The 57,671-nt window shown below is 54.4% G+C and carries 48 protein-coding genes and 1 tRNA gene (2 of these 49 running past the window's edge); 28 read left to right on the top strand and 21 right to left on the bottom strand.

Annotation, left to right across the window (positions count from 1 at the left end; genetic code table 11):
- The 4 genes from MTX78_RS16845 to MTX78_RS16860 all read left to right on the top strand — a co-directional run.
- A protein-coding gene (locus MTX78_RS16845) for a Gfo/Idh/MocA family protein (RefSeq protein ID WP_243796693.1) crosses the window boundary here: on the top strand, positions 1-1,242 show its 3' portion. Its footprint begins 195 nt before the window's first position; only the last 1,242 of its 1,437 coding nucleotides appear in the window; its start codon lies off the left edge, out of view; its stop codon occupies positions 1,240-1,242.
- 282 nt (positions 1,243-1,524) lie between these two features.
- Positions 1,525-3,168 carry a CTP synthase gene (locus MTX78_RS16850; RefSeq protein WP_243796695.1) on the top strand — a complete coding sequence of 548 codons (1,644 nt, stop codon included), beginning with the start codon at positions 1,525-1,527 and terminating at the stop codon, positions 3,166-3,168.
- A 249-nt stretch (positions 3,169-3,417) separates the two neighbouring features.
- Positions 3,418-5,295 carry a membrane protein insertase YidC gene (yidC, locus tag MTX78_RS16855; protein ID WP_243796701.1) on the top strand — a complete coding sequence of 626 codons (1,878 nt, stop codon included), beginning with the start codon at positions 3,418-3,420 and terminating at the stop codon, positions 5,293-5,295.
- 123 nt (positions 5,296-5,418) lie between these two features.
- A complete protein-coding gene (locus tag MTX78_RS16860) occupies positions 5,419-5,910 on the top strand; it encodes a DUF6438 domain-containing protein (RefSeq protein ID WP_243796703.1) in 492 nt (163 codons plus the stop codon).
- 9 nt (positions 5,911-5,919) lie between these two features.
- Here the strand turns inward: MTX78_RS16860 and MTX78_RS16865 are convergent, their stop codons facing one another.
- A complete protein-coding gene (locus tag MTX78_RS16865; RefSeq protein ID WP_243796704.1) occupies positions 5,920-7,593 on the bottom strand; it encodes an ABC transporter substrate-binding protein in 1,674 nt (557 codons plus the stop codon).
- A gap of 87 nt (positions 7,594-7,680) precedes the next feature.
- On the opposite strand from MTX78_RS16865, the gene MTX78_RS16870 reads away from it, so the two are divergent.
- The 6 genes from MTX78_RS16870 to lepB all read left to right on the top strand — a co-directional run bounded on the left by MTX78_RS16870 (position 7,681) and on the right by lepB (position 13,272).
- The gene (locus MTX78_RS16870; RefSeq protein WP_243796705.1) at positions 7,681-8,361 is read left to right on the top strand and encodes a metal-dependent hydrolase; all 681 of its coding nucleotides are present in this window, start codon (positions 7,681-7,683) and stop codon (positions 8,359-8,361) included.
- A gap of 101 nt (positions 8,362-8,462) precedes the next feature.
- On the top strand, positions 8,463-9,272 hold the full coding sequence (locus tag MTX78_RS16875; RefSeq protein ID WP_243796706.1) for a ParA family protein: 810 nt from the start codon (positions 8,463-8,465) through the stop codon (positions 9,270-9,272).
- Between the two features lie 234 nt (positions 9,273-9,506).
- On the top strand, positions 9,507-10,469 hold the full coding sequence (locus MTX78_RS16880) for a ParB/RepB/Spo0J family partition protein (protein ID WP_243796710.1): 963 nt from the start codon (positions 9,507-9,509) through the stop codon (positions 10,467-10,469).
- Positions 10,470-10,483: 14 nt separating this feature from the next.
- Positions 10,484-11,137 (top strand): DUF5683 domain-containing protein, encoded by a 654-nt coding sequence (locus tag MTX78_RS16885; RefSeq protein ID WP_243796712.1) that lies wholly within the window; start codon positions 10,484-10,486, stop codon positions 11,135-11,137.
- Positions 11,138-11,239: 102 nt separating this feature from the next.
- Positions 11,240-11,959, top strand: coding sequence for a 4-hydroxy-tetrahydrodipicolinate reductase (gene dapB, locus MTX78_RS16890; RefSeq protein ID WP_243796713.1), 720 nt, complete (start codon positions 11,240-11,242; stop codon positions 11,957-11,959).
- 134 nt (positions 11,960-12,093) lie between these two features.
- Complete coding sequence (gene lepB / locus MTX78_RS16895; protein WP_243796715.1) at positions 12,094-13,272, top strand: signal peptidase I; 1,179 nt, start codon at positions 12,094-12,096, stop codon at positions 13,270-13,272.
- A gap of 220 nt (positions 13,273-13,492) precedes the next feature.
- Here lepB and MTX78_RS16900 read toward each other — a convergent pair whose 3' ends face one another.
- The gene (locus tag MTX78_RS16900) at positions 13,493-14,158 is read right to left on the bottom strand and encodes a uracil-DNA glycosylase (protein WP_243796716.1); all 666 of its coding nucleotides are present in this window, start codon (positions 14,156-14,158) and stop codon (positions 13,493-13,495) included.
- Positions 14,159-14,269: 111 nt separating this feature from the next.
- Here MTX78_RS16900 and apaG point away from each other — a divergent pair, with 111 nt between their 5' ends.
- Together apaG and MTX78_RS16910 are read left to right on the top strand one after the other, a co-directional pair.
- Entirely contained in the window at positions 14,270-14,656 is a 387-nt protein-coding gene (gene apaG, locus MTX78_RS16905; RefSeq protein ID WP_243796718.1) for a Co2+/Mg2+ efflux protein ApaG, read from the top strand.
- A 104-nt stretch (positions 14,657-14,760) separates the two neighbouring features.
- A complete protein-coding gene (locus tag MTX78_RS16910) occupies positions 14,761-15,591 on the top strand; it encodes an O-methyltransferase (protein ID WP_243796720.1) in 831 nt (276 codons plus the stop codon).
- A 91-nt stretch (positions 15,592-15,682) separates the two neighbouring features.
- Here MTX78_RS16910 and kdsA read toward each other — a convergent pair whose 3' ends face one another.
- Both kdsA and MTX78_RS16920 read right to left on the bottom strand, forming a co-directional pair.
- Positions 15,683-16,507: a 3-deoxy-8-phosphooctulonate synthase gene (kdsA, locus tag MTX78_RS16915; RefSeq protein WP_243796721.1), complete on the bottom strand. Its 825-nt coding sequence runs from the start codon at positions 16,505-16,507 to the stop codon at positions 15,683-15,685.
- Between the two features lie 128 nt (positions 16,508-16,635).
- Positions 16,636-17,241, bottom strand: a complete 606-nt coding sequence (locus MTX78_RS16920; protein WP_243796723.1) for a methyltransferase domain-containing protein — start codon at positions 17,239-17,241, stop codon at positions 16,636-16,638.
- A 128-nt stretch (positions 17,242-17,369) separates the two neighbouring features.
- On the opposite strand from MTX78_RS16920, the gene MTX78_RS16925 reads away from it, so the two are divergent.
- Positions 17,370-18,317 (top strand): hypothetical protein, encoded by a 948-nt coding sequence (locus MTX78_RS16925; protein ID WP_243796729.1) that lies wholly within the window; start codon positions 17,370-17,372, stop codon positions 18,315-18,317.
- A 137-nt stretch (positions 18,318-18,454) separates the two neighbouring features.
- On the opposite strand, the gene cphA is transcribed toward MTX78_RS16925, so the two are convergent.
- The 8 genes from cphA to MTX78_RS16960 form a co-directional block, all read right to left on the bottom strand.
- Complete coding sequence (gene cphA / locus MTX78_RS16930) at positions 18,455-21,082, bottom strand: cyanophycin synthetase (RefSeq protein WP_243796737.1); 2,628 nt, start codon at positions 21,080-21,082, stop codon at positions 18,455-18,457.
- 400 nt (positions 21,083-21,482) lie between these two features.
- The gene (locus MTX78_RS16935; RefSeq protein WP_243796743.1) at positions 21,483-21,623 is read right to left on the bottom strand and encodes a hypothetical protein; all 141 of its coding nucleotides are present in this window, start codon (positions 21,621-21,623) and stop codon (positions 21,483-21,485) included.
- A gap of 184 nt (positions 21,624-21,807) precedes the next feature.
- Positions 21,808-23,841 carry a family 16 glycosylhydrolase gene (locus MTX78_RS16940; protein WP_243796745.1) on the bottom strand — a complete coding sequence of 678 codons (2,034 nt, stop codon included), beginning with the start codon at positions 23,839-23,841 and terminating at the stop codon, positions 21,808-21,810.
- 949 nt (positions 23,842-24,790) lie between these two features.
- A tRNA-Cys gene (locus tag MTX78_RS16945) sits at positions 24,791-24,861 on the bottom strand.
- Positions 24,862-25,051: 190 nt separating this feature from the next.
- Positions 25,052-27,088 (bottom strand): 30S ribosomal protein S1, encoded by a 2,037-nt coding sequence (gene rpsA / locus MTX78_RS16950; RefSeq protein WP_243796747.1) that lies wholly within the window; start codon positions 27,086-27,088, stop codon positions 25,052-25,054.
- 159 nt (positions 27,089-27,247) lie between these two features.
- A complete protein-coding gene (locus MTX78_RS25475; RefSeq protein ID WP_394805591.1) occupies positions 27,248-27,757 on the bottom strand; it encodes a carboxypeptidase-like regulatory domain-containing protein in 510 nt (169 codons plus the stop codon).
- Between the two features lie 138 nt (positions 27,758-27,895).
- Positions 27,896-28,960 carry a fatty acid desaturase family protein gene (locus tag MTX78_RS16955; protein WP_243796749.1) on the bottom strand — a complete coding sequence of 355 codons (1,065 nt, stop codon included), beginning with the start codon at positions 28,958-28,960 and terminating at the stop codon, positions 27,896-27,898.
- A gap of 239 nt (positions 28,961-29,199) precedes the next feature.
- Positions 29,200-30,459, bottom strand: coding sequence for a DUF3298 and DUF4163 domain-containing protein (locus tag MTX78_RS16960; protein WP_243796751.1), 1,260 nt, complete (start codon positions 30,457-30,459; stop codon positions 29,200-29,202).
- Between the two features lie 117 nt (positions 30,460-30,576).
- Here MTX78_RS16960 and MTX78_RS16965 point away from each other — a divergent pair, with 117 nt between their 5' ends.
- Positions 30,577-31,434 carry an alpha/beta fold hydrolase gene (locus tag MTX78_RS16965; protein ID WP_243796753.1) on the top strand — a complete coding sequence of 286 codons (858 nt, stop codon included), beginning with the start codon at positions 30,577-30,579 and terminating at the stop codon, positions 31,432-31,434.
- A gap of 147 nt (positions 31,435-31,581) precedes the next feature.
- On the opposite strand, the gene MTX78_RS16970 is transcribed toward MTX78_RS16965, so the two are convergent.
- The 5 genes from MTX78_RS16970 to MTX78_RS16990 all read right to left on the bottom strand — a co-directional run bounded on the left by MTX78_RS16970 (position 31,582) and on the right by MTX78_RS16990 (position 37,372).
- Positions 31,582-34,281: a glycoside hydrolase family 3 C-terminal domain-containing protein gene (locus MTX78_RS16970; RefSeq protein ID WP_243796755.1), complete on the bottom strand. Its 2,700-nt coding sequence runs from the start codon at positions 34,279-34,281 to the stop codon at positions 31,582-31,584.
- Positions 34,282-34,795: 514 nt separating this feature from the next.
- Positions 34,796-35,293 (bottom strand): HNH endonuclease, encoded by a 498-nt coding sequence (locus tag MTX78_RS16975; RefSeq protein ID WP_243796756.1) that lies wholly within the window; start codon positions 35,291-35,293, stop codon positions 34,796-34,798.
- A 188-nt stretch (positions 35,294-35,481) separates the two neighbouring features.
- Positions 35,482-36,285 carry a C40 family peptidase gene (locus MTX78_RS16980; protein ID WP_243796758.1) on the bottom strand — a complete coding sequence of 268 codons (804 nt, stop codon included), beginning with the start codon at positions 36,283-36,285 and terminating at the stop codon, positions 35,482-35,484.
- Positions 36,286-36,457: 172 nt separating this feature from the next.
- On the bottom strand, positions 36,458-36,931 hold the full coding sequence (smpB, locus tag MTX78_RS16985) for an SsrA-binding protein SmpB (RefSeq protein ID WP_243802911.1): 474 nt from the start codon (positions 36,929-36,931) through the stop codon (positions 36,458-36,460).
- 39 nt (positions 36,932-36,970) lie between these two features.
- Complete coding sequence (locus tag MTX78_RS16990) at positions 36,971-37,372, bottom strand: thioesterase family protein (RefSeq protein ID WP_243796760.1); 402 nt, start codon at positions 37,370-37,372, stop codon at positions 36,971-36,973.
- A 142-nt stretch (positions 37,373-37,514) separates the two neighbouring features.
- On the opposite strand from MTX78_RS16990, the gene MTX78_RS16995 reads away from it, so the two are divergent.
- The 3 genes from MTX78_RS16995 (at position 37,515) to MTX78_RS17005 (ending at position 39,013) form a co-directional block, all read left to right on the top strand.
- Positions 37,515-37,862 (top strand): ArsR/SmtB family transcription factor, encoded by a 348-nt coding sequence (locus MTX78_RS16995; protein ID WP_243796774.1) that lies wholly within the window; start codon positions 37,515-37,517, stop codon positions 37,860-37,862.
- 30 nt (positions 37,863-37,892) lie between these two features.
- Positions 37,893-38,474: an ArsI/CadI family heavy metal resistance metalloenzyme gene (locus MTX78_RS17000; RefSeq protein WP_243796776.1), complete on the top strand. Its 582-nt coding sequence runs from the start codon at positions 37,893-37,895 to the stop codon at positions 38,472-38,474.
- Positions 38,475-38,581: 107 nt separating this feature from the next.
- Positions 38,582-39,013 (top strand): arsenate reductase ArsC, encoded by a 432-nt coding sequence (locus MTX78_RS17005; protein WP_243796778.1) that lies wholly within the window; start codon positions 38,582-38,584, stop codon positions 39,011-39,013.
- An 87-nt stretch (positions 39,014-39,100) separates the two neighbouring features.
- Here MTX78_RS17005 and tsaD read toward each other — a convergent pair whose 3' ends face one another.
- Together tsaD and MTX78_RS17015 are read right to left on the bottom strand one after the other, a co-directional pair.
- Positions 39,101-40,114, bottom strand: a complete 1,014-nt coding sequence (gene tsaD / locus MTX78_RS17010) for a tRNA (adenosine(37)-N6)-threonylcarbamoyltransferase complex transferase subunit TsaD (protein WP_243796786.1) — start codon at positions 40,112-40,114, stop codon at positions 39,101-39,103.
- A 109-nt stretch (positions 40,115-40,223) separates the two neighbouring features.
- The gene (locus MTX78_RS17015; protein ID WP_243796792.1) at positions 40,224-41,579 is read right to left on the bottom strand and encodes a DUF6138 family protein; all 1,356 of its coding nucleotides are present in this window, start codon (positions 41,577-41,579) and stop codon (positions 40,224-40,226) included.
- 447 nt (positions 41,580-42,026) lie between these two features.
- Between MTX78_RS17015 and MTX78_RS17020 the strand changes: the two genes are divergently transcribed.
- The 9 genes from MTX78_RS17020 to MTX78_RS17060 all read left to right on the top strand — a co-directional run bounded on the left by MTX78_RS17020 (position 42,027) and on the right by MTX78_RS17060 (position 54,345).
- Complete coding sequence (locus tag MTX78_RS17020; RefSeq protein ID WP_243796794.1) at positions 42,027-46,577, top strand: translocation/assembly module TamB domain-containing protein; 4,551 nt, start codon at positions 42,027-42,029, stop codon at positions 46,575-46,577.
- Between the two features lie 302 nt (positions 46,578-46,879).
- Positions 46,880-47,773: a cell division protein FtsX gene (locus MTX78_RS17025; protein ID WP_243796801.1), complete on the top strand. Its 894-nt coding sequence runs from the start codon at positions 46,880-46,882 to the stop codon at positions 47,771-47,773.
- 101 nt (positions 47,774-47,874) lie between these two features.
- Entirely contained in the window at positions 47,875-48,189 is a 315-nt protein-coding gene (locus MTX78_RS17030) for a DUF3098 domain-containing protein (RefSeq protein WP_243796802.1), read from the top strand.
- 50 nt (positions 48,190-48,239) lie between these two features.
- Positions 48,240-49,106: an undecaprenyl-diphosphate phosphatase gene (locus MTX78_RS17035; RefSeq protein ID WP_317258909.1), complete on the top strand. Its 867-nt coding sequence runs from the start codon at positions 48,240-48,242 to the stop codon at positions 49,104-49,106.
- Positions 49,107-49,114: 8 nt separating this feature from the next.
- Complete coding sequence (truB, locus tag MTX78_RS17040) at positions 49,115-50,005, top strand: tRNA pseudouridine(55) synthase TruB (RefSeq protein ID WP_394805592.1); 891 nt, start codon at positions 49,115-49,117, stop codon at positions 50,003-50,005.
- Between the two features lie 340 nt (positions 50,006-50,345).
- Positions 50,346-51,302 carry a bifunctional riboflavin kinase/FAD synthetase gene (locus MTX78_RS17045; RefSeq protein ID WP_243796810.1) on the top strand — a complete coding sequence of 319 codons (957 nt, stop codon included), beginning with the start codon at positions 50,346-50,348 and terminating at the stop codon, positions 51,300-51,302.
- A 238-nt stretch (positions 51,303-51,540) separates the two neighbouring features.
- A complete protein-coding gene (locus MTX78_RS17050; protein WP_243796812.1) occupies positions 51,541-52,245 on the top strand; it encodes a CoA transferase subunit A in 705 nt (234 codons plus the stop codon).
- Positions 52,246-52,353: 108 nt separating this feature from the next.
- Positions 52,354-53,664 (top strand): serine hydrolase domain-containing protein, encoded by a 1,311-nt coding sequence (locus tag MTX78_RS17055; protein ID WP_243796814.1) that lies wholly within the window; start codon positions 52,354-52,356, stop codon positions 53,662-53,664.
- A 24-nt stretch (positions 53,665-53,688) separates the two neighbouring features.
- Complete coding sequence (locus tag MTX78_RS17060; protein WP_243796815.1) at positions 53,689-54,345, top strand: 3-oxoacid CoA-transferase subunit B; 657 nt, start codon at positions 53,689-53,691, stop codon at positions 54,343-54,345.
- 120 nt (positions 54,346-54,465) lie between these two features.
- Here the strand turns inward: MTX78_RS17060 and MTX78_RS17065 are convergent, their stop codons facing one another.
- On the bottom strand, positions 54,466-54,945 hold the full coding sequence (locus MTX78_RS17065; protein WP_243796817.1) for a hypothetical protein: 480 nt from the start codon (positions 54,943-54,945) through the stop codon (positions 54,466-54,468).
- Positions 54,946-55,041: 96 nt separating this feature from the next.
- Here MTX78_RS17065 and MTX78_RS17070 point away from each other — a divergent pair, with 96 nt between their 5' ends.
- Entirely contained in the window at positions 55,042-56,172 is a 1,131-nt protein-coding gene (locus tag MTX78_RS17070; protein WP_243796819.1) for a T9SS type A sorting domain-containing protein, read from the top strand.
- A 22-nt stretch (positions 56,173-56,194) separates the two neighbouring features.
- Here MTX78_RS17070 and MTX78_RS17075 read toward each other — a convergent pair whose 3' ends face one another.
- The gene (locus tag MTX78_RS17075; RefSeq protein ID WP_243796821.1) at positions 56,195-56,680 is read right to left on the bottom strand and encodes a hypothetical protein; all 486 of its coding nucleotides are present in this window, start codon (positions 56,678-56,680) and stop codon (positions 56,195-56,197) included.
- A 222-nt stretch (positions 56,681-56,902) separates the two neighbouring features.
- Here MTX78_RS17075 and MTX78_RS17080 point away from each other — a divergent pair, with 222 nt between their 5' ends.
- Positions 56,903-57,671, top strand: partial view of a bifunctional GNAT family N-acetyltransferase/carbon-nitrogen hydrolase family protein gene (locus MTX78_RS17080; protein WP_243796823.1) — the start only. The gene runs 944 nt beyond the window's last position; only the first 769 of its 1,713 coding nucleotides appear in the window; its start codon is at positions 56,903-56,905; the stop codon falls past the right edge of the window.

Raw genomic sequence — 57,671 nt, forward strand, 5'->3', positions numbered from 1 at the left:
GTGGATGCCTCCACCATCTTCACGGCGCCCGACGGAAAAAAAGTGCCATCGTCGGAAGCAGTTTCGCCGCCCGCCAAGGTACCGGCCGGGCTGGATAAGCCCATTGAGTTGGAAGCTTGGAAATCCGACGTAGATCCAAAATCGGGCCCCACGCCCACGCCCCTCCCTCCCGACAAGCGCGTAGGCTACGCCCTGGTTGGCTTGGGGCACCTTACGCTGGAAGAACTGCTGCCCGCTTTCGGGGAGTGCAAAAAATCCAAGCCTGTTGCCTTGGTAAGCGGTTCGCCAGAGAAGCTGAAGAAGGTGGCGCAGCAATACGGCATCAAGCCCGAGAACTGCTACAGCTACGAAAACTACGACAAGCTCAAGGACAATCCGGAAGTGCAGGTTATCTACATCGTGCTGCCCAATTCCATGCACGCCGAGTATGTAGTACGTGGGGCCCAGGCCGGTAAGCACATCCTGTGCGAGAAGCCCATGGCCAATTCGGCCGCCGAATGCCAGGTGATGATTGACGCCTGCAAGAAAGCGGGCAAAAAATTGATGGTGGCGTACCGCATTCAGTACGAGCCCTACAACCGGCAAGTGCGCGACATGATCCGCAGCAACAAGTTCGGCAAGACCAAGTACATCCAAACCCAAAACAGCCAAAGCTCCGCCAACCCGGACCACTGGCGCCATAAGAAGGATTTAGCGGGCGGCGGTGCCCTACCCGATATTGGCCTGTACTGCCTGAACACCACCCGCTTCCTGCTGGGCACCGAGCCAACCGAAGTGTTTGCCTACTCACACAGCACGCCCGGCAACCCGCTGTTTAAGGAGGTAGAAGAGCATATGTCGTGGCAGATGCGCTTCCCCGACGGTATCATCGTGGACAGCATCACGCACTACAACACCCATGACTCGCGCTACTACCGCGTGAACAGCGAACGGGGCTGGATGCACCTCGATAATGCCTACGCCTATACCGGCCAGCGGCTACAAACCTCGCACGCCGAAGGAGAAGCCAAAATGCAGAATCAGATAACCATCCCGTCGAAAAACCAATTTGCCACGGAGATGGATCATTTCTCGACCTGCGTTTTGGAAGACAAAGCTCCGCATACGCCCGGTGAAGAAGGCCTGCAAGACCACCGCATCATGGAGGCCATCTACCAATCGGCCCGCGAGGGTAAGCCAGTAAAACTAACGCCCGTCCAGGGTACGGACGTGTTCCGCGGCCCGGAGCCGAAACTGGCGTAGCAAGGCTGAAGCCGCAAAAGCTAGGTAGGTATAGAACAGTTCATCAACAAGGCCGTCATGCTGGGCCTCCCAAAGCATGACGGCCTTTTTTCATCTGATGCTATTCTTGGCGAACAATGCACTTAGCCAGTTCTCTCCGCCTGAGAACTGGCTTTTCGCTTTAAGCATTCCGGCTAGAAGCGCGCAACTCAGTGGAATAGCAAAGCTGCGCAGTGCATTCTCGCGCGTAGCACAAAGTTTCGTGGGCTGCCCCGGATATATCCGCTAACTTTGTTTCCCGTTATGCCAGACCGAACCCCTACCCCCACGGCTGCAACGGCCAAGTACATTTTCGTCACCGGTGGAGTGACCTCCTCGCTAGGTAAAGGCATCATTTCCGCCTCCCTGGCCAAACTTCTGCAAGCGCGCGGCTTCCGCGTCACCATCCAGAAGTTCGACCCCTACATCAACATCGACCCGGGCACGCTCAACCCCTACGAGCACGGCGAATGTTATGTAACCGATGACGGGGCCGAAACCGACTTGGACCTCGGCCATTACGAGCGGTTCCTGAACGTACCGACCTCCCAGGCCAACAACGTCACGACGGGCCGTATCTACAACCACGTTATCAGCAAGGAGCGCGAAGGTGCCTACCTCGGCAAAACCGTGCAAGTAGTACCCCACATCACCGACGAAATCAAGCGGCGCATGCTGCTACTCGGCGAAGACGACCGGTTCGACGTGGTTATCACCGAAATCGGGGGCTGCATCGGCGACATCGAGAGCTTGCCGTTCGTAGAAGCGGTGCGCCAGTTGCGCTGGGAGTTGCCACCGAATGACTCCCTGGTTATTCACCTCACGCTGCTGCCTTACCTGAAGGCGGCCGGCGAATTGAAAACCAAGCCTACCCAACACTCCGTGCGCGACCTGCGCGAAGCTGGTCTGCAACCCGACATTCTCGTTTGCCGCTCCGAGCACCCAATTCCGGCGGAAATGCGCCGCAAGATTGCGCTGTTCTGCAACGTCAAAATCAACTCAGTTATCGAGAGCTTGGATGCCGACAGCATCTACTCGGTGCCGCTTTTGATGCTGAAAGAGCAACTCGACGAGCGGGTTATCAAGCGCCTCAAGCTGACTGGTGGCACGCAGCAGCCCGACTTGGAGCTATGGAAGGATTTTCTGGGCCGCCTAAAAAATCCCACCGAGGAAGTTACCATCGCGCTGGTAGGCAAGTACGTAGAGCTGCCCGATGCCTATAAATCCATCAACGAAGCCTTCGTGCATGCCGGCGCTCAGAATGAGTGCAAGGTAACGGTGCGCAGCATTCAATCCGACCATATCAACGAAGACAACATCGCGCAACTGTTGCACGGGGTGGATGGCGTGTTAGTAGCACCTGGTTTCGGAGAGCGGGGTTTTGAAGGCAAGATTCTGGCCGTGAAGTACGTGCGCGAAAACAACATTCCCTTCTTCGGTATCTGCTTGGGTATGCAGGTGGCCGTGGTGGAATTTGCGCGCAATGTGCTTGGCATGAAAGAAGCTTCCTCCACCGAAATGCACCCGCAAACTTCGGCGCCCGTCATTGCCATGATGGAGGAGCAGAAAAGCATAACTCAGAAAGGGGGCACCATGCGCCTTGGGGCCTACGACTGCGAGTTGCGCCGTGGCTCGAAAGCAGCTAAAGCCTACGGCCGCAACCACATCAGTGAGCGGCACCGCCACCGTTACGAGTTCAACAACGAGTTCCTCAAGCAATTCGAGGACGCGGGCATGGTGCCGTCGGGCGTCAACCCGGCCACCGGCTTGGTTGAAGTAGTGGAACTTCCAAACCATCCGTGGTTTGTGGCCGGGCAGTTTCACCCCGAGTTGAAGAGCACCGTCCAGAACCCCCACCCGCTCTTTGTACGCTTCGTGAAAGCGGCCATTCAACACCGGAAGGTATAAGTAAGCACCAGTTTCAGCACGTCAGGCGGAGCTTGTCGCGGCCCTTTGGTAGGGTAGTAACATTGGTTGTTACCTTATCAAGATGCAGCGGCAAGCTCCACCTGACGTGCTGTTTTGCTTTAATCTGCCTGACAAAAGCGCCGACTTACAAATATTCGCCTGACAAGTCCGACCTTTGCGGCAGCGTCGCCGGATTTTTGAAGGCAACGCAGACACCTTACACCTTCTAGTGCCCTCATTTTTACCTGAATGGACAAAAATTCAGCAACCGGCCTGTTTCTGATTGCGGCCTTGCTTCTCGTCTATCTGTACTTCTTTAAGCCCGAAGCGCCCAAAGAAACACCAGCCGACAAGCCAACTACTGCCGCTAGCGCAAAGCCGGGTACTACCTCTCCTGCCACTCCCGCTGCCCCTCTGGATTCGGCAGCTGCGGCCCGTACGATGGGCGCTTTTGCTGGCGCGGCTACGGGCACAGCGCAGCAGGTGCAGTTACAGAACGACAACCTCGTTATAACCTTTTCTTCGAAAGGCGGTCGTCCGGAAGCTGTACGTCTCAACAAGTACAAAACGTTTTTCGGCAAGCCGCTGGACCTGTTTGATGCCCAAAGCGCCCAGATAGACACTCGTTTCCGTACCATTGGTGGGCAGACTGTTCGGTTATCAGACCTATTCTTCCAGCCTAGCGCGCCACAACCCGTAACGGAAGGCGACAAGAAGGGCCAGCGCCTGAGCTTTGTTGCTGCCGTGGCTGGCGGCCAAATCGAGCAGGTGTACACCCTGTTCGACAACTCCTATGAAGTTGGGTACGACTTGCGTTTCACCGGCTTGCAGCAAGCCCTGTCGCAGGAGCCGCTTACGTTCACCTTCGTGGACCATGTGCGCCAGACCGAGCAGGACCTGAAGCAAAACCGCAACCACACCACCATCAACCACTACCTCGCCAACGACGACCATGGCTCACTGGCCGAGGCGTCGGAGAAACCTGAGGAAGTGAGTATTACGGAGCCCTTGAAATGGGCTGCCCACAAGCACGACTTCTTCGTGGCCGGTATCATTGCCAACAACCAGTTCCCAAACGGCAAGTTCGTTTCGACGGTTGACGTGGCTGACAGCACGTTCATTAAGACCTTGAGTTCGACGCTGAGCATTCCAGCTGCCGATGTGCAGCAAGGCAAAGCCAGCTTCCGCTATTTCTTTGGCCCGAATTCGTTCAGCATGCTGAAAGAAGTAGCCCCTGGCTTCGACCGGAACGTGTACTTAGGTTGGGGTGTGTTCCGGTGGGTGAATCAGTTCGTGATTCTGCCGGTGTTCCATTTCTTCGAGCAGTTCATTTCCAACTACGGCATCATCATCGCGCTGCTTGTAGTGTTGATTAAGCTCGTAACGTGGCCGCTGACCTACAAAACCTACGTGTCGCAGGCCCGCATGAAAGTGCTAAAGCCGGAAATCGACGCTATCAAGGAGAAGGCCGGCGACGACCAGATGAAGGCGCAGCAGGAAACGATGAAGCTCTACTCCACCTTCGGGGTGAGCCCGCTGAGCGGTTGCGTACCTACACTGCTCACCATCCCGATTCTGTTCGCCATGTTCCAGTTCTTTCCCAATGCCATTGAGCTGCGGCAAGAACCGTTCCTGTGGGCCAAGGACCTGAGTACCTACGATTCGCCGATTCTGCTGCCATTCGCAGTGCCGTTCCTAGGTAGCCACATCAGCTTGTTCACGGTGTTCATGACCCTCTCGACGCTGGTTATGACGTGGCAGAGCAACCAAATGAACCCCGCCGCCATGCAGGGCCCGATGAAGTTCTACAGCTACCTGATGCCGGTGGTGTTTATGTTCGTGCTAAATAGCTTCGCCGCTGGTTTAACGTGGTACTACCTCGTTTCCAACTTGGTAACGCTCGGCCAGCAAGCCCTCACCCGCCGCATGGTAGACGACACCAAGATTCGCGCGCAGCTCGAAGCCAACAAGATCAAAAACAAAGACAAAAAGCCCGGCGGTTTCTCGGCCCGCCTTCAAGATGCCATGCGCACCGCTCAGGAGCGCGACGCGCAGACCCGCAAAGGCGACGAAGGCACTTCGGCTTCGGTGGAGCCTAAGCCCAAAAAGCCAACGCGCCGCTCATAGTAGCCCCGTAGCTTTCCGCCTCCAAGCAAAAGCCCTTCCGTCAACTGACAGAAGGGCTTTTGCTTGGAGGCGGAAAGCGGCCTGCTTTTTGAAAATCACCCTCGGACCTCTTTCCTACATGCCATGCGCTTGCTTCTGCCCTCTCTCCTACTATCTATACTGCTTGCTAGTTGTACTTCGCAAGCTCCGAAAGCGCCCCAAACCACTACGGCAACCACTGAACAGTCTACCACTGCCGCCCCAGTTATCGTTTTTCGTAAGACGCCCTGCTTCGGCACGTGCCCGCACTACGAAGCCAGCATCTACGCCGACGGCCGGGTGGCCTACGAGGGTTTCAAGTATGCGCCTGTGGAAGGCAAGCGTGAGCTGAAAATGCCTATTTCCACCATTAACAGCATTCTGGCGGAGGCCAAGGCGGTAGGCTTTGCCGGACTACCCGATACCTACAGTGCTGGCGTTTCTGACCTGCCTTCTACCGTTCTTACCCTCCGCCCTGCTACTGGCCCCGCCAAAACCGTGACGGTAGAGGGAAACGCCCCCGTCGAGCTGCAGAACCTGCTGCAACACGTTCAGAAGCAAGTAGAGGAAAGCTTGGGAGCCTCGGCAGACCGATAGACTGCTGCACTAGTCTTTACGCACCCGCTCCAGCACCAGTTGGTTCATTGGGTTCGGGGTAAGGCCCTGCACATTGTTTTGCGTGAGGCGCACCACTTCGTCGTAGTAGACCGCAATAACTGGGCACTCTTCCACTACAATGCGGTCCATCTGGCGGTAGAGGTCGTAGCGCTTTTCCAGGTCCTGCTCTAGCTTGGCCTGCTCATATAGCCGGTCATAAGTGGGACTCTTGAAATGGGTTTTGTTGGGGCCGGCGGGCGCAAAGTTGGGGCTGTAGAAAAGAGCCAGGTAGTTTTCTGCGTCGGGATAGTCGCCGAGCCAGCTGCGGGTGAAGAAGGCGGCGCGGCCGTTATCGATCAGCTCCCCGTGGGCAGCCCCTTGGTTGACATCTATTTCCACCTGCACACCTACTTCTGCCCACTTTTTCTGGTAGTACTCGCAGTACTCCTTACTCTCGGCCACCGTACTCAGGCGCAAACGCAAGGGCTTGTTCGGGCCGTAGCCAGCTTCGCGTAGCAATTGCCGGGCTTTGTCGGGCTGATAGGTGTAGCCGGGCACAAGCGCTGCGCTAAATGAAGGCAAGGAAGCTGGCACAAAACCGGAATTCCCAGGCAAGCCAATGTTGTTGATGAAATACGCCAGAAATTCCGGCTTGTTGAGCGCATAATTAAGCGCCTGCCGTACCCGCTTGTCGCGCAGAGCACGGCCTGTTTCAGCGTTGTCGCCGCGCAGATTGGCGGGGTCCTGCTGCATGCCTATATATTCGGTATTCAGGTACGGGACTTTCTGCAACCGAAACTTGCCTTTGAAGTCTTCTCGCACCGAGCCATCCGGATACAGAATCAAGTCGCGCGAACCAGAACGAATACCGCTGATGAAGTCCAGTTTGCCTTGCTGGAAGGTGAGAAATTCGGTTTTACGGTCCTGGATGAAGCTGATCTGCACTGCATCAAGGTAGGGCAGCTGTTTACCTTGGTTGTCGCGCTTCCAATACGCAGGATTGCGGTGGTAAACAATGGCATTGCCCTCGTCCCATTCCTTGAATAAGAAGGGCCCGGTTCCCACTGGATGCTCTCGAAAGTCTTTCCCGTAACGCTGCACTGCCTCGCGCGGCACCACGTAGGCATACGGCATGGTCAGCATACCCAGGAAGGGAATAAACGGCTCTTTCAGATAGATGCGCAGGGTGGAATCATTAACGGCTACGAAGGCAGTATCAGCTGGTTCACCCGTTGCGTCTTCCACTACCTTGCCGCGGAATATCCAACCGCCAGGGCTGGCCGTAGCGCCATTCAGCAGCCGCTTGAAGCTGTACACAAAGTCTTGCGCCGTCACGCGGCGGCCTTTGCCATTCGGAAATACATCGGAGTTGTGAAAGTGCACATCAGGCCGTAGCGTGAAGGTGTAGCGCCGTCCGTCCGGGCTGATTTCGTAGCGCCGAGCTACTGAAGGGCCGGGCTTTAGGCTATCATCCAGTTCCACCAACCCATTATAAAGCTGGGTGGTAGCCCAGATATTGGCTTGATTGCGCGCAAAAGCAGGGTCGAGCGAGGAGAGTGACTCCGGCTGGTTGTAGCGGAATACGCGCCGAGCCTCAGTGGCTGGCGCGGGCCCCTCGCAGCCGGCCAGCACAGTCAGCAACAAGAAAGCAAAACAGGAAACCAGGCGCGAAATCGAAAGCATGAGAAAGGCGGAATCACGTATATTTGCAACAAAGGTACCCCGTCTGGCTATTGCCTTCCACCGCTGGCCGACCACTTTCTTCTCTATATGCAACTGACGTATTACGGCCATTCCTGCTTCCTCCTCGAAACCGGCAGCAGCAAAGTTCTTTTCGACCCTTTTATCAGTCCGAACCCGCTGGCCAAAGACGTAGATATCAATCAGATTGACGCTCAATTCATTTTGCTAAGCCATGGCCACGCCGACCACGTAGCCGATGTGGAAGCCATTGGCAAGCGCACTGAGGCCGAGGTAGTGGGCATGGCGGAAGTAGTAGGCTGGTTCGGTCAGAAAGGGCTGAAGGCCAACTATGCTATGAACATTGGCGGTACGGTTACGCTGCCTTTCGGAAAAGTGAAGATGGTAGCGGCGGCGCACTCCAGCTCTATGCCCGATGGCTCATATGGCGGTATTGCGGCTGGCTTCATCATTGAAGCCGAAGGCAAAACCTTCTACTACGCCGGCGACACAGCCCTCACCTACGACATGAAACTCATTGGCGAGCGGTACAAGTTGGATTTCGCGTTGCTACCTATCGGTGACAACTTCACGATGGGTATCGACGATGCCTTGGTAGCTGCCGACTGGACTGGTGCTAGCAAGATTATCGGTATGCACTACGACACCTTCCCGCCCATCGCCATCGACAAGGCAGAAGCCAAGCAAAAAACCACGCAGGCCGGCAAAGAATTGCTCCTCCTCGAAATTGGTGAAACCATTACTTTGTAAGTTTAGTGGTTAAATTGTTTACTGGTAAGATTGCTGTCGGGTATGCGCCAGTAAGCACCATTCAGCTGTTTAGCCATTTAGCCATTAAATAATACCCCCTCATGGGAAAAATCATTGCGGTAGCCAATCAGAAGGGCGGGGTGGGTAAAACGACCTCGGCTATCAACTTGGCGGCCAGTCTGGCGGCATTGGAGTACCGGACGCTCCTCGTGGACGCCGACCCGCAGGCCAATGCTACCTCTGGCGTAGGCTTCGACCCCAAGGACATCGAAAACAGCATCTACGAGTGCATGGTGGACGGCATCAACGCCCAAGACATTGTGCTGCAAACCAACGTGCTGCCTCACCTCGACCTCATGCCCTCCCACATCGACTTGGTAGGTGCCGAAGTGGAGATGATCAACCTGCCTAACCGGGAGGAGAAGATGAAGGACGCCCTGCGCCCATTAGCCGATCAGTACGACTTCATCATCATCGACTGCTCACCAAGCTTGGGCTTGATTACGGTTAACGCCCTCACGGCCGCCCATTCCGTCATCATTCCGGTGCAATGCGAGTACTTTGCTCTGGAAGGTCTGGGTAAGTTGCTGAACACGGTCAAGATCATCCAGAGTCGTCTCAACACCGAGTTGGAAATTGAGGGCATCCTGCTCACCATGTACGATGTCCGTCTTCGCTTAAGCAACCAGGTGGTAGAAGAAGTGAAGCTCCATTTCCAGCAGCTCGTGTTCGATACCATTATCCCCCGGAACGTGAAGCTGAGTGAGTCGCCTAGCTTTGGCATTCCCGTTATTCTGCACGATGCCGAAAGCAAAGGCAGCATCAGCTACCTTAATCTGGCGCGGGAAATTGTAGAGAAGAATGTAGAAGCGGCTGGCACTTCAGAGGCCGCCGAAGACGCAGCGGCGTAATGCTAGCTACAAATTTTATGAAAATGGCCAGCAGGATTCTGCTGGCCATTTCTATTTCCGGGCAGGCGGAGTTGTGTTAGCTTATACCGTGCGCAACTGTTGCTCTGGCTGGCTTGCCGGAGTGTTCCACGATTATTTACTGATCGTGGAACAAAATTTCCTAGCCTTCCCCAGCGTTTATGTATTTTTGAATCCCGCTTTTCCCGCGCCGTTGCGAGAAGGCTGATTGCAAGTATGTCAGACAAGCAAGAAGAGAAATCAATTCCCGCTGTGCCCTCGGCAGCAGCCAAGCGCAAAATCGGTGGCCTCGGCCGCGGACTGAATGCGCTAATTGAAGGAAGCTACGAGAAAAAGAGCGACCGGGTAGGCCTCGTGCCGCATCCGATGAACTCGGTAGGGCTGATTCCGGTGGGGCAAATCGAAGCCAACCCGTATCAGCCGCGCACGCACTTCGACCAGGATGCACTGCATGAACTGGCCGAAAGCATCAAGATGCAAGGCATTATTCAGCCCGTAACGGTACGGCAGACGGGCACCAATGCCTATCAGCTTATTAGCGGCGAACGGCGTCTGCAAGCTTCCAAGATTGCGGGCCTGGATACTATTCCGGCTTACATCCGAAAGGCCGATGACCAGCAGATGCTGGAGATGGCTCTTATCGAAAACATCCAGCGTGAGAACCTCAACGCCATTGAAATTGCGTTGAGCTACCAGCGGCTTGTGAGCGAGTGCAACCTGAAGCAGGAAGAGCTAGGCGACCGGGTAGGCAAAAACCGCTCTACGGTAACCAACTACCTCCGTCTACTCAAGCTTCCACCCGATATCCAGATCGGCTTGCGCGATACGGCCATCAGCATGGGCCACGCGCGCGCCCTCATCAACATCGAGAGCCCAGAGCAGCAACTAGCCCTTTTCCACCGCATTCTGGCCGAAGAACTATCGGTACGGCGGGTGGAGCAGCTAGTACGTGCGGGCCTCAGCCCGACGGAAAAGAGCAGCACCGCCGCCAAGCCTGCGCAAGATGTAGCCGGACAAGTACCCGTGGCTGAGTTGCGCCGCACTGAGCGCCATCTAACCGAGCGTTTCGGGAGCCGTGTCATGGTGAAGCCAGGTCCGCAGGGACGCGGCGAAATCAAAATTGCGTTCGATTCCGTGGAAGACATGCAGCGTATTCTGCACATTCTGCAACCAGCCTGATTTGCTTTTCTAGCATGAATCCTCGCTCCAGCTTTCTAAACGCGGCAGCCGCTGTGTTGCTAACAGTACCGCTGGCGCACCAAGCCACTGCTCAGGTTAGCCCACCTACCCAAACAACTACTGTTACGGCAGGCCCTGACTCAGTGCAGGTAAGCACCCCCGTGGTACCCGACTCAGTGCGGCGCACGGCTCGGCTGTTTGGCTTGAAAATGACCAAACCCAGCAAAGCTGGACTGCTGTCGGCATTATTACCTAGCGCTGGCCAGATCTACAACCGTAGGTGGTGGAAATTGCCACTTGTGTACGGCGCTGTGGGCGGAACACTATATGGAGAGTTGTTCTACTTGAGGTATTACCGAGCCTATGTCAAGGCCGATGATATTCGCAGTGATGGTGATCCGCTCACGGTGGATGAAGGAGAACTCACGAAAGACCGTCGGGATTCTGAAATTGCGAGAGGCATCGAATTTTACCGCCGTCAGCGGGATGTGTTTATAGCATACGTTGGAGTGGCCTATGCCATCCAAATTCTCGACGCCGTAGTAGATGCTCACCTGCGCGACTTTGATATCAGCGACGACTTGAGTTTGCAACTGGACCCCACTGTTATGCGGATGCCTACAGTTGCGGCCGCGCCGGGCATCGGTATCACGCTTACCTTTAAATGATTTCAGGTAGTTGATTGCTGATTGTACTCCCTGGCCTTACGCCAGCCGGATGCCAGTAATAGCTAACAGAAATCAACAACTTAAAAACCAGAAAACTAAGAGATGAAGCTTCTGCTGATTGGCTACGGTAAAATGGGCCGCGCTATTGAGGCTCGTGCCATAGCCCGAGGCCACCAGATTGCCGGTATCATTGATCCAACGCACCCCGAAGCCAGCATTGCGGACTTCGATACGTCAACTGCTGATGCAGCCATTGAGTTTACGCATCCTGATGCAGCCTTCGCCAATGTGCAAGCCTGCTTGCGCCAGGGGCTACCCGTAGTATGCGGCTCTACAGGCTGGCTGCACCATTTTCAGGAAGCGGTGAAGCTATGCCAAGAGAACGATGGCTCGTTGTTCTACGCTTCCAACTACAGCGTAGGCGTCAACCTGTTCTTTCACTTCAACGAGTACATAGCCACCAAAATGCACCAATTTGGGGGCTATGATGTGCAGGTTCGTGAAATTCATCATACCCAGAAAGTAGACCAGCCTAGCGGTACCGCTCTTACGGCCGCCGAAGCCATTCTGCGGCATTTTCCCACCAAAACTATCTGGCGCAACGAGCCGGCCCAGGCTGCCAATGAGCTATCAGTATTAAGTGAGCGCAGCGGTGCAGTAGTAGGCACGCATATCGTCACGTATACCTCGGAGGCCGATACGCTGGAACTGAAACACGAGGCTCACTCGCGCGACGGATTTGTGGATGGCGCCCTGTTGGCAGCCGAGTGGCTGCCGGGCCACCAGGGGGTGTTTGGCATGAAGGACTTGCTTAAACTGTAGAAAAGGCAACCAAAGCGTTGGATTCTCGCTTAGGGATATAGAAGACGCCTGTTAGCTTTCTCAAGATCTTATCTTTACTGTTTCAGCACCAAGCATATAGCTCGTGCTACATTTTTTGATTTCGCCCTCCTGCTATGGCCGTACAACAGTCCTGGGAAGAACGCATGAAAGCGGCTTCCACGCCTAAACCTATCGAAAGAAAGAAAAGCTTCTTCCGAGAATGGGGCGACGCTATCCTGTTTGCAGTGGTGGCCGCCACCCTTATTCGTTGGGCTACTTTCGAGGCATATACCATTCCAACCCCCTCGATGGAGGACTCGTTGCTGGTAGGCGACTATTTGTTTGTCAGCAAGCTTCACTACGGGCCGCGTACGCCCCAAACGCCGCTGCAAATTCCGCTTACGCACCAAACGCTCTGGGGCACGGGGCTTAAGAGCTACTCCGACGCCATTCAGCTACCAAGCTACCGTTTGCCGGGCTTCTCGGAGGTTAAGAGCGGTGATGTGGTGGTATTCAACGTGCCTTTCGAGAGCCAGCACCCTGCCGACTTGCGCACCAACTATATCAAGCGCTGTGTGGCTGTAGCGGGCGACGTGCTGGAAATCAAGGATACGCAGGTGTTCGTGAATGGCAAGCCTATGTCGAATCCGCCACAAAGCCAGAACCGCTATTTTCTGCAGGTACCGCAGCCCAACGACGACCTTTACAAGGCGTTCCAAGATCAGCACGTTACCAACTTCAATCGGCCCGATGGCAAACCTGAGCCGCTCTACGGTATGCAGGAGCCTACGTTCATGATTGACGCGACGCCTGCCACTGCCGACTACTTCCGGAAGCAGCCTTACGTGAAAGCAGTGGTGCAAGACAAAGCCACACCCGGCCAAGCCGAGCCCGACGTTTTTCCAAACAACCCGGACTATCCGCAAAGCACGCCACTGCCCATCAACAACTGGAACAAAGACAACTTCGGTCCGCTCCAGCTACCCAAAAAAGGCCAGACGGTACAGCTGACTCCCCAAAACACGCCTATCTATCAGAAGATCATTATGCGCTACGAGCAGAATGAAGGCGTGACCATATTGGACGGCGTACTAACTCAAAACGGCCAGCCGCTGAAAAGCTACACGTTCAAGCAGAACTATTACTTTATGATGGGCGACAATCGGCACGATTCGCTCGATTCCCGCTATTGGGGTTTCGTTCCAGAAGACCACATTGTGGGGAAGGCCGTGTTGATCTGGATGTCAGTGGACCCTTACGCTGATTTCTTCCACAAAATTCGTTGGAGCCGTTTGTTCAATACAATTCATTAGCACTTGGCTTGTAGAATATACTGAGCATCTGCATTCTAATGCCCATAACACAAAAAAGGCTTGCCGCTTGGCAAGCCTTTTTTGTGTTAGAAAGCACTTTCCGCTTTAAGCTGTGCGGAAAAAGATGTTTGTGCATGTAGACCGACACGCTTGAAGTAGCGCGCACTTATCGAAGCATAACGGCCTTTTCAGTTGCTGCACACACAACCTACCTGTGGCTTCACCAGATGATAGGGCTCAACTTGTGTTCCTGCAAGTACGTGTTGGTTTTGCTGAAGGGACGCGAACCGAAAAAGCCTCGGTCAGCGGCGTAGGGCGAGGGGTGAGCAGCTTTCAGGATGAGGTGCTTCCGCTCGTCAATCAGCTCAGCTTTTTTCTGCGCATACGCTCCCCACAAGATGAACACGACGTGCTGCTTCTGTTCGGAAATCGTTTTGATGACTTCATCCGTGAACTGCTCCCACCCTTTTTTCTGGTGACTACCCGGTTCAGCAGCACGTACCGTGAGAGTGGCATTCAGCAGCAGCACGCCCTGTTGCGCCCATCGGTCTAGGTTGCCGTTGGGCGCGGGTGGCGTACCAGGCAAATCATCCTGCAGTTCTTTGAAGATGTTCTGCAAGGAAGGTGGGGTTCGTAAGCCCTCCGCCACCGAAAAACTCAGGCCGTGGGCCTGGCCTTTGCCATGGTACGGGTCTTGCCCCAGAATCACGACTTTGACGGCCTCGAAAGGACAGGCATCAAACGCATGAAAAATCTGCGGGCCCGGTGGGTACACCGTAGCCGTAGCGTATTCTCCACGTACAAAAGCAATAAGGTGCTGGAAGTACGGTTTTTCAAATTCAGGCTGTAATACCTTGCGCCAGCTTTCTTCTATCTTTACATTCATGCGTTGGAAAATAAATTATTGCGGATTGGGCGGACCACAGTAGGCCCCGGCTGCGTACATAAACCAATTTCCGGCCCCGGCTGTTAGTCTAATCCACACCGCACAGTAATCATGAATACGACCACCACGCAGGGCGTTACCGTGAGCGTCACGACGAACTATTTGCCCGACTATTCGAGCCCCGGCCAAGAACACTACGTATTTGCGTACAAGATTGATATTCGTAATAACGGCGAATACACTGTAAAGCTTCTGCGCCGCCACTGGTACATCTACGATGCCAACGGCGTTGTACGTGAAGTGGAAGGCGAAGGTGTAGTAGGCCAACAACCCGTGCTAGAGCCCGGTGAGGCACACCAGTACGTGTCGGGGTGTAATCTGAAATCAGGGCTGGGCAAAATGCGCGGCACCTACGAAATGGAACGCTTAGCTGATGGCAGCGTCTTTACGGTTGAGATACCGGAATTCACGCTGGTAGTGCCCTACCGGCTCAACTAAGCGGCAGAATAGCTAACTTGTTGAATTAGTAAGGGGCTGGTCGTTCAACAATACGTTAGAACGGCCGGCCCTTTGACAGTTCAACCAGTTAGCTAGTCCATCACTTGCTTTTTCAGGCTCTCAGTTACTTCCGGTTTCTTTTTCGTTCGGGGAATGCGCACGGGCTGCATTCCCCCTTTGTTTTTAATCTATACAACTACGTCATCCACCACGATGGGCAGTTTGCTGCTTTCGAGTTGATTGAGGCACGGCGGCGGAAGCTTCTTAGCACCCAGCAGTCCATTGAGGTGCGTGACTTTGGTGCTGGCTCCCACACCGGTGCCGGTCGGCAGCGCCGTATCGGTGACATAGCCCGCGCGGCAGCCAAGCCAGCGGCAGTGGCGCAACTACTTTTCCGCTTAGTCAATTACTTTCAGCCGCGCACCATTTTGGAGTTGGGCACTTCTCTCGGCCTTACCACCGCTTACCTTGCTGCCGCTGACTCACGCAGTCAAGTAGTTACGTTTGAAGGCTGCCCAAATACGGCGGCTATAGCGCACCAAACGTTCACCGAGCTCCACCTCGCCAATATAGAGCTAGTTGAAGGCAATTTAGACGATACGTTAGCCCCCACCCTAGCTGCCCTGTCACTGCCGCTGGACTTTGCTTTCTTCGACGGCAACCACCGCTACGAACCAACAGTGCGTTATTTCAATCTGTGTGCTGCCCATCGCACCGAGCGTAGCGTGTTCGTCCTCGATGATATCCATTGGTCCGACGAGATGGAACGAGCTTGGAACACCATCCGGCTGCACCCCGACGTGCGCATCACCATCGATTTGTTTTTTGTGGGGCTCGTGTTTTTTCGGCGTAATCAGCCCCGTCAGCACTTCCGGTTACGGTTCAACCATGTAGTTGACAGGTTACTGAATCAAGTCAAGCAATTGTCGGCGTAAGCTAAAACTAACGGCCCTGCGTGGCGCCAGGGGTATCCTAAATGACTAGGATACCCCTGGCGCCACGCAGGGCCGTTGGGGTGAGGTATTTCTACTTTACAGCTTCCCGCACCCGCGTCAGCTTCACCAATAATTCTTCCAGCTTATCAAGCGCCAGCATGTTGGCTCCATCCGACTTAGCGGTAGCGGGCGTTGGGTGCGTTTCAATAAACAAACCATCGGCACCGACTGCAATAGCGGCCTTGGCAATAGTCTCGATGAGGGCCGGCTGACCTCCCGTCACGCCACTGCTTTGGTTGGGGCGCTGCAAGGAATGCGTTACATCCATCACTACGGGCACGCCAAACGCACGCATTGCGGGTAAGTTGCGGAAATCCACTACAAGGTCGGAGTACCCAAAAGAATTGCCCCGGTCAGTGAGGATGACATTTTGATTGCCAGATTGCTGCACTTTGTCCACGGCAAACTGCATGGCTTCACCATTCAAAAACTGCCCTTTCTTGATGTTCACCACCTTGCCCGTTTTGGCGGCAGCAATCAACAAATCGGTCTGCCGACACAGGAATGCCGGTATCTGTAGTACATCCACAAACTCGGCTGCCAACGTGGCTTCCTCTGACTCATGGATATCCGTAACGGTAGGCACCCCCATTTCGCGGCCTACTTTCTGGAGTATACGCAGCGCTTTTTCATCGCCGATACCCGTGAAAGAGTCGAGGCGGGAACGATTGGCTTTGCGGTAGGAGCCTTTGAAGATGTAAGGAATCTGCAGCTTGTCGGTGATGTGACGCACCTTTTCGGCAATGCGCAGGGCCATGTCTTCGCCCTCAATCACACAGGGGCCAGCCATCAAGAAAAACTGACCGGAGTTGGTGTTGCGGAAATGCGGCAGGGTGTTAGCGAGGAGTTCGAGCATGGGAAAAAAACTATTGCATATGCGTTGGCCTATGCCGACTGGCACGGGCTGATTCTTAAAACGCATTTGAACACCAAAGGTAACCTAGGTTTGCTTTTCCACGCTGCTCAGCCGGCATCAAGAGCAGACTACCTTTTCTTCAAGCAAATAAATAACTCCCGCCCTTGCCGTGGCCGCAGCGAATTATACGCCGTTTCAAAATGCACAAAGTTGAAGTACAGCTCGAAATACGTCCGGTACTCTTCCCGAGTGCCTCCAAAGGGAGGCTCCATCGAATTCCCAAAATCTGTTTCAAACAGCAACCCGGCCAGAGTCCCCCCAGGCCGCAGCAAATGGGCGCACTGCTTGGCATAGGCAGGACGTAGAGTTGGGTCAAGCGCACAAAAGAAGGTTTGCTCTACTAGCAAGTCGAAGGGTGGCGAGGGCTGAAGCGTGAAAAAGTCCTGATGAAGCAGATGAGCAGCTGGAAAGTCTTTTACCCGCTCCTGCAGTGCTGCCAAGGCATCTAGTGCTATATCCGCAACAAACACTTCCGTAAAACCTTTGGCGTGCAGATATTCAGCCTCGTAAGCCCGGCCTGCTCCCGGCACCAAAATGCGTCGATTGTCGGCTGACCCAAGCTGATCGAAATATTCGCGCAAGGGCGGCGTTATAGCGCCAACATCCCAACCGGTTTGGTTGGCTGTGTAGCGCCCACTCCAGTAGGCTTCGTTGAGGGGAATAGCAGGTTTCATACGGACCTCGTACCTTTCGCTTCGTGATTTTTGCTTGACAAAAATCAGTTTGTTGTAAAATTTCGTTTGTTTGTGCGTAAAGATACTGCACCGTCGGCACGACCGAACCTTACTTAACCCCGCTTTCAATGGAACAAGATCAAAGCCCCGTACCCCGTAACAACAGCCGTTTCCTGCTTATTGCTGCTTTAGCACTGGTGCTGCTTGGTATCAATGGTGTCCTGTATTGGATGAATCGGCAGAAAACCGAGGAGAATGAGCAGCTTACCACTCAGGTTATTGAAAAGGATTCCAAGCTCCAAGAGCAGATCAAACAGTACGAGACGCTGAAAACTGATTTCGAGCGGCAGAGCCAGGAAGTACAAGCCATGGGCTTGTCGAATGACTCGCTGGAAGCTAAAATTGCTTCCATCAATGCCGACCTGTTGAAGTTGCGTTCCTTCAAAGCAGGTAGCTTCTCCATCAAAGAACAGCAGCGCTTCAAGCAGCGAGCCATCAACTTCGAGTCGCAGTTGCGCAAGAAAGACGAAGAAATTGCGCAGCTAAAAGCCGACAACGAAGCGTTGTACACCGAAACCACCACCCTCAAAGACCGTCAGAACAAGCTGACTGACACTATTACCACTATTGCCCGCACCAATCAGGAGCTAAGCGAGAAGGTGGCAGTTGCGTCACGCTTGCAAGCCGAAAACATCCGCGTGGGTGTACTAAACTCCCGGGACAAAGAGAAAGCCGACGACGACAACGAGTTCAAAGCAAAGCGTGTTGAAAAGGTTAAAATCACCTTCAACCTGGCCCGCAACGACGTATCGCCAAAGGAAACCAAGCAAATTATGCTGCGTCTGATTGAGCCAGATGGTGCTGCTCTCTACAACCTTAGCACCGGCGGTGGCACGTTCATGGTAGATGGCTCCGAAGCTTTCTACACGGCCAAGCAGGACATCGTTTTCGACAACACGCGCCAACCTGTGCAGTTTCTTTATGCAAAAGGTGCCGCTTACAAAACGGGTGCCCATACCGTTGAGCTATACGAAGGTGGTGTGATGATCGGCAAAACGTCGTTCACGCTTAAATAGCAGCCTCTTCATTGAGGGGCAGCCCCTCACTTTCCGGCCAAAGAAAAAGGCTTGCCGTGTGGCAAGCCTTTTTCTTTGGCCTAGTCCTATCGGTACTATGCGTTGATTTCTTGCGGAATCGGCCACACGTCACACCCTTAGCTACGTGATTCGTATTGCTCTAACTTCTTAAGTACTGCGGCAATATTTTCAGTGAAGAGAACCACAACAGCCCCTTCGGGTGCAGTGGCCATTACATGATCAACTGCTTCCAGCTCGTTTTCAATATACGTGATGGGTAGTGAGGCATTGTCGAGGCGCAGGCCACGCTCCATGAGTTCCTTGAGCTGCCCGGCAGTTTTGCCACGCAAGTCGCGGTCCTGACGCAGAATTACCTCGTCGAAGATGCGCCCTGCTACGCGTGCAAACCCGAGGGTATCCTCTTCACGCCGGTCGCCCAGCCCCGACACCATTCCGATTTTGCGGGTGGCTTCGGTGGCATTTAGGAACTCAGCAAATTTCTCGATGCCATGCGTATTGTGCGCATAATCCACAATCACCTCGAACTTTGAAAACTTGAACACATTCATGCGACCTGGCGTCTTGCTTGCCGATGGCACGAACGTGCGTAGCGCCAGCTTGATGTCCTCCCGCTCGAAGCCTGCCAAATACCCTGTTAAAGCGGTAGCTAGGCTATTTTCAATGTTAAAGGTAGCGCGGCCACCTAAGGTTATCGGAAATTCAACGGCACGGTCGATGCGCAGCTTGTAGCTGTTCTTATAGATGGTTACGTAGCCTTCTTCGTACACGGCGGCCACGCCACCAGCCTCCACATGGTCGAGAATACGAGGGTTCTTTTCATCCATGCTGAACAGCGCCACGCGGCAATCTACTTTTTCGCGCATAGCATACACCAAGTCATCATCGGCATTAAGCACAGCCCACCCATTTTTGCGCACAGTGCGGGGCAATACGCCTTTCACAGCGGCCATTTCCTCTACCGTATGAATGTCGCGCATACCCAGGTGGTCGGCGGCCACGTTGGTTACCACCGCAATGTCGCAGGTATGGAAGCCGAGGCCGGAGCGCAGCATGCCACCCCGCGCCGTTTCTAGCACGGCATAGTTGATAGTTGGGTCCTTGAGTACAAATTCGGCGCTTTGCCCACCCGTACAATCGCCGGTTTGCAGTTTGCGGCCTTGAATGTAGATACCGTCAGTGGTAGTGAAGCCTACTTTATACCCCTTTGACGCTACCATGTGCGCAATTAGCCGGGTGGTGGTGGTTTTGCCATTAGTACCCGTAATAGCAATGATTGGAATGCGAGAATCGCGGCCGGGCGGAAAGAGCATGTCAACCACCGGCTCGGCTACGTTGCGGGGCAGGCCCTCGGTGGGCGAAATGTGCATCCGGAACCCTGGCGCGGCATTCACTTCAATCACGGCTCCACGTGTCTCATTCAACGGCACTGCAATGTCGGTCGTCATCAAGTCGATACCGCAGATGTCGAGGCCGACGATGCCGGCTACACGCTCTGCTAGCAGCACGTTATAGGGATGCATCAAATCGGTGACGTCAGTAGCCGTACCGCCAGTGCTGATGTTGGCCGTGCTTTTCAGATACACCGTCTCCCCTGCTGGTAGCACTGACTCCAGGGTAAGCTTCAGACCCCTCAATATATCGAGCGTGTGCTTGTCGGCTTTGATGCTGGTGAGCACCTTTTCGTGTCCAATGCCACGCCTTGGGTCTTTATTGACTTCGTCAATTAATTCCTGTATGGTGTGCTGTCCGTCGCCAAGTACAGCAGCCGGCGTGCGCTTAGCGGCAGCTACCAGTTTCCCATTCACCACCAGCAGTCGGAAATCGGCTCCTTCTATGAACTGCTCTACAATTACGGCCCGGGAATATGCCTGCGCCATTTTCAAGCCCTCTACAGCATCCTCCCAATTCATGATGCGGATGGTAACGCCTTTGCCGTGGTTGCCATCAAGTGGTTTGGTCACCAGAGGAAATCCTAACTCTTCAATAGCATCGCGCAATCCGTCTTCTGAATACACGGTGGTACCCTGCGGCACGAGCACGCCCGCGTCGTGTAGCATGGCTTTCGTGCGGTTTTTGTTGCCCGCTATTTCCACCCCTGCGTGTGAAGTGTAGGTAGTGGTAGTGGCCCAGATGCGCTTTTGGTTTATGCCGTAGCCTAGCTGGATGATGCCGCTGTTTTTGAGTTGGATGTACGGAATGTTGCGCGATGCCGCTTCCGACACAATGCTCCAAGTACTTGGGCCGAAAAACTCCTCCTCCCGAATTTCGTGCAGCTCTGAAATGATGGGCGCTAAGTCAACGGCCTGTTGCTTGCACAACGACTCCACTATTTCCACAGCGGCCTCGGCGGCCCGGCGCCCGGCGCGTTCCTCCTGGTAGCTGAACACTACGAATTCCACACCCTCTTCCCGGGCCGGATACGACTTACCCCAGTACACGGGCATGCCGGCTTGCCGTTGCAGTTCCAGTGCCACATGCTGAATAACGTGGCCTAGTGGCTCTCCATCTGCTAACTGTTCTTGGGTCAGGGGCGGATGCTTGGCTGCTTGTTTTTGCGACTCGAAAGCCGCGTGGGGCTTGCCAAGCTCTGGCATAAGCTCAGTCAGGCGCTCCGCTAGTTCCGGTACGGCATTCGACCATTGGTCAGCAAAATCTTCTAAGTCCACTTTCATTACAATTAGCTTGTAATGCTTGACGGACCAGTAGCTGGGCCCGCGCATGGTGCGTAGGTCAATAATCTTCATGATGGAAGAAAGAAGTGGAAGGCGAGTTGTGCGCGTTGTACGCGGAAACTAAATGTAGGGATTTGAGCCTGTAAAGCCACTATGGCTTTAACCTGCGGACTTATTTCAGTGTTGCTTGCACACCTGTTCGGGTCGGAAGAAAACCCTATAGCTCCTCTGGTTGCTGCTCTGCAATTGTCAATGAGTCAGCCCTCCACCATGCTCCGACCTGCGCAGTATCGGCACATATAAAAAGGTGGCTTGCCGACATTGTCAGCAAGCCACCTTTTTAACTATTACCGAACCTAATTAAAAAATTTGCCCCGGCTGGGGCTAATCAACCGGGGCACTCGGTAAGCAAAACAGGAAAAAGAGGTGACGGGCGGACCCGGACATCCGGACAAAGGTAGGCGAAAAGCGCCTACGCTGCATCATCCACGGCGTTTTTCTCTTCTAAGGTCGACACCGGTTGTCGGCCCGTGTCTGGCACTTGCTGTAGTACTGTCGTATTCAAGGTCTGGTGTATCTGCCGGGGGTGCTTGTCCACGGCGTAGGGATGCATCTGTTGCAAATACTAGGCGGTGCGCGTGTTGCTGTGGTCCCGCAAGCTGCCCACGCCGCGCAAGTCGCCTTTCAAAGTGCGGTCGACCAGCGTGACTAGCGTGCGCCAGGCTACGTGAGCGGGAACATCCCGTACCGGGTTAGGATACGCCTTAGCTTGTCGGCCGTTTTTGATTGCGGTGCAACTAAAGCAGAGGTTGCAGTTCCCCCATCAGGTTGAAAGTAGATCCACTTACCGGATTTAGCTTTTCACACGGCTCATATTGAAAATACCGTAACTGGTTGTCTTTATTACAATAGAAAAGGAGTCCAGCGCTGTTGATGGAGAGGGAAGCGTACCGATTAACATTGCCTTGTATGTTAGAAAACGTACTAAATTCATCGGTGCTCCAATAATCATCTACCCACGAATGGTGCCAAGAGCCGTTATAGCGTTGGAAAAACTGTATGCGCCCATCATACCCGCCGTACTCAAGTCGTTGATGAAAGTTGTCCCAAGCAATATTGCTTTTAGCTTTATCTGCATCAGCCATGCCTAAGGAGGGAGCATTGTAGTTATGCGGTATTAAGCTGGGATGCCAGTCCCCAAACTCATATACGAACTGATGAATTTTGTCGTCAGCACCGATATAGTATATCCGGCCATTATCGCCAATAGTAATAGAATAGGGTTTAGCGGATACAGTATTTGCAATGGTGTTAAAGTCATCATCAATCCAACTATGTGTATATACTCCATTGCCGTCGAGGAAAAATACCTGCAGTCGATTGTCAAAGCCTTTGTAAAAGATGGTTGAGCTACGGTCGACTATGATATCACCAAGCACATAATCAGCGGGATTAAGGAAGCCACCTGTAGAGCCATATGTATAAGGCAACACTTCATGGATCCAGTTTTCTCCCACAAACCGATGAATCTTGTTGTCTTGGCCAACAAAATAAATATCCCCGTTAGCGGCGTTCGTTAAACTGCCGGGTTCATCATTCACTTGTTCTACGGGACGTTGTTCAACGTAACGGTGGTACCAGCCCTGATGGCGTCCAAAGAATTGGACGTGGTTATCATAGCCACGGTATGTCACAATACCATAAGAGGCGTTAAAGGTCACGTCTCCACTTACCCGATCGTTGGTGTCAGCAGAGGAATGTGGGAGCGTCTCGATACTCCATTGATTGTTTAAGTGTTTCTCAGCGAAGTACAATTTGTCATCGGTACCCCGGTAAAATACCTCGTTAGCATTGTTAGGATTGGTCACCAGCGACCCTGCGGCTGCATGCACCCCTGGCAATGATGGAGCTACTGCACTCACATTGTGGTTGACAAACTCTGAACTTGATTTATAGAGTTGGTTGTAATTGTTATTGTTCGGCTTATATACGCGGATGTAATCAATATCCATCTGGGCTTGGTTGACACCCGACCAGCGACGCATCTGCAAGCTGGCAATAATAGTGGCTGGGTGTGGATGAGTTTTTACTTGACTGGCATCGATAGTATGTGACTCCCGGCCGTTGAAGAAAAAGGTTACTCGACTCGGAGTCCAGACAACTGTATAGGTGTTGAAACCCGTTGACAAATCATCCCAATTCAACTTGTTAGCTTGTATACCGCAAGCGTATTTATAATCGTCTTTGTTAGTTTTGCTCAAATTAATGCCATGCCAATCTATCACATTTGAATACAGTTCTCTAGCTGGGTTCAATCTTAGATTGTCAATTACATCAATCTCAGTTGGGCCCGAATACAACCAAAAGGTGGGCCATGTGCCGTTGTCGGCTGTCGGCAGCTTACAGCGAATTTCAAACATACCGTAGGTAAACCCTCCAGGATTACCAGCCCATGTGCCAGGATCCAGATAAACTTTTGACTCCAGCTTACCGGAAACGTAATCTAAGGTTCGCACTTGCGAATTGAATAGATCGATTTTGCCCGAGGGATCATTGAAACTCGGTACTCGATTAGCAGTGAGGCGCAGGATACCACCGGGTTGGAGCGACACTTGATTTTGGTCGTAGTATTCGTTGCCCCAGCCATCATAGGAGCCTGGAGCCTCTACGAACTTCCAGTTGTTGCCTACCTCAGCTACGCTCGTATAGGTATCGAAATTATCTTGAAAGGCTATGTGATAATTTGAATAGTCCAGCTTGCACTGCCCCATAAGGACAGCCGGAAACGTGACCATGCTCATCAGCATGACTAATAAAAAGCGCGTTTTCATTAGACAATAAGGTAAAGTGAAAAAATAGATAAATTTTTCAAATGGCTATTCCCTGTGTGCAATCACTGGCAAACGCGAATACATATAAAGCAATTGATATACCATAATAGTAGCACTAACCTTTACTAAGAGTGTAGTGAGAAATTAGTTCAAGCATAACTGATGGAGACGTATGGTCGAGTCGGCAATCAGGAGCAAAACTTGATGGCTAACGACAGTAAACTCACAGTTAACTGCTAGTCGAAGAAAGCACACCAGCTATGTAAGGTTGCGCCCGACAACCCATCGTTTGGCTACGAGCATGAAGCCCTACGTAATAAGTAGGCCGCTTCTGCGTTGATGCGTTGAGCCAAGGATTTGCTGAATTTGTTCTAGAAAGGATAGAGCCCAAAAAGGCGTAGTGAGAAGTAGAAATACTAGGCGGTGAGGTATGGTGATGACGTATATACGACAAGCCAGCATAACGTGCACCGTGTATTTAGTGGCCTAATCAGAACTATCTTAAGAGTAGATAAATACTGGCGTTTCTGACGTAGCGCCTACGCGTCTTGTGCTTATGCTATCCACCTTAGATTATATCTGTTTCTTCTCTCTAGTCTTAAACAAGAATCTATTTCGCTGATAACAGATACATTTTAATGGCATACCCACACTCATTTATGAGATACCCTGATTCATTTGGGCCTCAATTGAGAGGAATAATGTGGTCCTGTACATGCCAAATTTTTGAACAAAGCAGCAAGTACAGTTCCAGGCCTTACGGGTCGGGTGTGCTTGTTCTCGCCTACGGTAGGCATTGTCTATTTACTGCAGCCTACATAGCAACAGGATTCAAATGATATAACACCTATTGCCAAGCTATTTTAATTACAAACACGCTGGTGTTGTACATACAAGAAAAACCCCGCTCTAAGCAATTATCTTAGAGCGGGGTTCTTCAGGAAATAAGAGGTGACGGGCGGATTCGAACCGCCGTAGGAGGTTTTGCAGACCTCTACCTAGCCACTCGGTCACGTCACCGGATTGGGGATGCAAACTTACACCTTAATCTGACTTATGCCAAGTCTAATGCAGCATTTCCCGGTTCGGGTGTGGTAAGCGGCTGTTTTTCTGGTAGAATCATTTATTGGAAAGAAACTATTTGCAATGAGATGCACACAAAAAAGGCCCCGGATAACTCCGGGGCCTTTTCAAATGTGAGCAAGAAAACTTACGCTTTCTCCTCGTCCTTTTTGTCGGCAGCGTCGTCGCTGTCGAGCAAGTGCTTGGCGCGGTCTACTACCTCGCCAGCCACTTCCGTTACTTTATCAAAAGCAGCGCTGGCAGCACCAGTTACGGCAGCCAGAATACCACCTTCAGCGGCAGGAGCTTCCGTTTCTTCGGCAGCGTCAGCCTTTGGAGCCTTAGCGGAAAGCTTCTGCTCCCCTACTTGGCGCTCCGTACCCATCATCTTGTCGCGCAGAGCCGACAAAGCGTCCAGGTCACCGAGAGTCGACTTCTCAGCAACAGGCTGCTTCTTGAGGTCGGTCAGTTTGCCTTCGCCTTGGGCAGTGCCAGCGGCTTGGCCAGCGGGGCCTTTCTTCTTGAACTTGGCAGCACGCGTGTCTTCTTCCTGCTGCTGGTTGTACACAGCAGTGTGCGACAGTACGATGCGGCGGTCATCCTTCGAGAATTCCACTACGCGGAAGTCCAGCGACTCGCCGTTCTCAGCGTTGCTGCCGTCTTCCTTCACCAGCGACTTCGGATACGCGAAGCCCTCGATGCCATACGGCAACTCAAGCACAGCGCCACGGTCGTTTTTGTCGGTGATGGTCGCCTTGTGTACCGAGCCGGGGGTGAACACCGTCTGGAACGTATCCCATGGGTTTTCTTCCAGCTGCTTGTGGCCTAGGGCCAAGCGACGGTTAGCTACGTCCAGTTCGAGCACGAGCACGTCCAGACGGTCACCTACCTTCACTACTTCCGAAGGATGCTTGATCTTTTTGGTCCACGACAAGTCAGACACGTGTACGAGGCCGTCAACACCTTCTTCCAGTTCTACGAACAGGCCGAAGTTGGTGAGGTTACGCACAAGACCGTTGTGGCTGGTGCCTACGGCGTACTTGGTGCCGAAGTCGCCACGAGTCCATGGATCTTCGCTCAGTTGCTTGATGCCGAGGCTCATCTTGCGGTCTTCGCGGTCGAGGGTCAGAATCTGAGCCTCTACAACGTCGCCCTGCTTGATGAAGTCCTGCGGGTTGCGCAGGTGCTGGCTCCAGCTCATCTCTGAAACGTGGATCAGACCTTCTACACCAGGGATGATTTCCATGAACGCGCCATAGTCGGCTACGTTTACGATGCGGCCTTTCACTTTCGAGCCTACGCCCATGTCGGCGGGCAGCGAATCCCATGGGTGAGCAGTCAGCTGCTTCAGACCCAAGCTGATACGCTTCTTGGCTTCGTCGAAGTCCAGAACTACGATGTTCAACTTCTGGTCGAGCTGCAGTACTTCGCTCGGGTGAGCGATACGGCCCCACGAAATGTCGGTGATGTGCAACAGACCGTCAACGCCACCAAGGTCAATGAACACACCGAAGTTGGTCATGTTCTTGATAACGCCTTCCAGGATCTGGCCTTTCTCCAGGTTGTTGAGGATGGCTTCGCGCTGCTTCTCGAGGTCTTTCTCGATCAGGACTTTGTGCGAAACTACCACGTTGTCGAAAGCGGCGTTGATTTTCACCACTTTCACTTCCATCCGACGACCAACATAAATGTCGAAGTCGCGGATAGGCTTCACGTCGATTTGCGAGCCGGGCAAGAAGGCTTCAACGCCGTCCAGGTCCATGATCAGACCACCTTTGGTCCGACGCTTTACTACGCCTTCCAGAATGGTGTCATTCTCAAGAGCATCGTAGATAGACTTCCAAGCCTGCTTGATCTTGGCCTTCTTGCGGCTTAGAATCAGCTGACCGTTCAGGTCTTCTTGGTCTTCGATGAATACCTCTACCTCGTCACCGATTTTCAAATCGGGCAGGTCGCGGAATTCAGTGATAGACACCAAACCATCAGATTTGAAACCGATGTTCAGGATTACGTCGCGCTCGGTGATGCCCACCACAACGCCTCTTACTACTTCTTCTTCCTGTACGGTGGTCAGCGTGTCGCCGTACATCTGCTCCATTTCGGCGCGCTGCTCAGCGGTATAGTTACCACCGAAGCCTGACGCTCCTACATTGTCCCAGTCGAAGTTATCAACTACTTCAGCCATTTGTTGCTTGTAGCCCTGCTGTACACGTCCGGCTCAGGGCCAACTCCGGAACGCGTTTTTGCTTGATACACAGCGCGAAAGCGCTGGCCCGCCACCCTGACGGGGCGGCAAAGATACGAAATTTGAAGGAGAGATACGATTCGATGCTAATCGGTTATTCTAAAACTCTTTATTATCTCTTTTGCAATACCACTGTGGATCACAGCCAGTTGTCATGCAACCACTTAGCTGTACTTTCTGACGCTTCGCCATTCGCAGTGTCTTAGCATCTGGAAGACCATATACTAGCGGAATTGCGGCATCTTCTCGGTGACAGTACGGGCAGCGTCTCCCCTTCTGATTTAGAAAATGACATCCTACTGGGAAGTTGATATTGAGTGGGGTCGTTTTGCCAGCTAGAATGCTAACTTGAGCGATGGTAGTGTCACGATAACCGATACATTCCACTTTGACTTTATGAACGCCAGATGGGACATTGAGGATTACAAAGTGCCCATTTGCATCCGATATGGCCCCTATATTCAAATCAGGCAGGGAGACGGTAGCGTTTTCAGAGAATCCTCTAGTGCTCCGTTTATCGGATAGAAGGCCTTCCAACATTCCTGTTTGTGCAAAGGCACTGTTAGAACAGCCAATAAACAGGATGCATATGCTAATAAGTCTACTCATGGAGCACAATCACGTTAGGCTGGAAAACGAATGGTTTTGCTCCAACACACACTCTAATTAACGAGCGTACTACCTCAATAAAAAGAGGCTGACCTATCTATAGGTCAGCCTCTTTTTATTGAGGTAGTATCAGAGATTTTAAGCCCGGCCCATCTCGCGCAAGTGCGCTACGTGGGAGGCTACGGCGTAGCGCATCTTAGGGTATTCGTTGTACTCAACTCCAAACTCCTGGCAAGCCTGACGGATGATCTTGTTGAGGGCAGGATAGTGGATGTGCGAGATGGTAGGGAACAAGTGGTGCTCCACCTGGAAGTTCAGACCACCTACCAACCAGCTGATGACTTTGCTATCGGTAGCGAAGTTGGCAGTGGTCTTGATCTGGTGGATAGCCCACTCGTCTTCCAACTTGTTGGTGATTTCGTGAGGCATGGGGAAGGACGTGTGCTCTACGGTGTGCGCTAGCTGGAACACAATGCTCATCGTGAAACCAACTACCGTAGCGAAAACCATGAATCCAGCTATCCAGGCCACAAACCCGACAGTATAAATGGGCAGGGCCACGAACAGGAACAAGTGCAAAGCCTTGAAGCCCCAGAACACGCCCTGATCGGTAGCGGTCATCTTCTTGATGGGCATCTCACCTATTTTGCCTTTGAAATACTTTTGGTAATCCATGAAGAAAATCCAGGCGATGAAGAGCAGCGCGTAGAAAAACCAAAAGTAGAGGTGCTGGAAACGGTGGAAGCGGTGGCGTGTTTGGGTGCTGCTCAGGCGCAACCACGGCTGCGCGTCCAGGTCATCGTCCACCCCATCCACATTGGTGTACATGTGATGGATGAGGTTGTGCTTTACGTTCCACATGAAGCTGTTGCCACCGAGCACATTGAGAGTGAAGGATGCAAACTGGTTGACCCACTTCGACTTGCTAAACGAACCGTGCGCACCGTCGTGCATGACGTTGAAACCAATAGCAGACCCTGTCAGGCCAAGCAACGCGCATTCTGCCAGAGCTATCCACGTGGGAGGCGTCAGGAAGACGAGGTGTAAGTACACGGCAACGAACACAACCGTGAGGATGATGGCTTTGGCAAACAGGCGAGCGTCGCCGGTGGTGTCTTTGCCTGCTTCGGCGAAGTAGGCGTTGGTGCGGAGTTTTAGCTCTTTATGAAAAGAGCGAGAGGCCGCGAATTTGGGTGCTTGCATATGAGGTGATAATAGAGGAACCAAGCAAAGGTATGCCCTCCCAACGCCAGCTCGTTGGGAATCGTCCATAAGCCCCAGATTTTGCACATTTTCTGTACTGAATTAGAAGCTATTTAGCGGCATAAAATACCGCATGCTACAACAGCTTCTTCTTGATACACAGGATGAAAGCGCTGGGGACACTAGACACTACGCTCCTTACCATTTCATCTGAATGAAATCTTGCGCAGACGGGTCGCTTAGCGTTGGCTTATCTCTCCTCCACCCCACGGCAAGCCAGGTCTCAATAAGGGCCTTAGCTGTTCGAGAGGTACGAATACCTGAATCTCTCCTTGCGCATACGAGGCAATTTCGTAGGGCGTGTAGATGAATATTGCGCCGCTACGCGTGAGGTACACGTTGTGGCTGACCGGCATCTTCTTCACGAACAAGAACTCATCGAGCTTGGTGGTAGCAGTTTGGCGCAGGGTACGGCGGACTGCTTGGTCGAGCAGGTTGCTGAGCGAAACGGTGGCATCAGGCCGGAAGATGTCTGCGTAGCGCAACGCCTTGCCCGTGCGCATATCGAAGGTGGTGGCACGGGTGCCGTAGTTGCCGTGGGCGCCCCCGGTGTAGCTGTACGTGAAAAAGCCTACGCTTAGCAGGTTGTCCTGATTCCAGAAAACGTGCGTTACCGTTTGGTCTTCGTAGCGCAGCATGTAGTCGTAGGAAGGAGCCGCGCTGCTGTCGGGTTCCGTGGGACGATCTTGTGCGAGGTCGGCGGCATCGGCCCGGTAGTCTTTAGCGAATGCACTTTTTTGCTGTTGCCAGTACTGCTCTAAAGAGGCTGGCGCCGCCTGCGAATCCAGCGTATCACCGCGCAAGCCACGCAGCATACCAGTCATTAGCGCCTTGCGCTCTGACTCGGAGTTGTTGGCGGGCAAGAGAGTATGCAAGCTAATGCGGCCATGCGGTGACTTTGGCTGCTTGGGAAAAGCCGCCAGAGAGTCGGTGAAGTAACGTGAAACCAAGGCAATGCTACCGGGAAGTTGCACTTCGCGCAGCCGAATAGGATGTGCGGCCCGGGTGCCGGTTAGCTCGTTGCCATTCAGTTTCAACCGCCAGAGCGGGCCATTGGCCTCCTCATTTAACAGGCTCGGGTTGTGGTCGCGCACCAGTACGCTGTCGGACGATGAAACGGCATCGAAATCAGGCGTCAGTTCGTGCGGCTGGCCATCCGCGCCGCTATAGCACCCGAAAAAAGTGGGTTGGTTGCGGTTCTCGAAGCCGGTTGGCCACGTCTGGAGGTGCAGCGTCACGGTATCGGGGCCTACCGTACCGCGGTAGCACCGATACCAGGTGCCAGCAGAATTTTGTAGGGTCGCAGGAGCAAGTGCCTGCTCGTTCCCTACGGTGGTGGCTGCTGCACCCGAGTTGGTGTTGGATTGACAGGCGGTAAATAGCCCAGCCATACACAAAACGGCAAAGCGCAGGGCAACTAAGGAGGTAGGAAAGCTCATCTATTGGGAAGGTAAAAGCTAACAAGTGTACAAGATATTGTTCATAAAGTACCTCAACAGCTTGGACAGCGTATGTACCCACACGTAAACTTTCACACATCCTCAAGATCTTTCCTGATGAGCTACATCAAAGCCGGCCAAGATGCCAACGGCGAAGACATCAAACTGCATTATACCGACCAAGGACAAGGCCAAACAGTAGTACTGATTCATGGCTGGCCCCAAAGCCACGAGGCCTGGACCTACCAGCTCGGAGAATTGCCCAAACACGGCTTGCGCGTAGTGGCCTACACGCGCCGCGGTTTCGGAAACTCCTCTAAGCCTTTCGAAGGCTACGACTACGATACGCTGGCCGACGACTTGAAAGCTGTGCTTGACACGCTTGACCTGCAAAACGTAACGCTGGTTGGTTTCTCGATGGGCGGTGGCGAAGTAGCTCGCTACATGAGCCGCCACGGCGGAGCCCGAGTAGCTAAAGTGGCTTTCATTTCTGCAGTAACGCCTTACCTGTTGAAAACCGACGACAACCCCGACGGGGTGCCTCAGTCGGTGTTCGACGATATCCAAGCCAACATTGCCAAAGACCGGTTCGACTTTCTTCAGTCTTTTGGCAAAGACTTCTACGGCGTGGGTGCGCTAAGCAAACCCGTTAGCCAAGCCGTGCTCGACTGGTCGTTTGGTATGGCCTCGCTTGGCTCGCACCAGGCCACGGTGCAGTGCGCCACTGCGTTTGCTACCACTGACTTCCGCTCTGACCTTGCCGCTATCAGCGTGCCAGCGCTTGTGATTCATGGCGAAGACGACAAAACCGTGCCCATCAAAAACAGCGGCGAGCGGATGAGCCAGCACCTGAAGCATGCCACCTACGTGGTGTACGACGGAGCCCCCCACGGCCTCTTCATCACCGACAAAGACAAACTGAACCGCGACCTAGTCGCATTTGCAACCGGTTCGTCGGTGGAAGCCAGCAAATAGAGCAAGTAGGTTTTGCACCTGAGCTAAAAAAAGTCCCCGCACTTCAAGAAGTGCGGGGGCTTTTTTTAGCTGAGACAGTAGCACCTTTCTTAAGGCTTCAGTAGCGTATCACTCACCCTACTCCCAGAGGGGTGCTATGCCACCTGATTAATTTTTATCAACCACGAAAGCAGAGCCAGTCAATGCCACATCAGCCTTCAATACGCGCCCAGCGGTTAGTTCAGTGCTTAGGGGCTGGCTGCCCCCAACGAACACCTGGACCTTGCCTGCCTGCTGTATGCGCTGTGCTTTGGCATCGAGCATAGCCAGTTGCCGTGGCGTAAGCGTAAAACGCACTGTTTTCTTCTCGCCGGCCTTCAATGGCAGCCGCTCGAACCCTTCCAGGGCATGAATGGCTACGCGGCCTTTAGCGCCCACATGTTTCACATAGAGCTGCACCACTTCGTCGCCCGGACGCTTACCGGTGTTCTGTACCTCCACGCTCACGGCAACAGGCTTGCCGGTTTGCACGCTTGGTAGCACTTTCAAGTTGCTGTACTTAAAGGTGGTATAGCTCAGGCCGTGGCCGAAAGGAAACAAGGGCGTATCCTTGAAGTAGCGGTACGTACGGCCCGCCATGTCGTAGTTATCGAAGGGAGGGAGTTGGCTTTCCGATTTGTAGAACGTCACGGGCAAGCGGCCAGCCGGATTATAGTCACCGAACAGCACGTCGGCCAGGGCCGTACCCGCCGACTGCCCGCCGTACCACGTATTCACAATGGCTGGCAAGTTGGCGGCCTCCCAGGGGCACCCGATGGCGCTGCCCGTCATCATGACGAACACTACGGGTTTGCCTGAGGAGTGCAACACTTTCATTAGCTCGGTTTGTACCTTGGGCAGCGCAATGCTGGTTCGGTCGCCCCCACTGAAGCCTTCCACATCCACTTTCATTTCCTCGCCTTCCAGTCGCGGCGAGATGCCTCCCACAAACACAATAGCATCGGCATCTTTCACTTCGCTCAGAATAGCGGCGGCGTTCATGGGTACCACATGTGCCCCCGTGAATTTGAGAATGGTGCGGCGGTCGGTCTGGCAATATTCAATCTTCAGTTCCATCCTTTTCCCAGCCTCCACTTTCATGATGTGTTGCGTGGTGGAAACACCGCGGCTTTTCCAGTTGTCAATCACCAGCTTGTTGTCTACGAACAAGCGGTAGCCATCGTCGCCGGTGATCTGGAAAGCTAGCTCCTCCGACTTTTCGGGGGTGAACGTGGTGGTGTAGCGCGCCGAAATATTCTCGGCCGGCAGCCCTTTCACAATCTCCACCTTGGTGTTGGCCAAGTACCGGTCCAGGCCGTTTTCGATGGCCGTGGCTACCGGCTTCCCTTCCAGGTTGGTACCCGTGAAGTACTCGGCTTTGAAGCCTTGCTGGCCGTCGGACACCAAGTTTTTGTTGATGTCGAAGGCTTCGTACACTGTGTTGCTGGCGTAGTCCACGCCCTGCATGTACTTCACCTCGGTGCCAGTGCCCAGTTTGGCCTTGATGCCTTCCAGCGGCGTCACGTTGTTGGTTGGGAAGCCGTTGTAGTTGCCGAGTTGTACGGCGTCGTTGTCGGCGTTGGGGCCAAGCACCACTATCTTTTTGAGGTCTTTGCGTAGCGGCAACGTGTTCTTGTCGTTTTTGAGCAACACCAACGACTCGTGCGCCATTTTGAGGGCGTGGGCCTGATGCGGCTTGCTTTCCACTACGCTCATCGGAATCTGCGCGTATTTCACGCGCTCCACCGGGTCGAACATGCCCAGCTGAAAGCGAATCTTGTAGAGCCGCTTCACCGACACGTCCAGTTGCTTTTCCGTTATCAGCCCGCGCTGCACCGATTCCAGCAAGGAATTATAGGTGAAGAGCTTACCCGTAGCGCACTCTATGTCGGTGCCGTGCAGCACGGCGTTGGCGGCGGCGGTAGCAGCGTCAGGGTCGGTTTTGTGGTGTTGCCAGAAGTCGTTGATGCCGTCGCAGTCGGACGTGACGTACCCGTTAAACTTCCACTTGTCGTACAGAATCTCGTTCATCAGCTTGTCGCTGCCGCAGCAAGGCTGACTGGCGTACGCGTTGTAGGCGCACATCACGCCGGCTACTTTGGCGTCCACAATCAGGTCGCGGAACGCAGGCAGGTAGGTATCCCACAGGTCATAGTCGCTGATTTTGGCGTTGAACTCGTGGCGCGAAGGTTCAGGACCGCTGTGCACGGCAAAATGCTTGGCGCAGGCCGTAATTTTCAAATACTTCGGGTCGTCGCCCTGAAATCCTTTCACCAGCGCCGACCCCAACTGACCTGTCAGATAAGGATCCTCCCCGTAGGTCTCCTGGCCCCTACCCCACCGCGGGTCGCGGAAGATGTTGATGTTTGGGGTCCAGAACGTGAGGCCTTGGTAGATGCCTCGCTCTCCGCGCCGCACATACTCCTGGTGCACCGCTCGGGCTTCGTCGGACGTGATGGTGGCCATTTGCAGCATGGCGTCTTTGTCGAAGGTAGCAGCCATGCCAATTGCCTGTGGGAAAACCGTCGTTTTCATGCTGGTGCGGGCCACGCCATGCAGCGCCTCGTTCCACCAGTTGTACGCCGGAATGCCCAGCCGATCAACGGCCGGCGAGCCATTCAGCATCTGTGATACTTTTTCCGGCAAGGTCAGTCGCCCCACTAGGTCATCTACCCGCTGATCAATGGGCAGATCAGGATTGCGGAAAGGCATGTCCTCTGGTTTGCTGCTTGCCACTTTCTGGGTGGCATTGGCACTACTCTTCTGACTCACGTTCAACAGGCCACCTACTAGGGCCGCTAACGACAGGATGATGATGGGTTTCTTCATTCTTGGGGAATTGACTGCAACCGGTCCTTACGACTGGCCTATAGAACGCTCGGAAAAGCCCTAAAGTAAAAGCCGTGCAATCGTTTCTGAGATAAACCTAAGCGGGTAGAGCAGAAATAAAATATCTAATCGATTGCGGTATGTGCTCTCCCGAAACTTCGCTCCAAACAGCACCTAAAGCACGTGGCATTGCTCCTGCTGAACGGCTCATATTGATTCTATACTTGCCAGCTCATCCTTCCTCTTAACCGTGGCCTATTTGAGGGTGAGGTACGCTCATAAAAAATCCCCGTTTCCAGTGGAACGGGGATTCATGAAGCTGTTCGCAACGAGGTTGGGGGAATGAAGGACGCTACACCGCTGAATTGCTGCGGGCACCACTTACACCCTAGGTGCAGACTACAGATACAGGAGCTTCCATCCGAGGAAGAGCCTACAGCTGTAGTCTGCCGCTAAACGTGCTTACAAGGAAAACTATAAAGCCACAAAAAAGCCGGCAAGCAATGCTTCCGGCTTAGTTGGTTAGATAGGCGTGCCAATTATGGTCGATGGTACCGGCACTCAGCTTGAGGAAACCAGACAAGGTGGGTTTCTTCGGCTGCTGTCTTATCGTAAGGCCGGCCTCCTGTGGGGTACGGTGCCCTTTGGCATGGTTGCACCGGGAGCAAGCCGTAAGCAAGTTACCCCAACTGGAATCACCGCCGCGCGAGCGAGGCAACACGTGGTCGAGGGTTAGGTTTTTGGTGGAGCCGCAATATTGACACTCGAAATGGTCACGCTTCATGATGTTGTGGCGGCTTAGGGCAATGCCCTTGTACGGCACACGCACGTAGCGCTGCAATCGGATGATGCTGGGCTTGGGATACGACTTGCTAACAGTTCGTAGCACGCCGTTTTCCGAGTTGGCAATCATCTCGGCCTTCTCTAAAAACAGTAAAACAAATGCCTTCTGCACACTGCACAGCGTGATGGCTGTGTAATCGCCATTCAGAACTAGGACTTTTTGATCCATACGCTTAAGTAAGAGTAATCATCAGGTACAGCGAAAGCTAGATGATTCTAAGCGTATTAACAATAGCCAGAAACTTTAGTTTCTATTTGCTCGTGGGCAGGCAAAGATTGTTTTTTAGTGGGTGTTGCCGCATTTAGAACCAGCCTACTTGAGGCCTGAATGCCCTCAGCACTACGCGCTAACCGCTCTTATTCGGTTAGCAGGCGCTTGATCAGGCGCAGCTTGTGGGTGTACTTCTGCCGGTCGCGGTTGAAGATGCCATTGTGGTCGAGAGGGTCGATGCGTACTTCGCCGCTGGCATGGATGATTTGCTGGTCGTCAAGTAGTAACCCAACGTGTACTATGTTGCCTTCCGCGTTGTCAAAGAAAGCCAAGTCGCCGGGCTGGGTTTGGGCCACGAAGTGCACCGTTTGGCCGTGGTTGATCTGCTGGCGCGCATCGCGGGGGAGCTGCACCCCAATGAGGCCGTAGAGTTGCTGCATCAATCCAGAGCAGTCGATGCCAAACAAACTTTTGCCACCCCATAGGTAGGGCGCTTTCAGGTACACGAGCGCCATTTTCTGAAGCAGGCGCAGGCGAGCATCAAGGGGCCCGTGCGGCCCGTGCCCGTTTTGGGGGTTGGTGGCAGCGCCGTTGTAGAATAGCTGCCGCTCCCCGAGGCGCAACGTCATCCCATCGAAGAAAGGCAGCCGTGAACCGAGCTGCACCGGAATGCGGGTATCCGGGTCGCTTACGATTTGCACCACATCCAACGTACGCGGGTGGTCCTGGGCTTGCCAGGCGGCTAAGTAGTCGGTGGTTATGGAGGTATGTTGCTTCACATCCATCCAGCCCACGTACTGGTCGGCGGTAGTCCGGATCTGTATCCATTGTCCCTGCGCTAACAGGATGGAGTAGCACTCGCCAAAGACTAATTGGGTAACAATTTCGGCTTTGTCCGTAGGTTCGGCGCGTACCGGCACAACGCTCAGTGCGCAGATTCCGTGTTCCAAGGTGGTAATATGGTGAGGTGGTGAACTGGTGAGTTTGCTGTTCGACTTCCGCATACTGCGCGGCTGAAACGTCTAACGCACTAGTTCATTTCAATTATAAGCGTATAAAGTGGTCGGGCAATCTAGCAGCAAAGAACGTCAAACTCACTGTTTCACCATCTCACTCGTTCATTTAATAGTCCCGGGCGCGGTCTAGCTCACGCTTCTGGTCTTTTTCTTTGATGCTGTCCCGCTTATCGAACAGCTTCTTGCCTTTGGCTAGCGCAATTTCCAGCTTGGCAAACCCCCGGTCGTTAACGAACATCCGGATGGGAATGATGGTGAGGCCTTGCTCCTGATTTTTGTTGGCCAGTTGGTTTAGCTCACGCTTGTTGAGCAGCAGTTTGCGCGGGCGGGTTGGCTCGTGGTTGTTGTAGGTGCCAGCGGTGTACTTGGCAATGGTCAGGCCATGCACCCACAGGCTGCCGTCGGGTTGGAACACGCAGAAACCGTCTTGAATCTGCACGCTACCATCCCGAATGCTTTTGATTTCGGTGCCTTGCAGCATGATGCCCGCATCATACTTCGCTAAGAAAGCATATTCGTAGGAGGCGCGGCGGTTCAGGATGTTTACGCGCTTGGGGGTATCTTCTTTTTTACTCACGATGGGTCGGGTATTTTGTCTGGCCGTGGGCAGGCCGCGGAACTAGGAAGTCTTGCGTAGTGCGTTGAAGCGCGCATGTAGCTTAGCACTATCTACGATGCGCTGGCCGGTACGGCCGGTAGCTACTAGCCGCTCGCCTACATACGCTTTTACGTGGCAAGTCAATTCAGCGCCTTTCAACTCATCAAAAATAGCTTGAATTTCCACGGTTTCTCCTTCGAAGGCCGGTGCGTGGTGTTCCACCAAGAGCATCGTGCCAATGCCGGCCTCTCCTTCTTCCAGCATCAGGTCCACAAACTGCCGACTGCTCCACTCCAGCGCCTGCCCCAACGCAAACGTGCTCAGCACCGGATGAATCAGCTTTCCGTTGAGTACGGCAAAATCCTGCGCTGTAACTACAAACGAGTACGTCTGAACATCCCCAGGCTGGAAAAGCAATTTCATGGTTTGAATAAGGTAGACAGATAGTAAGGTAGTTGTTGGCAGCCTTGGCCAACGTCAACGTAGAGTTGGCACTTAAAAAATAGCAAATGAAGTAAGCACATTTTATTTTATGTCGTATGTTTACGTCATACATCATTGCTATATGACCTACGCCAAAACCGCAGTCTTTACTGACGAGCAACAGCAACTTGCTCGCGTGGCAAAGGCCCTTGCACACCCGGCTCGGGTGGCCATCATTCAACTACTGGCTTCCAAGAAAACTTGCATTTCCGGTGACATTGCGGCCGAGTTGCCTCTCTCTCGCACGACGGTTTCACAGCATTTGCAAGAGTTGAAAGCCCTAGGATTGATTCGGGGCGAAATTGATGGACTTACCGTCTGCTACTGCCTCAACACCGAGTTGCTTCGCCAAGTGCAGCAGCAATTCAGTGCCTTTTTCACCGAGGCCATGGCTGTTGAAGCCTGCTCGCCTGGTACTACTTGCTGCTAATTCGTTTTCCTACCCTACGTCTCTTTACTTATGGAACCTGCTGTTTTCCCCCGGATGCACGTCTCGCTGTACGTCTCCGACCTAACCGCCACAGTTAATTTCTACACTGCTTTCTTTGGCCAGCCCGCTGCCAAAATCCGCCGCGGCTACGCCAAATACGTGTTGGATAAGCCTTCCTTAATTATCTCTTTCGTCGAGAATCCGGAACGCGTGGCAAGCAACTTCGGGCACCTTGGCTTTCAGGTGGAGACTGTGGAAGAAATGGAGCAACGATTGGCTGTTGCGCACAAGTTCGGCTTGGTTGCTCGAGAAGAAATGGGTACTAGCTGCTGCTACGCCAAACAAGACAAATTCTGGGTCAACGACCCCGACGGTGTGGAATGGGAAGTATATTACTTCCACGCCGATGCCGAGTTCAATGACCCACGCTATCAGCAAGAGTACGACCAAGCCGACGCAAGCAACACCCAATGCTGCATTGCCCCAACCGCCAAGGCGCAACCAGCTACACTAAACGTACTAGATACTGCGCCAATGGCTTTTCCGCTAACAGCGGCTACTCCGGTTATAGCGCCTGCCACTGCGTGTGCTCCTGGCGGCGGATGCTGCTAGCTGAGTTTCACATTTTTCAGGTAATCACTGGCCGGATTAGCGCGGCTGGCAGGGTGGTACTCTTGTAGCCACGTCTGGCTACTCGCATAGCTTTAGTTTTCAAGTCGATGTCCACTACCTCAAATATCCTGGTGCTCTGCACCGGTAATTCCTGTCGTAGCCAATTGCTACACGGCTACCTCCAGCAACAACTCGCAGGCCGGGCTACCGTGTACAGCGCAGGGGTGGAAGTCCATGGCCTCAACCCCAGGGCAGTACAGGTGATGGCCGAGGATGGCGTGAATATCTCTCACCACACCAGCAACCACGTAGACGAGTACTCGGCTGTACCGTTTGATTTCGTGCTCACTGTCTGTGACCACGCCAACGAAGTGTGCCCCGCCTTTCCTTCATCCGCGCAAAAACTGCATCACAACTTCCCCGACCCCGCCAAAGCAACGGGCACTGAAGAAGAAGTGATGCAGGAATTCCGCTCAGTCCGCGACCAGGTGAAAGACTATGCTCGTGACTTTGTACGGGCGCAATTTGCCACCACCTAACCGAATTGAAACACCCTCCGGCTTCTCCCTTCTTGTCAGTGCTCTGGCCCAGACCGGCTACTATTCATTGGCCGGTTCAGACCTATGCTACGAACCAGAAGTTAGTTTTAGCCGTGGGTCGGAGCTAACGAGTTGATTGGCGAAGTCGCCGGCTTGGTATTGAAACTGCGCCGTCATGGCCACCATGCCCGCGTTGTCGGTGCAGAACTGGAAGTCGGGAATAAACACTTGCCAGTTTTGGCTGGCCGCTTCATCGTGCAGGGCCTGGCGTAGGCCGGAGTTAGCAGCCACCCCACCGGCTAAGGCTATCTGGGTGAGGTGATGGTCGGCGGCGGCGCGACGAAGCTGCCGCAGCAACGTTTGAATGATGGTATACTGGATGCTGGCGCAGAGGTCGGGCAGGTTGTCTTGGATGAACGCAGGGTCTTTGGCCGTTTGCTGGCGCAGGAAATACATAACGGCCGTTTTCAAGCCGCTGAAGCTGAAATCGTAGCCCGGCATGGTCCCGATGGGAAACGGAAAGCGCGTGGGGTTGCCCTGACGGGCCAGCTTGTCGAGGTGCGGCCCGCCGGGATACGGCAGACCGAGAAGCTTCGCCGTTTTGTCGAACGCTTCTCCCGCGGCATCGTCAATAGTTTGGCCGATGATTTCCATATCCAGCGCGCCGCGCACAATCACCAGTTGGGTATGCCCCCCACTGACCGTCAGACACAGAAACGGAAATTCGGGTCGCGGTTCCTCAATGAAATGCGCCAGGATATGCGCCCGCATGTGATTGACGGCGATGAGTGGCTTGCCCAGGGCCAGAGCAAAGGTTTTGGCAAACATGCCGCCTACCAGCAAGGAACCGAGCAAGCCTGGCCCCTGCGTAAAGGCCACGGCATCCAGGTCTTGCTTAGCAACGCCGGCTTTGTGCAACGCAGCCGTCACAACTGGAATCAGATGTTGCTGGTGGGCACGCGAGGCTAATTCGGGCACCACACCGCCGTATTGCTCGTGGACTTGCTGCGTGGCCACCACGTTGGAGCGGATTTCACCGTCTACCATGACGGCAGCGGAAGTATCGTCGCAAGAGGATTCGATGGCGAGAATGGTAGGCATACAGAGAAAAGTAAATTGAAGCAGGCACTGGAGGCACTACTCGTTGCAAAGGCGGTTTGCGCGGCAAGTTGTAATCAGAACAGACAACGGCTAAATGTTGTAGCAGCGGCTACTCACTTTCTATTTCTATTTTCTCGAACAGCTCGGCATAGAGTGGGCGCAACGTCTCACCGACGCTGCTCAACAGTTTGGGGTATTTGTGTACGGGGCCAAAAATGGCATGCAGCACCGATTCCCACAGGTAATCTGCCACTTCCTCGCCGTCCTCGTTTTCAAGATAGTCTACTAGATACTGCGCGAAAGTAGCTTTGAAAGTTAGCAGCATTGTTAGTTTCTCCGCGTCCTGAAATTGCTCGGCAAACAACTTATAGTGCTTATGCTCCTGCGTCGATAACAGGCAGCTCATGAAAACAGGCAGGCTTTCCTGAGTAATGACAAATTTCTCGACGAAGGCGGGTGTGAATTTCACTTGTATTTCCTGGTGTTCTTTGTCCACGGTCTTCATGTACTGCTTCACCAACCCGAAGTACGCGTCGCTTGTCAGGCCCAAGGCAAACACGGCGAAGGTGGATGGCATAGCACATTCTTCGCTGTCGATGTTAGTGTACCATTCGTTGGTCCTCATGGCGAGGTGAGCATACTCCACCAGTAGCGGATGCACGCTCTCGTAGCTCACGGCATTGGCAAACAACGCGTGTACACCCTTCTTTGGCAGCCCTTTGATAGGCAGCCAAGCTTTCTGCTTGCTGCTGAACTCGATGGAATAGCTCCTAGGAAAACTGGTTTGCAGCAGTCGATTGATGAAGTGAAAAACCCGCTGGTAGCTTTCGGCCACTTCTTCTTTCACCGTTACCTTGATAGTGCCAAAGGCATCGTTAGCAACGCAGCTCACGTAGCCGTCTTTGTACTCGGTTAGCTCTTTGGGTAGTTCGCCACTACCAAACTTCTTCAGCTTGGCCACCTCATCCGACCCCAAATCAGTGGCCATTTGAAAATACCGATTTGCCATTACGCTGGCATAACTCGGGCCGTACTTGAGGTGGCAAACTGCCAAATAACACATGAACTTTATATGGTCGGGAGAAGCCGTAGTAGGATCTGCATCAGGCCTAAGCTTTAACAGTACAACTCTGGTCCATTTATCGCCTTCATTCTCGTTATAGAAGAAAGGCTTTTTGATAGTGGCTTCTACCCATTTATCGAGCGGAAAATAAATACCATTGAACCCTTTCTTGTCGATCTTCCGAAGCTTTTCAAAAAACTCAACGGCTCTTTCCAACACAAAAGGTTGTTGCTGAAGAAAGTATTTTATCAACGGACTATCCAAGCAGTTCTCCTCACCGGGCACTTGGTAAGGAAATGGATAGATCTTGGCAGGCTTGCAGGTCTGAGCAAATACGGCTTCCACATATTTATCCAGCACAGCTTCGTTTCCCTCTACTTCGGTGATGTAGTCGATGTTCATAATGGATAGCTCTCGTCGGTCTGTACCTGGTGCTTTTGCCAATGTATAGCACGCAAACCTAACCTATCTAGAAATACAGGTTAGCCGCTAATACCGTTCTGCTTCACTACGTATTCGCTTGTTGAAGCGCTTTTCCTGTTGGGCCTATGCGGGTGGCCGGCTGCAAGAAGAAGACTGTTGTTTCTTTTGCGTGGCAGGAGGTTTCTGCCAAACAACAGGACTCAGGAACAAGTAGCCCGACAGACGGAATTTCCCATAAAGTTCGTTTAAAAGCTTAAACTGATTGCGCTGAATGCCGTCTGAAGCTTAACCAATGGCTGCGTGGTATCGTTCTTGCCACAGCGGTAGCGCAACCATCGGGCTCTACCGCGCAACGGTTAACCCTGTATCTTCGCCTTTTCCGCTCTGCTTTAGCCTGTTTCGCCCGTGCCCCGTTTCCTCTCTGTTATGCTAAAAGTGCTGCTAGCGTTGGTGCTGGTGGTGATAGTGGCAGTGGTGGGGGCGTTGGTAGCGTTGCGCATCCCGAGCGTCCAGACGCGGCTAGCCCAGCAGGCGGCCGACATCCTGACCGACAAGTTAGGCCAGAAGGTGGTGGTGGGCCGGGTAGACATCCGCCCGTTTTCGCGGGTGTTGCTCCAAGGGGTGCAAGTGCTGGACCGGCGCGGAGGTGAGTTGTTTAATATTGGCCGGGCCGATGCGTCTATCAGCCTATTCAGTGTCTTCGACCCGTCGCACCTGCACGTGAGCAACCTCACGCTGGAAGAACCGCGCTTTGCGCTGGTAACCTATAAAGACCAGCCCGATTCCACCAATCTGTCGCAGTTTCTGAGCGCCGTTAGGCGGCTGGTGGGGCCTTCCGATACCACCAAAGTCAGTAAGCCCTTCGACTTCAAGATTGGCACCGTGAGCTTGCGCAACGGCCGCTTCATTCTCGACAACGAGAACACGCCCCGCGCCGAGTACTATGGCCGCTCCATGGACTATGCCCACATGCGGCTCGACAGCATTTACGCCGATGTATCGGAAATCTGGCTGCGCGGCGACACCATTCACACTCAAATCAACGGCCTGCGGACCGTGGACACGCCCTCCGGCACCCGCCTACGGGAGCTAACGGCCAACATGACCTACGCCGCCAAGTTTTGGGAGTTTTCGAGCTTGAACTTGCGCGTGGGCAGCAGCCGAATCCACGATTACATCCGATTCGAGTACGCGCACTTCCTCAACTTCACCGACTTCAATGACTCGGTGCGGGTGGTGGCGCGGCTACAGCCCTCGCGCCTCTACTCCGACGACATTGCCCAGTTTGCCCCCCAACAGTCGGTGCGCGACTTAAAGGAAACCGTGCTTTTGTCGGGGGAGGCTACCGGCTACGTTCGGGACTTCCATACCAAGAATCTGGACATCCGTTACGGCAAGAACACGCACGTGGTGGGCAATATTGGGGTGGAAGGGCTTCCCAATTTCAAGGAAAGCTTCGTGGAAATGAAGCTACAACCCTCCGTGGTTGATGGGCGCGACATCCGGCGCTACATTCCGGCCTCGGGCTGGCCGTACGTGCAGCGGCTGGGCGTGGTGCAGCTGAAAGGGCAGTTCCTGGGCTTTTATAACGACTTCGTAGCCAATGGCAGTTTTGATACGGCACTCGGTTCGGTGGTGTCCGACGTCAATCTGAAGTTCAAGACCGACCCGCGCTTCTCATCTTATGAAGGCGACATCCAAACCACCAATTTTCAACTAGGCAAGCTGCTAGGACAAGAGAAGACGGTGCGCGACGTTACGATGAGCGGGCGGGTGCAGGGCGTCGGGTTCACGCCGGAAGGTGCCCGCCTGACGGCCCGGGCCACGGTGCAGCGTATCTGGCTGAACGGCTACCGCTACCGCAACATCACCACCGACGGGCGCTTCAGCCGCGAGTCGTTTACAGGCCGCATTGCTGCCAACGACCCCAGCCTCCAATTCGATGCCACCGGCACGGTGGATCTGAATAAAGCCACGCAAGCGTTTGATGTGCGGGCTCGGGTGCGTCGGGCCGACTTGCGCGCCTTGGGTTTAACCAAGCAAAGCGTAACGGTAGCTACCACTGCCGACGTGAAGTTCCGGGGGTTGCGCCTCGACGATTTACTGGGCCGCATTATTCTGCGCAACACACGCCTTGGCTACGCGGGCCGCACCGTAGCGCTGGATACGTTTGATGTAATCAGTGCACGCACCGCCGGGCAACGCCAACTCACGGTCCGTTCCGAAGCGCTTAACCTGATAGCCACCGGCAACTTCAACTACACCGAAGTGATTCGAAGCTCCCAGGTGCTGCTTACGGAATACGCTTTGAATTTCGAGAGCAACGACGCTGCTATTGCCACCTACTACCGCCGCAAGCGCCAGGTGCCGATTCGGGAATACGCTATTGCACTGGACTTGTATCTGAAGAAGCCTAATCCAGCATTGCAGCTGTTCATGCCGGGCCTAAAGATTTCCAACTACTCGCGTATTGATGGTTCATTCCGCAACGGCCAAACCTCTATTTTCCAGCTTGGCGGCAGTTTCGACACTCTCCAGATTGACAGCATCCGCACCTACCGCACAGCTTTCGATTTCACCACCTCCAAGCTGCCGTACCAGCCCGAGGTGTTGGCGCAGGCCAGCATCACCTCAGAGCGCCAAGTACTCCCGGCCCTAGGCAAGACCGAGCGGTTCTACGTGGAGGGCGTGTGGGACCAGGAGCGCATCAACTTCTCGACTGCACTTATCCAGTCCAATTCCACCAACCGGGCCCAGATAAACGGCGCCCTGTCGTTTCTACCCGATGCAGTGCAGGTGGTGTTCCGGCAGTCGGGCGTGAACTTGTTAGGCAAGGATTGGACTATTGCGCAAGACAATGCCGTGGTATTCTCCAACAAGGGCCGAGAAATTGACATTCAGAATCTGACGCTCAGCAATGGCCTCCAAAGCATTAGTGCACAAGGCTTTGTTTCGCAGGATGCCAGCAAGGAGCTGAAACTGCTGGTGAAGGACATGGAGCTAGCAACGCTTAACTCCCTCACCAACCAAAACATGACCGGCCGCGTGAATGCCGAAGGCACGCTAAGCGGCGTGTATGGCCCGCTGGCTATCAACTCCACCCTCACGGTGGATTCGCTGAAGCTGGATAATGTACTGATTGGCGACGTGACGGGGAAAAGCAGCTGGGACAACAACGCCGAGCAGATCCTGGTGGACATGGATGTGCTTCGCAACGGTGCGCGGGCCGTGCGCGTGGCCGGCACCATTGCCCCTAACCACCCCACCGACCAGCTCAACCTAACCGGCGTGCTGGATAATGCCCCCGTTAAGCTGGCCGAGCCTTTCCTTAAAACCATATTCCGTGACCTGGGTGGCACGGCCGAAGGCACGCTACGGCTAGCCGGCCGTTTCGACGGGCCGCACCTGACCGGAACGCTAGATGTAAAGGAGGGCCAGCTCACCTTTATTTATTTAAATACCACCTACACGTTCTCTGACCGGATTCGGTTTGCCGAGGACCGGATTGCGCTCCGCGACATTCGGATGCGTGACCCGCTGGGCAATGCTGGCACCATCACCGGCGACATTCTGCACGACGGATTTAAGAATATGCGGCTGGACCTAGATGCTTCGTTTCGCAAGCTACTGGTGCTCAATACCACCCGCAAAGACAACCAGCTGTACTTCGGCACGGCCTACGCCACCGGCACGGCCCGCGTCGATGGTCCTTCCAACAATCTCGTGGTGAACGTGCAAGCCCGCTCCGACCCTGGCACACGCCTCTCCTTGCCGCTTGACAACGCAGCCAAGGCCGAGCAGGCCAGCTATATCCGCTTCGTGAACCGCAACTTGCTCGACACGGCCCGCACACCCGTGCCCATCGGGGTGCAGGAGAAGATAGACCTTTCGGGTATCCGGCTGAACATGAACCTGGAGGTGACCCCCGATGCTTACGTCGAGATTCTGCTCGATGAAAGCACGGGCGACGTTATCCGGGGAACGGCGGCTGGGCGGCTGCGCCTGAACATTGATACGCGCGGCGACTTCAATATGAGTGGGCAAATTGAGATTGTGCGAGGCGCTTACAATTTCACGTTGCAGGGCCTTGTTAACAAGGAGTTTGTGGTGCGGCCCGGCGGCACCATTGTCTGGAACGGCGACCCGCTGGCCGGCGAGATGAACGTGACGGCAGCCTACACGCAACGTACGTCGCTGGCGCCGGCGCTGCCTGGCAATACGGCGGTAGTGCCCGTCACGGCGGTCATGAACCTGACGGGGCCACTGTTGCTGCCGGCTATCAAGCTAAACCTGGAGTTCAATGACATTCCCTCGTCACTGGAAGGCGACTTAGCGCCGTTTCTGTCGTCGCTGCGCAACGACGAGCAGGAGCTAAACCGACAAGTATTTAGCTTGGTAGTGTTCCGGCAACTGGCACAGGTAGGCTCGTTGTCGTCGGTTACTTCGTTCCGGGGGCAAGACAACGCCTTGGGCAACAGCTTGGGGCAAATTATTTCCACGCAGCTCGGGGCTCTTACGTCGCAGCTAGACCCCAATCTGGAAATCAGCTTCAACTTCAGCGGCTTATCGGCCGAACAGCTTCAGGCCTTGCAGGTGCGCCTGAGCTATTCGTTCCTGAACGGCCGGCTGCGCGTTACGCGCGAAGGTGGCTTCAACAACGGTGGCGTGGTCACGACAGCCAATGGCACCACGTTGACTGGTGCCAACACGTCGGTTATCGGGGATTTGAGCTTGGAATATGCATTGCGAGCCGACGGTAAATTCCGAGCTAAGCTGCGGTACGAAACCACTCCCCGCGACTACAGTGGCCTCACCAACCAAAACCAGGCCCGGGCGGGCATCTCCCTGCTTCACACCGAGCAGTTCGATTCCATAACCGAGCTATTTGCCCGCAAACACCTGCGTCGCCGCGAAACCAACGCCCGCAAAGCCCGCGAAGTCCTAAACGTGGACGACGACCCACGGACCACCTTATAGGAAGTTATTACATGCTTTGTCGTTCCAATATTTCGCGCATCAAGCGGCGAGAGGAATCTGAGTGAAGCCGTTCAACAGCTAAATCCAGATTCCTCACGGCGCTTGATGCGCGAAATATTGGAATGACAAGGATTGCCACCTACGTGGTCATACGAAACTACAATACACCCGCTGACAGGGTGCCGCCATGTCCGCTCGCGGCAGCACGCTGGTCTTTCTGAGAGAGGCAGGCTTTGTTAATGATTGTTAATCATTGCCTCAACTTCTCCTCTAGTCATTCTTACGCTTACCTTTGCCTTTCTATGCCCCCAACCCGTCCGACTCGTAAGAAAAAGCTTGGCAGCTACCCGCACACCATGGTAGTGTTCAGTATTACGCTGGCGTTGCTGGTCATTGGGTTGTTTGGGCTGCTCCTGATTCATGCGCATAAGCTTTCCAACCTGGTGAAGGAAAACATTGAGATGCAAGTATATCTGGAGCGCGACTTGCCCCCAACTGAGCTACTGCGCCTGCAACAAGACTTTTCGCGCAAGCCCTACATTGCCCTCCGTGACCAGAAGCCGCAAGTGCGCTTCTTATCGAAGGAGGAAGGAGCCAAACAGTTTATCGACCAAACCGGCGAGGACTTCAAAACCTTCCTGGGCGACAACCCGCTGCGTGACGCCTACATTCTGAAAATCAAGTCGGAATACTCTGACTCGCTGCAAATGGGCCGCATCGAGCGAGAACTGAAGGCTGAACCAGGCGTGCACGAGGTACAGTATGTGCAGAGCCTCATCAGCTCCATCAACCAGAATGTGCGTAAGCTCAGTTTAGTGCTGCTTGGCTTCGCGGTGGTGCTCACTATTGTCGTGACGGTGCTCATCAACAATACCATTAAGCTGGCGTTGTTCTCACAGCGTTTCCTTATTAGGAGCATGCAGCTGGTGGGAGCCACCTCGTTCTTTATTCAGCGGCCTTTCTTGCGGCGCGCCACCTGGCAGGGTTTGGTAAGCGGCGTTCTGGCGGCTTTGCTGCTGCTGGCGCTGCTCCAATACGCCTACCTACAAGTGGCCGACCTGCGTATTCTGCGCGACGACCGGCTTATTGGGGTGCTGCTGCTGGTGATGGTGGGCCTGGGTTGCGGTATTGGTTTTCTTAGCTCTTACCGCGCCGTACGTAAATACCTGGGCATGTCGCTGGATGATCTGTACTAACCCTTCACTTGAAACGCGAATTCAACCTGCGGAAGAGCCCGAGCCGTTGCGCTGCCATCCGCTTCCGCCTGTCCGCATCTGTTCTTTCCTAACTTGCTTTTATGGAACCTACACAACAGCCTCGCTTTGCCTTCGGGACGCGTAACTACCGCCTGATGTTTATTGGACTAGCCGTGCTGGCGGCAGGCTTCATCACGATGACGTTGGACTCCGCTGACTATGGCGAAGGGTTCTTGGGCATCACCCTAGGTCCTATTTTGCTGATTATTGGGTTCATTATCGAGTTTTGGGCCATTATGGCGAAGCCTCACGGCTATGCACCCGTCGCCAATGACGCTACCACCCGCGAAACTCTCGCTCAGCAGCCCGCCCCTGCTGCGCCTCCCGTCACCGCTCCCAGCTACAAGCGCCCGTAGTTGCTCACCCCCGAAGCGCCAGCTTCGCGTATGGTGCGCCTGCCCCTGACATGCCACGTCAAGGACACGTGCGCACGCCCATTTTCTACGAGACACGAAGCTGGCGCTTCGAGCTACACTCCTTGCATATGAATTACTGGCACGCGCTGCTATTGGCCATTGTTGAAGGCTTAACGGAATTTTTGCCGGTTTCCAGTACCGGACACATGGTTATCGTAGCCAATCTGCTCGGCATTGGGCAGTTGCCATTCACCGAAACCTATATCACCTCCATTCAACTAGGGGCCATTCTATCGGTGGTAGCGCTTTACTGGCGCCGGTTTCTGCAAAGCGTAGATTTCTATGTGAAGCTGATTGTGGCATTTTTGCCGTTCGGCGTTCTAGGCTTCCTGCTGAAAGACGTTATCGAAGAATTATTGAAGAGTGTAACCGTTGTGGCGATTTCGCTGGTAGTTGGCGGCATTATTCTGCTGTTCGTGGACCGTTGGTTTTCCAGTCCGCGCAAGGAAGTGACCACGCCTAGCACCATGCAAGCGCTTAAAATCGGGCTGTTTCAGTGTATCGCTCTGATTCCGGGCGTGTCGCGTTCGGCGGCTACCATCATTGGTGGCTTGGCCCAAGGGTTCGACCGGCGCTCGGCCGCCGACTTCTCGTTCCTGCTGGCCGTGCCCACCATGTTCGTTATCACGGCCTACCAGCTCTACAAAACCTACAAGGTGAGTGCGCCTGGTGCCGACGACATGAAGCTGCTTTTGTTTGGCAACGTCATAGCCTTTGCGGTGGGATTGTTGGCGGTGAAGTCGTTCGTGAACTTTGTATCGCGCTTTGGCTTCCGGGCGTTTGGCCTTTACCGCATCATTGTGGGCGTTATTATTTTGGTAATGATTGGGTTGGGCATTGATTTGAAGCTGATCTAGCCCTTGGTGTGCCGCTTGGCCTTGCCTGGCTGATGCAGCTACCGCTCCTACCTCATAACACAGAAAACAACACCAACATGACAGAGGCCACCTTTCCTCCTTTTGATTTCGAAGCCGGTGAAGTGCTGCTGCTTGATAAGCCCCTTACCTGGACTTCCTTTGATGTGGTACGCAAAGTCAAGAATACGCTGCGCATCAACAAAATAGGGCATGCTGGCACCCTCGACCCATTGGCTACCGGGTTGCTGATCCTCTGCACCGGGAAGAAGACCAAGCAAATCGATCTGATTCAGGCGCAGGAGAAAGAGTACACCGGCACCTTCCGCCTAGGCCAGACCACGCCTAGCTTCGACCTGGAAACTCCCGTTGATGCAGAATTGCCTTTCGAGCATGTAGCAGAAGCTGCCATACGGGCTGCTACGGCGCCGTTCACCGGGCTTATCGAGCAGACGCCGCCGCTGTTTTCGGCCGTAAAGGTAAATGGCGAACGGGCCTATGAAGTGGCCCGCCGCGGGGAGGAGGCAGTTATCAAGAGCAAGCAGGTCACCATCAAAGAGTTCACCATCACCCGCGTAGCACTACCCGAAGTGGACTTCCGGGTGGTTTGCTCGAAAGGCACCTACATCCGCAGCCTCGCCCGGGATTTTGGGGCCGCTTTAGGATGCGGTGCCCACCTGACCAAGCTGGTTCGCACCCGCATTGGAGACTACACCTTGGCCGAGGCCCTGAACATGGAGCAGATAGAAGCCCTGCGTCCGGCTCGCCCTCAAGGTGCCCCCGACCGGCCGCCTCGGCCCCAACGGCAGCACCGCCCCGAACGCCGGGCCGGCCTGGAGTACTACAATGCTACCAACGTAGCTCCCGAACCAGATATCAACTCGGAAAATACCCCTACCTAGTCTCTGCAATTGCTCTCAAGCACTGAGGCAACTTGCCTGGTGCTGTGTAGGTAAGTGACAGGTGCCTTCAGGTTTTCAATGCAAAGCTTGAATTCAGTAGCACAGCGGCGGGGTAGCGTGGCTAGCGTTGTAGCACCTACTACCGCCTGCTGGAATCGAGAATTGAGCGCAGGAAATATTGCATTGCTCGCACCCTCGCAGGCGCCTAACCGTACTGTAGGTTATTGATAGTGCAAACCACTGGCAGCGTTTGAAAGCTGCTATGTATTCTGCTTGAAACAGGCAATTGCTGGCGCTACGAAGCAGCGCAGCCACTCCACCCAACGAAAATCAGTGATTTATGGAAGTCATTCGGGACCCGGCTCAGTTTCCTCACCTCCAGGGCAAGGCGGTGGTTACCAGCGGCACGTTTGATGGTGTGCATTTGGGACACCAGCAGATTTTGCGGCGGTTGCAGGAAGTAGCGCAGCAGAGCGAGGGGTCGTCGGTGGTGATTACCTACTGGCCGCACCCGCGCCTGGTGCTTGATGCGCCGCCCTCCCACCCCAACCCGCACGATTTGCACCTGCTCAGCACGCTGGAAGAGCGCATCAAGAAGCTCGCTGATTTTGGCGTTGACTATCTGCTCATTGTGCCGTTCACTCGGGAGTTTGCCGCCTGGACTTCGGAGGAATACATCCAGAACATTCTGCTGCGCACCGTGGGCACGGGCAAGCTGGTGATTGGCTACGACCACCGTTTCGGCAAAAACCGGGAAGGCGGCTTCGATTACCTGCGCACCAACGCCGACCGGTACGGGCTAACCGTAGAAGAAATTCCGCGCGAAGACGTGGATGCGGTGGGCGTAAGCAGCACCCGTATCCGCCGCGCCCTGGAAAGCGGCGACATCCTAACTGCAAGCCGCTACCTGGGGTATCCCTATGAGCTTAGCGGCACGGTAGTGAAAGGCAAGCAGCTCGGCCGGACCATCGGCTGGCCTACGGCAAACGTGCAGGTAGAAGAGCCGCTCAAGCTAGTGCCAGCCCGCGGCGTGTACGCCGTAATGGTTACTACAGCGGCGGGTACGCACCATGAAGCTATGCTCAACATTGGCGTGCGGCCCACCGTCGGCGGCGACTTGGCGCAAACTATCGAAGCCCACTTGCTGGATTTCAGCGGCGACTTATACGACCAGTCCCTCACCGTTCAATTCGTGGCCCGCTTGCGCGACGAGCAAAAATTCGACGGTTTGGACGCCCTAAAAGCCCAGCTAGCCCTGGATGCAGAAGATGCCCGGCGGCACTTGGTAGGAGGCTAGAACGCCTTGCCCAGAAAAGCCGTCAGGCTTCGGTTAGCCGAAGCCTGACGGCTTTTCTGGTTTACTGGTGTCTGCTTTACTGCCCCTCACAGGCAGCGTCCTGTTACTTCATTGTTTCCAATGGTTGTTTTCGGCGTTGATTACTGGGGATTCAAGAAATTCGGTGGACTTTTACCCCTCCATTGCGCGGCACCTGCGGTGCCGTACCTGCTGCCTATCTATTCCCACCCCCTGCTCTATGATCAACAAAGTAGTTCCTGATGCCCAAACGGCTTTGCACGGCCTTACCGATGGCATGACGCTCATGCTTGGTGGCTTCGGCCTATGCGGCATCCCCGAAAATTCCATCCAGGAAATTCTACGCCTTGGCGTGAAGAACCTGACTTGCATCAGCAACAACGCGGGCGTCGATGGTTTTGGCATTGGCTTGCTATTGCAACAGCGGCAAGTCAAGAAGATGATTTCCAGCTATGTGGGCGAAAACGCCGAGTTTGAGCGGCAGCTACTGAGCGGCGAGCTGGAAGTAGAACTGCTGCCACAGGGCACGCTGGCCGAGCGTATCCGGGCTGGGGGAGCCGGTATTCCAGCTTTTTACACCCCGGCAGGCTACGGCACCGAAGTAGGTGAGGGCAAGCCCAGCCAGGAGTTTTACGGCAAAATGTACTTGCTGGAAACGTGGCTAAAAGCCGATTACGCCTTCGTGAAAGCCTGGAAAGGCGACACCGCTGGCAACCTCATCTACAAAGGCACGGCCCGCAACTTCAACCCCATGATGGCAACGGCCGGCAAAATCACGGTGGCGGAGGTAGAGGAACTGGTGCCCGCCGGCGAGCTAGACCCCAACCACATTCACACGCCGGGCATCTTTGTGCAGCGCATTTTCCAAGGGAAAAACTACGAAAAGCGCATCGAGCAGCGCACCGTACGGGCTTCAACCAAGTAGTATCTCACGCTGGGTTTTGCCGGGTATACAGTATGGAGCGCAGGTTCACTTCACAGACTACTACGAAACGTTTTGTTGCTCCTCCCGAAATCAACCTATCAGTCTACTATGAAAAAAACAGCCTTCCTCCTTCTCCTTTCCCTCTCATTCAGTGGCCACTCGTACGCCCAAACGGTAGCTCCGGCCAAACTCAAGAGCAGCAAGTCGCAGACCCTCTCGGCCAAGCCCGAGCAGCTGCCGGGCCTCGACCAGCTGCTGCAGGAATACACGGCCGATAACCGGGTTCCGGGTGCCATTGCCTTGGTGGCGCACAACGGCAAAATCATCTACCGTAAAGCCTTTGGCTATGAGGATGTAGAAGCGAAAACGCCCCTCAAGCCCGACGCTATTTTCCGCATTGCTTCGCAAACCAAAGCTGTTACCAGCGTGGGCTTGATGATGCTTTATGACGAGGGGAAATTCCAGCTCGACGACCCTATTTCCAAGTACTTGCCGGCTTTCCGCAACCCTAAGGTGCTGGCTACTTTCAACGAGAAAGACTCCACCTACACCACCGTTCCGGCCAAATCTGAAATAACCATCCGGCAACTGTTCACCCACACTTCGGGCATCAGCTATCCGGTAATCGGCTCCAAGGAAGCCACTGCTATTTACGCTAAAGCGAATATTCCGAGCGGCATTGGCACGCCGGGCGGCAACTTGGCTACGTCCATGAATGCGTTAGGAGCGCTGCCGCTGATGCACCAGCCGGGCGAGAAATTTACATACGGTTTAAGTGTGGATGTGCTGGGCTACTTAATTGAAGTGCTTTCCAAGCAGCCCCTCGACCAGTATCTGCGCACCCGTCTCTTCGACCCGCTTGGCATGCGCGACACCTGGTTTTACCTGCCCGCCGAAAAGCAAAATCGCCTAGCAACTCTTTACGCCGAAGACGCCAACAAAGCTACTGTGAAGAGGGGAATGCAGGGACGTATGACGCCCGACTACCCCAAGGCCGCAGGCACCTACTTTTCGGGCGGCGCGGGTCTTTCCTCTACTATCGATGACTACGCCGTCTTTTTGCAAATGATGCTCAACGAGGGCGAATACAACGGCCGCCGCATCTTAAAGCCCGCCACAGTGCGCCTGATGACCAGCAACCAAATCGGCGACGTCAACCAGGGCGACAATAAGTTTGGCCTCGGCTTCAGCATCACCACCGCCAAAACTGCTGACACTTCGGGCCTCTCCGAAGGTTCTTTCGAGTGGGGCGGCATCTTCGGCACCACCTACTGGGTCGACCCCAAGCTGAAAGTTGTGGCTCTTCTCTACACGCAGAAATACCCCAACACCACCGCCCGCGACCTGGCCGGGAAGTACAAGGTACAAGTACGGCAGGCGGTAGTAGGCACTCCTGCTCCTGCTGCATCTGCCAAATAACCCTCTCTCCCTCTCCCACCCATTATGTTAGACAAACACGGCATCGCCCGGCGGATTGCGCAGGAAGTGCGCGACGGGTATTACGTAAACCTTGGTATTGGCATCCCGACGCTCGTAGCTAACTACATACCCGCGGGCATCAACGTGGAGTTGCAGTCCGAAAACGGCTTGCTGGGCATGGGTCCCTTCCCTACCGAGGACGAAGTGGACCCCGACCTCATCAACGCCGGCAAGCAAACCGTAACCACCCTACCCGGTTCCAGCCTCTTTTCCTCCTCCGACTCGTTCGGGATGATACGCGGCGAGCATGTGGACCTGACCATCCTCGGGGCCATGGAGGTTTCCGAAAACGGCGACATTGCCAACTGGAAGATTCCGGGCAAAATGGTGAAGGGCATGGGCGGCGCCATGGACTTAGTAGCTTCGGCCAAAAACATCATTGTGGCCATGCAGCACGTGGCCAAAGACGGCAGCAGCAAGTTGCTGCCCGCCTGCACGCTGCCTATTACGGGCCTGCACTGCGTCAAGAAAATAGTAACCGAACTAGCGGTGCTCGACGTGACGCCCGACGGCTTTGTGTTGCGTGAGCGGGCGCCTGGTGTCAGCGTCGAGCAGATTCGGGCGGCTACAGCGGGTAAGCTGGTGGTCCCCGACGAAGTGCCGGAAATGACAGGCGTGTAACCTCGGCTCTTTCCTACAAAAGGACCTTGCTGCGTTGAAAGAGTCGTTGTTACTACGGCGCTTCATCTACAGCAAGGTCCTTTCGTTTTCGGGAAGGCCGTTGAAATTTACAGCGCCTCGCTATTTCTGGGTGCGGCGGTAGGCCTGGGCCATGATGCGCTCGGCAGCCTCGCGGGTGAAGTGCGAGAAGTATTTGCGCAGCTGCAGCAGGGCATCCGGAGCGGAGAGGCCGCCGGCGTGCACGGCTTCGGCTAGGTAATCGGCGAGCGTATCGGGGTGGCCGGTGAGGGCCGGAAACTCGTGGTTGGTTTTATAGCGGGCCAGAATATCTACGCGAAGCCAGTCGGGCGCGCCGGGCACCTGGGTTAGCAGGCGCTCCATCACGAGTTGCACCTCGTCCATGAACAAGGTGCGCACAAGACCGGGCGGCGCGGGCACAGTTTGGCCAGCGGCAGCTACCAACAGCACGGCCGCCGGCATGGCGGGCTGCCAGCGGTGCACGTCGGGCGGGGCGCATAACCAAGCCGTTGGAGGAAAACTCTCGGGCGAGGCCAGCAGCCGGCCCAACGTCTGGAGACGACGTTCTTCGGGCGGAAGCATAGTGCAAGGTACAACGGCCCAACCGGATGGTACCTAACCTACGTAGAGGTGCTATATTCGGGAGAATAAATTCCTGACTTCAATTCCACATCGTATATGCTCCACCGCTACTCTGTTCTTGGCGCTTGCGCTTTATTGCTAACGGCTGCCAGCCTGCCAACATTTGCCCAAGCACCCATCGTCATCGACCGCAACGACATGCCCAATACCGGCGACTCGTTACGCGTGAGCCAAACGCTGATACTCCGAGGCCCCGCCCTTACCCAAACCGGTGCCAACCAAACCTGGAACTATAGCAGCCTGCAACCCCTCAATCAAAGCGTATCCTACTTCTCGGGGGTCAACGCTACGCCTGGGGTGCTGCCTATCGTGTTTGGCGTGCTAGGCGGCGTGAACCGGGCTACCATTGCCAATCGGCAGCCGCTACCCAGCGTGCTGGTGCAGGCAGGGCTACCTATTAGCGAGGTGTATTCCTTTTTCAATGAATCAGCAAGCAACTACCGGCAGGTAGGCTACGGGGCCGAAATTCCGACGGTTGGGGCCATACCGGTTTTCTACCGGAGCCAGTCGTTGCAGGATGTGATATACCGTTTTCCGCTTGCCTACGAACAGCGTGACTCCAGCAATTCCGACTTCTCGGTGGATGCGCTTGGGCAGGCTTATGTGCGTCAGAAGCAAAAGCGCGTGAACAATGCCGACGGCTGGGGCACCCTTACTACGCCCTTCGGCACCTTTGCTACGCTGCGGGTTGTAAGCACGCTGCAAACCAGAGACAGTATTTCAGTACAAGGACAGCCGGGTATTGCCGTGCAGCGGCCCGAGGTCAAGCAGTATAAGTGGCTAGGCAAAGAACAGGGCATTCCGCTGCTCGAAGTCACTACGCAACTGGTGAACGGCCGAGAAGTGGTGTCGTTGGTGCAGTACCGCGACATTTACCGCCGGTTACCGATTCTCAGCAACCAAACGCAACTTCCCGAGTCCGCGGTGGCCGTGTATCCCAACCCCGTTGGGGCAAGCGAGTCATTGCGCCTGACGTTGCCCGCGGCAGGCTCTGTTTCGCTCACTGCCACTGATTTAGCGGGTCGCGTGCTGTTCAAGTACACACTGCCGCACGCTGCACGCGAAACTGTGGTACCTGCTTCTGCTTTCGGTGAGTTCCGGGGCGTGGCGCTACTGCGGGTGCAAACCGAAACTGGCGTGGCCGTCCGGCGAGTGGTACGGGAGTAAACGTGCTATCTCTATTACTGCATTACTGCTTTCCCAAGGTGGCTGACTGCTGGTAGCTGGTAATAGTCTCCGCTAGCTGCTGGCTGGTTAGCTTCAGCTCCACGCACTCGGCGCCATCGGGTAGTGCGACAAGGAAATTGTAGGTGTGGCCCAAACCAAACATCACCGACTCTTGCCCCATTGGCTTGATGGCCGACCACGGCACAAGCAGCGGCGGGTGGCGGAACGCAAACAGAAAAACCACTGAAAGCTGCAGACCCGCCGATTGGCAGCGAATGTTGAGTGACGCCCGGTAATTGCTGCTAAGACCACTGCTTCCTACGTTGCGCAACCGGCCCGACTGCATAGCAAAGCTAGTACCGGGTGCGTAGTTGTTGGCTTCATTAGAACGGTAGTAGTCGCTTAGCCGGTGCCACCCGCCCAAGGAAGTAAACCAGCAAGCACCCAACCACAGGGCAGCGAAAAACGCTGGAACAATCACGACCAATAAGTACGCGGAAGAAGGCATATGGCTTGATTGAGTGAACTGCAATCTGTAGTGGAATTCAGAACCTATTCTTATTCGTTATGGAAGGTAAGGTTCCTCGGCTGGCATGCCTAGCATACTTGACAACCACTTAACTGAGCGTTTTTGCCACCGAAGTTGTTGTAGCTCCGTAAGACAAGCGCCGTGCTCAAGAAATGGGCCGGTATCTTTGCATCTCTTCTCTGACATTCGTTTCTGATTTATATGGCCACCAATATCAGTAGTAAAGCCAGCGGCAGCCACGCTAAAAAGGTAACTCCCGACGGCAAGCACTCCGGCTCTATAGCGGAGCTTCTCACGCCTACGGCAATACCGGCTCACAAGCTAGTACTGCGGACTCTTCGCCGCTCCGACTTCAAGGCCATCAAAGGCATCATGGATCAGGTGTATTCCAATATGGAGGGCGCCTGGTCGGCCGACGAGTTCAGCGCCCTGATTCGTAAGTTTCCGGAAGGCCAGATTGGCATCGAGGACAACGGCCGGCTGGTAGCCGCGGCGTTGGCCATCATCGTGGACTACGCCAAGTTCGGCGACAAGCACACCTACGCTAAAATTACGGGCAACGGCAAGTTTGACACGCACAGCGCGGATGGCGACACCCTGTACGGAGTTGACGTATTTGTTGACCCCGAGTACCGCAGCCTGCGCCTCGGCCGGCGCCTCTACGACGCCCGCAAGGAGCTATGCGAAAACCTCAACCTGCGGGCCATGGTAGCGGGTGGCCGGATTCCGGGCTATGCGCAATATGCCAACGAGATGACGCCCGCCAAGTACGTGGAAATGGTGCGCAACAAGGAGTTGGTTGACCCCATCCTCACGTTCCAGCTCTCCAACGAGTTCTACGTCCGCAAAATCATCCGTGGGTATCTGCCCTACGACTCTGAAAGCAAGGCCTATGCTACGCTGCTGGAATGGATCAACGTGTACTACGAGGAAGAGGAGAAGCTGATTGGTAACCAGAAAAGCAACGTCC

Origin of the sequence: Hymenobacter tibetensis, assembly GCF_022827545.1 — a bacterium.
GTDB lineage: Bacteria > Bacteroidota > Bacteroidia > Cytophagales > Hymenobacteraceae > Hymenobacter > Hymenobacter tibetensis.

What these genes read in the sequence shown, in the direction of transcription:
- MTX78_RS16850 (WP_243796695.1), top strand. Translation starts at nt 1,525, where the DNA reads ATGCCAGACCGAACCCCTACCCCCACGGCTGCAACGGCCAAGTACATT.
- yidC (WP_243796701.1), top strand. Translation starts at nt 3,418, where the DNA reads ATGGACAAAAATTCAGCAACCGGCCTGTTTCTGATTGCGGCCTTGCTT.
- MTX78_RS16860 (WP_243796703.1), top strand. Translation starts at nt 5,419, where the DNA reads ATGCGCTTGCTTCTGCCCTCTCTCCTACTATCTATACTGCTTGCTAGT.
- MTX78_RS16865 (WP_243796704.1), bottom strand. Translation starts at nt 7,593, where the DNA reads ATGCTTTCGATTTCGCGCCTGGTTTCCTGTTTTGCTTTCTTGTTGCTG.
- MTX78_RS16870 (WP_243796705.1), top strand. Translation starts at nt 7,681, where the DNA reads ATGCAACTGACGTATTACGGCCATTCCTGCTTCCTCCTCGAAACCGGC.
- MTX78_RS16875 (WP_243796706.1), top strand. Translation starts at nt 8,463, where the DNA reads ATGGGAAAAATCATTGCGGTAGCCAATCAGAAGGGCGGGGTGGGTAAA.
- MTX78_RS16880 (WP_243796710.1), top strand. Translation starts at nt 9,507, where the DNA reads ATGTCAGACAAGCAAGAAGAGAAATCAATTCCCGCTGTGCCCTCGGCA.
- MTX78_RS16885 (WP_243796712.1), top strand. Translation starts at nt 10,484, where the DNA reads ATGAATCCTCGCTCCAGCTTTCTAAACGCGGCAGCCGCTGTGTTGCTA.
- dapB (WP_243796713.1), top strand. Translation starts at nt 11,240, where the DNA reads ATGAAGCTTCTGCTGATTGGCTACGGTAAAATGGGCCGCGCTATTGAG.
- lepB (WP_243796715.1), top strand. Translation starts at nt 12,094, where the DNA reads ATGGCCGTACAACAGTCCTGGGAAGAACGCATGAAAGCGGCTTCCACG.
- MTX78_RS16900 (WP_243796716.1), bottom strand. Translation starts at nt 14,158, where the DNA reads ATGAATGTAAAGATAGAAGAAAGCTGGCGCAAGGTATTACAGCCTGAA.
- apaG (WP_243796718.1), top strand. Translation starts at nt 14,270, where the DNA reads ATGAATACGACCACCACGCAGGGCGTTACCGTGAGCGTCACGACGAAC.
- kdsA (WP_243796721.1), bottom strand. Translation starts at nt 16,507, where the DNA reads ATGCTCGAACTCCTCGCTAACACCCTGCCGCATTTCCGCAACACCAAC.
- MTX78_RS16920 (WP_243796723.1), bottom strand. Translation starts at nt 17,241, where the DNA reads ATGAAACCTGCTATTCCCCTCAACGAAGCCTACTGGAGTGGGCGCTAC.
- MTX78_RS16925 (WP_243796729.1), top strand. Translation starts at nt 17,370, where the DNA reads ATGGAACAAGATCAAAGCCCCGTACCCCGTAACAACAGCCGTTTCCTG.
- cphA (WP_243796737.1), bottom strand. Translation starts at nt 21,082, where the DNA reads ATGAAGATTATTGACCTACGCACCATGCGCGGGCCCAGCTACTGGTCC.
- MTX78_RS16935 (WP_243796743.1), bottom strand. Translation starts at nt 21,623, where the DNA reads ATGCATCCCTACGCCGTGGACAAGCACCCCCGGCAGATACACCAGACC.
- MTX78_RS16940 (WP_243796745.1), bottom strand. Translation starts at nt 23,841, where the DNA reads ATGAAAACGCGCTTTTTATTAGTCATGCTGATGAGCATGGTCACGTTT.
- rpsA (WP_243796747.1), bottom strand. Translation starts at nt 27,088, where the DNA reads ATGGCTGAAGTAGTTGATAACTTCGACTGGGACAATGTAGGAGCGTCA.
- MTX78_RS25475 (WP_394805591.1), bottom strand. Translation starts at nt 27,757, where the DNA reads ATGAGTAGACTTATTAGCATATGCATCCTGTTTATTGGCTGTTCTAAC.
- MTX78_RS16955 (WP_243796749.1), bottom strand. Translation starts at nt 28,960, where the DNA reads ATGCAAGCACCCAAATTCGCGGCCTCTCGCTCTTTTCATAAAGAGCTA.
- MTX78_RS16960 (WP_243796751.1), bottom strand. Translation starts at nt 30,459, where the DNA reads ATGAGCTTTCCTACCTCCTTAGTTGCCCTGCGCTTTGCCGTTTTGTGT.
- MTX78_RS16965 (WP_243796753.1), top strand. Translation starts at nt 30,577, where the DNA reads ATGAGCTACATCAAAGCCGGCCAAGATGCCAACGGCGAAGACATCAAA.
- MTX78_RS16970 (WP_243796755.1), bottom strand. Translation starts at nt 34,281, where the DNA reads ATGAAGAAACCCATCATCATCCTGTCGTTAGCGGCCCTAGTAGGTGGC.
- MTX78_RS16975 (WP_243796756.1), bottom strand. Translation starts at nt 35,293, where the DNA reads ATGGATCAAAAAGTCCTAGTTCTGAATGGCGATTACACAGCCATCACG.
- MTX78_RS16990 (WP_243796760.1), bottom strand. Translation starts at nt 37,372, where the DNA reads ATGAAATTGCTTTTCCAGCCTGGGGATGTTCAGACGTACTCGTTTGTA.
- MTX78_RS16995 (WP_243796774.1), top strand. Translation starts at nt 37,515, where the DNA reads ATGACCTACGCCAAAACCGCAGTCTTTACTGACGAGCAACAGCAACTT.
- MTX78_RS17000 (WP_243796776.1), top strand. Translation starts at nt 37,893, where the DNA reads ATGGAACCTGCTGTTTTCCCCCGGATGCACGTCTCGCTGTACGTCTCC.
- MTX78_RS17005 (WP_243796778.1), top strand. Translation starts at nt 38,582, where the DNA reads ATGTCCACTACCTCAAATATCCTGGTGCTCTGCACCGGTAATTCCTGT.
- tsaD (WP_243796786.1), bottom strand. Translation starts at nt 40,114, where the DNA reads ATGCCTACCATTCTCGCCATCGAATCCTCTTGCGACGATACTTCCGCT.
- MTX78_RS17015 (WP_243796792.1), bottom strand. Translation starts at nt 41,579, where the DNA reads ATGAACATCGACTACATCACCGAAGTAGAGGGAAACGAAGCTGTGCTG.
- MTX78_RS17020 (WP_243796794.1), top strand. Translation starts at nt 42,027, where the DNA reads ATGCTAAAAGTGCTGCTAGCGTTGGTGCTGGTGGTGATAGTGGCAGTG.
- MTX78_RS17025 (WP_243796801.1), top strand. Translation starts at nt 46,880, where the DNA reads ATGCCCCCAACCCGTCCGACTCGTAAGAAAAAGCTTGGCAGCTACCCG.
- MTX78_RS17030 (WP_243796802.1), top strand. Translation starts at nt 47,875, where the DNA reads ATGGAACCTACACAACAGCCTCGCTTTGCCTTCGGGACGCGTAACTAC.
- MTX78_RS17035 (WP_317258909.1), top strand. Translation starts at nt 48,240, where the DNA reads ATGCCACGTCAAGGACACGTGCGCACGCCCATTTTCTACGAGACACGA.
- MTX78_RS17045 (WP_243796810.1), top strand. Translation starts at nt 50,346, where the DNA reads ATGGAAGTCATTCGGGACCCGGCTCAGTTTCCTCACCTCCAGGGCAAG.
- MTX78_RS17050 (WP_243796812.1), top strand. Translation starts at nt 51,541, where the DNA reads ATGATCAACAAAGTAGTTCCTGATGCCCAAACGGCTTTGCACGGCCTT.
- MTX78_RS17055 (WP_243796814.1), top strand. Translation starts at nt 52,354, where the DNA reads ATGAAAAAAACAGCCTTCCTCCTTCTCCTTTCCCTCTCATTCAGTGGC.
- MTX78_RS17060 (WP_243796815.1), top strand. Translation starts at nt 53,689, where the DNA reads ATGTTAGACAAACACGGCATCGCCCGGCGGATTGCGCAGGAAGTGCGC.
- MTX78_RS17065 (WP_243796817.1), bottom strand. Translation starts at nt 54,945, where the DNA reads ATGCTTCCGCCCGAAGAACGTCGTCTCCAGACGTTGGGCCGGCTGCTG.
- MTX78_RS17070 (WP_243796819.1), top strand. Translation starts at nt 55,042, where the DNA reads ATGCTCCACCGCTACTCTGTTCTTGGCGCTTGCGCTTTATTGCTAACG.
- MTX78_RS17075 (WP_243796821.1), bottom strand. Translation starts at nt 56,680, where the DNA reads ATGCCTTCTTCCGCGTACTTATTGGTCGTGATTGTTCCAGCGTTTTTC.